The sequence below is a fragment of the Paenibacillus sp. FJAT-26967 genome, from assembly GCF_001541095.1.
In the GTDB taxonomy this organism is placed as follows: Bacteria; Bacillota; Bacilli; order Paenibacillales; family NBRC-103111; genus Paenibacillus_F.
The window spans coordinates 502013-559683 of the sequence record NZ_LMXH01000002.1; the positions used below are offsets into that span (position 1 = coordinate 502013).

Below are 57671 nucleotides of genomic sequence, written 5' to 3' on the forward strand. Positions count from 1 at the left end.
ATCGTTCAGCAGTGGAAGCCTCCGCTGCAAGCGCCAGCCGGGGGGTGACACCTGCGAATGAGCCGGTGTCACTGGAGCAGCACTATGCGGCTCTAGGTGAACGCACGACGCTGCTTGTTCCGCCGGCGCCGCCGCATTCCGCCGACGAGACTGTGTTCCTGGGACAACCGGCCACCGTCTCTTCGAAGCAGCAAGAACGCTGGCCGGTCCTCGAAGTGATGCGAGGGGGCCGCAAAGAGACCATCCTGCTGGATACGGTTTCGTTCATAATCGGCCGCGGAGAAGGAGATGTGCATTATGTGGAAGACATGCTCGGCGTGTCCCGGGTTCACGCAGAGATTATCCGCATGACAGAGGGGTATGCGGTTAGGGATCTTAATTCACGCAACGGCACTTTCTTGAACAGTGACAGGATCAGCTCCTATCAATCTGTATGTTTGTCGGACGGTGATGTGATCCGCATTGTCCATACCGAATTTATATTTAGAACTTAACTTTTCTGTTCCCTGTTCTTTGGATAATGGTATACTAAGAGGGTTGTCCCAGAGAGAGCCATTTTGCGATAAGATAGGAGTTACAGAATAGATTATGAGTTTCTTGACAGTTGAAGACCTGAGTCATACATTTGGTGACCGGTTGCTTTTTAAAAACGTTTCTTTCCGGCTTTTGGCCGGTGAGCGTGTAGGTATTGTAGGTGCAAATGGTGTCGGTAAGTCGACATTGATGAACATTTTGACCGGTAAGCTGCTGAAGGATGAGGGGAAAGTCGAGTGGACGCCCCGTATCCGGTATGGCTATCTGGACCAGCACACGAAGCTGACTCCCGGCAAGACGATCCGCGATGTCCTGAAGGATGCTTATCTTCCCCTCATTGAGCTGGAGAAAGAAATGATGGTGATTACGGATAAAATGGGAGAGGCTTCTCCGGAAGAACTGGAAGTTCTTCTGGAGCAAATGGGAGAAATACAGGACCAGCTGGAAAACAGCGGATTCTATATGATCGATGTCAAAGTAGAAGAAATGGCCAATGGCCTGGGTCTGAACGCAATCGGTCTTGACCGTGATGTAGCTTCTCTTAGCGGCGGGCAGCGGACGAAGGTTCTGCTGGCCAAGCTTCTTCTTGAGCAGCCGACTGTCCTGCTGCTTGATGAGCCGACTAACTATTTGGATGTCGAGCATATCAACTGGCTGTCCAATTATTTGAAGGACTATCCGTATTCGTTCATGCTGATTTCCCATGACACGGAATTTATGAACGGGGTCGTCAATGTTATTTATCATCTGGAATTTACCAAGCTGAACCGATACACAGCCAACTACGAGAAGTTCCTTGAGATGGCGGAATTGTCTAAGACTCAGCATCTGGATGCCTATGAGAAACAGCAGGAGTACATCAAGAAGCAGGAAGATTTTATTCAGCGGAATAAAGCCAGGGCATCCACATCAACCCGTGCCAAGAGCCGGCAGAAACAGCTCGACAGAGTAGACCGGATCGAGCGTCCGGAGACGGCGAGCAAACCGACCTTTGTATTCAAGGAGTCCCGTGCAAGCGGACGCGTAGTCTTCGAAGCGGAGAATCTTGAAATCGGCTACGACCGGGCGCTGCTGCCCAAGCTGAACATCACGATCGAACGGGGTCAGAAAATCGCGATTGTCGGCTGCAACGGTGTCGGTAAATCCACCCTGCTTAAAACGATGCTGGGGGTTATTCCTGCCATTAGCGGGAAGACGTACAAAGGGGATTATTTGTTTCCTTCTTACTTCCAGCAGGAAGTTAAAGCTCCCAGCATTACACCGATTGATGATGTGTGGAACGAGTTCTCGCATATGACCCAGAATGAAGTGCGCGGAGCTTTGGCGCGCTGCGGACTTAAGAACGAGCATATTACCCGTCCGCTCAGTGCGCTCAGCGGCGGCGAGCAGGCCAAAGTCCGTCTTTGCAAACTTTTGATGAGAGAAAGCAACTGGATTCTCTTTGATGAGCCTACGAACCATTTGGATGTATCCGCCAAAGATGAGCTGAAACGCGCTCTGAAGGAATTCAAGGGTACCGTGGTTCTTGTCTGCCACGAGCCCGATTTCTACGAGGGCTGGGTTACTAAAGTCTGGGATGTTGAGCAATGGTCGCACAAAGTCCATTCTTAAACTGAACTTTCTTATATATTTTGAATCATTAAATTTACCGGAAAAAGGAGAATGAAGGATGATTACGCATATTGTGTTTTTTAAAATGAAGGACCGCAGTCCCGAGTCTGTACAAAGAACGAAAGACAAGCTGGTGAACATGGAAGGCAAAATTCCGCAGCTGCTGTCCATTGAAGTAGGAACCGATGTCCTTCATTCCGAGCGCTCCTATGATCTTGCATTAATCACAAAATTCAATTCTCTCGAAGATCTTCAGGCATATAACGTACATCCCGTGCATCAGGATGTTATCGCCTATATGGGCGAACATAAAGATGGCGTTGCTCCCTGTGTTGATTTCGAAAGCTGAGAACCTTGAACTTGCCGCAAGTCCTGCGGCAAGTTCTTTTTGATATCGCTAGAAGCAGCTCGTGATCTGTCAATCCAGCACCGCGACTTCATTTTTTATTCTTTCTTCAGATTCTATTTCTGTGCGTTCCTTAGATCAGCAAGCCTGCTTCTTTTGTCCGGAAGGTCAACGGTCTGCAGCTTACCATTGTGGTATTCCATAAAAACATGAAAATCATCGCCAGCTCCAAATTCGATCAGCCATTTATCTTTTTCCTGGAACAGATAGGAGTGCGTAACCGTATTATCTCGATTAAGCCCCATCATTTCAGCCGCATCGTTATCGACCGCAGCTCGTTCGAACTGCTTCGTGTCCGCGTTCCATCGGTTTAGATGAATAGCCGGGGGCACCCAGTCAACATGATTTTCGACCAGCTCTTTCTTGCCATCTCCGTCCAAATCTATTTCTTCACCTTGGTGTTGTTCGAAGTTCTGGAGTTCCCATGCCGAGTTTAACGGGTTATATCTTACAATTTGAATAACCATGCCAGGTCCGATAGGACTGTCTATCTGGATTTCCGCAATATCTTCTCCGGTCCAATGGGAAGTTTTAACTTCAAGCGCGGTAAGGCCCTGGTTGCTGACCAAACCTATCTGATAATCGGACTTGCCATCCGATAAGTATGCGTGCAGCAGTTCTTTGTTCTTCCTATCCGCATACAAAGTTACAACAGGAGAACCGGCTTTTCCTAAATTTTGCCCGAGTGGAATTGATTTGATTTTCTCCATGTCTTTCGGCAGACCGGTTTTCTTAAGCGGCATAGCTTCCAAAGGGAAATAGGTCAAAGAAGCGCTTTTGGATTCGAAGGCGGCGGGTTGCCGGGCAGGATCTACCGCTGTTTTCCAGTCATTAGTCAAGAAGGCTGCTGCAAGAATCAGTCCGGCGAAACCAAGGCCCGCACCTTTCCATGAAAATTTGCCCAACCGGCGTGATTTGGTGTCAGGAGAGGCTGCCGCTGCTTTAATTTCATCCGCCATCCGGCGTGTGAACCTGCGGGTTCTAAAAGGTTCTTCCTGCAAGAATGAGTACCAATCGGGTTTAGATTCCTTCATTTTCGTTGTCCCTCCCCGTACAATAGCCCTGTCATTTTTTTGCGGGCGCGATGTAAGCGCGATTTTACAGTACCTTCTGAAATATTTAAGACTCCGGCAATCTCACTGACAGACAGATGATATTTGGCATCAAGTACGATCACTTCCCGGAACTTGACAGGCAGCTGGAAAACGCACAGCCACACTTCGCTCACGGCCTCTTGTTCCAGAAAAATATCTTCAGCAGATTGACTTTGCCCTGTACGATGAACAAGATCGACCAGCGTGACCTTTCGGATAAAAGCGGATTTCCGGTAGTTGTAGCTGATGTTTCGGGTTATTTTTAGGAGCCAGGTTTTGACGCTTGATTCGCCTCTGAATGTCGCCACATGCCGGTATACCTGTAAAAAAACATCCTGTGCTATATCATCCGCGAGCTGGCGGTTTTTACAAATAGAGAAAGCGAAATTCCACACATCTTGACCGTACTTATTCATTAAATCCTCTAGTGTATAGAAATTCATGTCGGCTGAATACTGAAAATCTTCACTGCCCAATGCGATCACCTCTTTATAACTGACAAAGCAGAGCAGTGCCAGGTTCCCAGAACATGGATATTTTTTCGGATACAAGTAAAGATAACACATCATAGGCAATGATATACGGTACAATCATGTTGGGTATCAGGTAAGCCTATCGTTTGAAAAGAATGGGGAAAACGTGTAGTATCTGCTGTAAAGATAAGTTGACGAAGAGCGTCATTCATATAGCAGGAATTAGCCAAAAGGAGTGAAGCCAGATGGATCAGATTAATCGCAGCTATGTACTTGAAGTATTGGACATGCTTTTGACAACACCCAGTCCAAGCGGCTATACACATCAAATTATGGCCAAGGTCAAGGCGGAAACGGAAAAACTCGGCTATACGATGGAGCTGACCAATAAAGGATGCGGAATCATTACGATTCCGGGCAAACGCAGTGACTATACGATCGGATTGTCCGCTCATGTGGATACACTAGGCGCCATGGTACGCTCCATAAAAGATAACGGTCGCCTGCGCCTGACTCCGGTCGGCGGATATATGATGGCGGCAATAGAGAATGAGTATTGTCAAGTACACACACGCCAAGGGCTGAGCTATGAGGGGACCATTCTGACGACGAAGCCCTCCGTTCATGTTTTCTCGGATGCCCGGGATCACAAAAGAGTGGAAGAAAATATGGAAGTGCGTCTCGATGAACTCGCATTCAGCCGGGAAGATGTACATAAGCTTGGCATCGGTACGGGGGATTTCGTTTCTTTTGACCCGAGGGTCCGTATCCAGGAGAATGGATACATCAAATCACGCCATCTTGATGATAAAGCAAGTGTGGCAGCCCTGTTCGGTCTGCTTGATCTGCTCAAAAACGAATGCATTGAACCGGCCTGCACTATCAAACTGATCATTACGACTTACGAAGAAGTAGGTCACGGGGCTTCTTATATCCCCGGAGATATCGACGAGTTGGTAGCGGTCGATATGGGAGCCATGGGAGAGGATTTGTCCTGCACGGAGCAGGATGTGTCCATTTGCGCCAAAGATTCCAGCGGTCCTTACGATTATGCGATGACGACCCATCTCATCCGTTTAGCGGAACACGCGGGCATCCGCCATGCTGTAGATATTTATCCGCATTATGGTTCGGATGCTTCTGCGGCTCTGAGAGGCGGCAGCAATATCCGCGCCGCTCTGATCGGGCCGGGTGTTCATGCCTCCCACGGAATGGAACGCACGCATGTGGATGCGATTGCAGGTACAGCAGCGCTGCTGCTGCAATATATTCTGCATCCGGCCGCACCTGCAAGTGAATCGGTACTGCCGGAGAATCCGGTAAGCCCAGTCTAGGCTCCAGCAAGTTAATTGGCCCGTATATATGTAAGCAAATAAATTAAATCCGGCATCCGCCGCCTGCAGTCTAGTGATGGCCACACAGACGGACGGATCCGGTTTATCCTGGCTTTATCTGATCGAAGACGGAGGAACTCATGAGTATTATCCATGCGGAACATTTAGTAAAGACATACGGGGAGAAAGTGCTCTTCGATGATATTTCATTTACGATATCCGAAAGACAGCGGATCGGTCTGATCGGAGTGAACGGTACGGGGAAATCTTCTCTGCTGCGCATTCTTGCAGGTCTTGAAGGACCGGATTCGGGATCGGTCATTCATTCCAATCATTTCCGGGTCGAATATCTTCCCCAGCAGCCTGAGTTTGACGAGCAGGCTACAGTACTGGAGCAAGTTTTTTACGGAGAAACACCTTTAATGAAGGTGCTGCGTGATTATGAGCAGGCACTAAGCGAACTTGATAACAGCCCCGATGATACGGCGGCGCAGGAACGTCTGATTCGCGTACAGCAAAGAATGGATAACCTGGACGCATGGGAAGCGGGGACAACAGCCAAGACGGTTCTGACGAAACTGGGCATCACCGATTTCAATAAACCGGTGGGAGAGCTGTCCGGCGGTCAGCGCAAGCGCGTTGCGATGGCACGCGTCCTGATTCAACCTGCGGATCTGCTCATTCTCGATGAGCCTACTAACCATATCGATAATGAAACGGTAGATTGGCTCGAGCAGTTCCTCGGCAAATGGAAAGGCGCTCTGCTTCTGGTTACGCATGACCGTTATTTCCTGGAGCGGGTGACGAGCCGTATTCTGGAACTGGACCGCGGCAAGATTTACAGTTACGAAGGCAACTACACGACCTTTCTGGAGAAAAAAGCGGACCGGATGGAACGGGAAGCTTCCAGTGAAGACAAGCGCAGGAATTTGCTGCGCCGTGAATTGGCCTGGCTGCACCGCGGAGCCAAAGCCAGGACGACGAAGCAGAAGGCTCGCGTCGAGCGCGCCGAGCAGCTGCGGGACCGCAAGACCGACGGACCAGCGGCCAAGCTCGATATGGCGCTTGCAGGGAGCCGGCTCGGCAAGAAAGTAATCGAGCTCAAGGACGTAAGCAAGAGTTATGCGGATAAGCAGCTTATCCGGGATTTCAGCTACATCGTGCAGCCCGATGACCGGATCGGTATCATTGGACGCAATGGCAGCGGCAAGACTACCCTGCTGGGTATGCTGGCCGGCAGAATCCAGCCGGACGGCGGTGAGATCGAGCAGGGGACGACCGTGAAGCTCGCCTACTACACGCAGGAAAACGTGGAGATGGACGAGAAACAGCGGGTGATCGAATATGTCCGTGAAGCGGCGGAAGTTATCCGCACCAAAGACGGGGAAGCGATCACTGCGGCGCAAATGCTGGAGCGGTTTCTGTTTCCTCCGCATCTGCAGTGGACCTTGATCGGCAAACTCTCCGGCGGAGAGAAACGCCGGCTTTACTTGCTGCGTACATTGATGGGGGAGCCGAATGTGCTTCTGCTTGATGAGCCTACCAATGATCTTGATATCCAGACGCTATCGATTCTGGAAGATTATTTGGAACACTTCCCAGGCGCAGTGATTACCGTATCTCATGACCGTTATTTCCTGGACCGTACCTCGGACCATCTGTTTGCTTTTACGGGCAATGGGCAAATTGAGCAGTACTTCGGCACCTATTCCGAATATTTGGAATCCCAGTCCAATCGTGATGAGGCTGACACGAAAACAGGCGAGAGCAGTGTTCTTTCGAGCGGCACTAATCCGCACAAAGGGCAGCCCGCTTCAGATTCGCGCAAAGCATCCGCAGGGTCCGGGGAAGGCACCGAGGATCAGGGGCGAGCGAGGAAGAAGAAGCTTTCTTTTAACGAACAGAAGGAATGGGATACGATAGAAGACCGCATCGCAGCGTTAGAAGAGAAAATGGAGCGGATCAAGCTAGACATCGGAAGAGCCGGCAGTGATTACGGCCGGGTTCAGGATTTGTACGCGGAAGAAATCGCGGCCAATGAAGAATTGGAGCAAGCGATGGAAAGATGGACGGAATTGTCCGAACTGGTAGAAGAAATTGCGCGTAATAAGTAGCACACAGCTATTTGCGAGCGTGAGCACTCTATTTATGCTATACTAAAGGGAATGGGCTTAGAATAAGCCGTACTATACAAAAAGGCAGGTATCCCGCACTTATGATCACTGTTACGGACGTTACGCTTCGATATGGCAAACGCGCTCTTTTCGAAGACGTTAATATTAAATTCACACCTGGCAACTGCTATGGCCTAATCGGGGCTAACGGTGCAGGTAAATCGACATTTCTTAAAATTTTATCCGGCGAAATTGAAGCTAACAAGGGTGAAGTAAGCATCGCTCCCGGAGAACGTATGGCCGTGCTCAAGCAGAACCATTACGAATTCGATGAATTCGAAGTTCTGAAGACGGTGATTATGGGCCACGCCCGTCTATTCAAAATCATGGAAGAGAAGGATGCTCTCTACGCTAAATCCGACTTTTCCGAAGAAGACGGCATACGTGCCGGCGAACTTGAAGGTGACTTTGCGGATCTGGACGGCTGGCAGGCTGAGGCTGATGCGGCGGAGCTCCTGATCGGACTCGGTATTCAGAAAGAGCTCCATGACCAGAAGATGAAGGATTTGGACGGCAACCAGAAGGTACGTGTACTCCTTGCGCAAGCTTTGTTCGGCAATCCGAACATCCTCCTGCTCGATGAGCCTACCAACCATTTGAATCTCGAATCCATTCAATGGCTCGAGAACTTCCTGGGCAGATTTGAAGGCACCGTTATCGTTGTATCCCATGACCGTCACTTCCTGAACCAGGTATGTACACACATTGCGGATATTGATTTCAGTAAAATTCAAATGTACGTAGGTAACTATGATTTCTGGTACGAGTCCAGTCAACTGGCTTTGAAACTTGCCAGAGATGCGAATAAGAAGACGGAAGAGAAGCGTAAGGAACTGGAAACCTTTATCGCGAGATTCAGCGCGAATGCTTCCAAATCCAAGCAGGCGACTTCCCGTAAGAAACAGCTCGAGAAGCTCACACTGGATGATATCAAACCATCTAATCGTAAATATCCTTTTATCAACTTCAAACCGGAGCGTGAAGCAGGCAAGCAGCTTCTTGCAATCGACGGGATCAGCAAGTCCGTAGAGGGTGAAAGTATCCTGAACAATGTTACTTTCACAGTGAATAAAGGCGATAAAATTGCTTTTGTCGGTCCGGACGGACTGGCTAAAACAACCTTGTTCCAGATTCTGATGGGTGAGAAAGAAGCGGATCAAGGCGAGTACACTTGGGGCGTTACGACTACCCAGGCTTATTTCCCCAAAGATAACGCGGAGTACTTTGACGGTGTGGACATGAATTTGGTTGACTGGCTCCGCCAGTATTCCAAAGATCAGGATGAGTCCTTCATCCGCGGTTTCTTGGGACGCATGCTGTTCTCAGGCGAAGAAGCGCTGAAGAAAGCGAGTGTCCTGTCCGGAGGAGAGAAAGTACGCTGCATGCTGTCCAAAATGATGCTTGCCAGCGCCAACGTTCTAATCCTGGATGAGCCGACGAACCATTTGGATCTGGAATCCATTACGGCTCTCAATAACGGTTTGATCGACTTTGACGGTACGATGCTGTTCGTCTCCCATGACCATCAGTTCATTCAGACTGTCGCTAACCGCATCATTGAGATTACCCCTAAAGGTCTGATTGACCGGATGATGCCGTACGACGAATATCTGGAGAGCGAAGATGTACGCAAGCTTCGTGAAGAATATTACGCTTAAGTATTTTGGATAAGACCGCCGGCAAAGGCGCTTGGATGCAAGTTTCCAGGCGCCTTTCCTGACCCTGCTTTAAGGTGATCACTCAGCTGAGTATCCGTAACCGGATTGGCTGCAGCTGGAGAAGAGGAGACGAACCATCTATGTTTGACCCGACTATTTATGAGAATCTTAAGGTTGTCCTGGAAGGGGCCGTGTATGATCTTGATCTGTCCGGTGACATTCTGGTAACGAATCGTTCGGATCAAATCGACATGTCCACGCTATCGAGGAACTATACCATCCGTTTTGTACTCCAGAACGAGGAAGACAGCCATGCTTCTCCATGGGCAGAATTTGCTCTGACCGCCGGACTGGAAGATCTGGCCGCAGAGATTCTGGAGCGCAAGCCATCCTCGCAGGGTTGCACCTTGACGATCCGGTTCGGTTTCACGATGGAAGATCCGGAGAACAACTGCCCGGCAATAGCCGCGTCTCTCGCAAGCATTTGGAGCGGCAGGCCGACAATTACACAGACGGTCTCTTACGTATTCGGACAAAGGGAGCACTGCTGGAATAATGACGTACTCCTGGAATTTGGACGTAAGCTGGATGAAAGTCATGTCGACGATTTCACCGGGCTGCTGGAGCATACGGTTAAGACACTTTCCTTACTAAGGGAGAAACACGCCGCATGAAAGAGCCCATCATGCAGGAATGGAATGAACAGACCATTCAGCGCGCAGTTTCGGAGCATAGATCCTTTGCCGTTTTCTTTCATACACCGCTGTGCGGTACTTGCAAAGTGGCCCGGAGGATGCTTGAAGTCCTCATACAAATGGAGCCGGCAATACCGCTTAAGGCATGTAACGCCAACTATATGCCTGGTTTCGTCCAAGAGTGGCAAATCTCTTCTGTCCCCTGTATAGTGGTGATAGAGAGAGGCAGGGTTGTACGTACCCTGTATGCCATGAATTCCGTGGAATATTTGTTGTCTGAGCTTCGCGTATTGACCTGACAGCGGGATCGGGCTAAATGACTTCTCTAGTTCTAACCTGAATACGCAGTTCCATTGAGAAAGGAGCAATCTTGTATGAATCTTAGGAACGAATTTGCTGCTTCCGTCGGCGATCTGGTTAAGGGTGAGTACAAAACCGGTGAATATATCGGCCGGATTGTAGAGATAAACTCCCCTGTCAAAGCAGCGGTTCAAGTGCTTGCGGTCATAAAGCATCCTACTCAAGGAAATCTTCACACGGCTGACAAGAATGATTTGCGTTACTTTCAGCAGCGTCGTGCGCTTGCATACCAGGAGATTGCCCTGATGCCGCTGGTAACGATCCGTTCTTATAACGGGGATGTCCCGGATTACATGTTATCTCTGCAGCATGCTCTTGAAGAAGAATTAAGCATGCTCCAACAGACGGAAGAATGGGCACGCCGCTCCATCGCTGAGCTCGAAGAACTGCATAAGGATTATTTCCCGCAGTAACCGCACCGTTCTCGTATCTGATTCTTATACTTAACCGCGACAATCTGAGAGCCCTTCTCCTGACAACGGAAATTTCCGTTACGGGGACGGGGCTTTTTTAAGTAAGAAGAGAGTGAAGGATACTGCGCTTAGAGTGGCTGTAGCTTATCTGCACAGATTAAGGCTGCTTCTATCCATCGTATCCGAGTTTGTGAGAAGGAAGAGACGTATGAGAATAGTGGTTAGAACATATTAGATTCGTTTATGTAAGGTTAACCTATTCTACAGAACACTCGCTCCTTCTTGCTGGAATATAGCCCTAAAGTAACAAAAAAGGCGATATTCTGAAAGATTAAAAAAGCGGGTAAGGCTGTTGATGAACTTCAAATGTGATAAAATAAAGCCGAACATAAAATGTGTCATAACGGAGGGTTTTGCACAATGGCATTTAACGAAGAGATCACAATCGGCGTAATCGGCGCAGGCAATATAGGTAACATTCATATCCGGAGCCTGCTCGACACACCGGGCGTTGCTGTGACTGCAGTCGCTGATGTATTCCTTCCGCTGGCGGAAGCCCGTGCGAAAGAGCACCAGATCTCTAAAGTATATGGAAGCGGAGAAGATCTGATTAACGATCCTGATATAGATGCCGTAGTAATAGCGGTTTCCAACGAGTGGCATGCGCCTCTTGCGGTTAAAGCGCTTCATGCAGGCAAGCATGTGCTGCTTGAGAAGCCGATGGCGATTGATATGAAGGCCGCCAAGGAGATTGTTCAGGCTGAGCGTGAAAGCGGCAAAGTCCTGATGATTTCCCACCAGCGCCGCTGGGAGCCGCTCAATATGCAGGTAAAAGAACTTATTCAGCGCGGCAAGCTCGGTTCGATTTATCATGCGAAGACAGGCTGGATGAGGCGTAAGGGTATCCCGGGCTGGGGCACCTGGTTTACCCAAATGTCCAAAGCCGGCGGCGGACCGCTTATTGATATCGGTGTGCACATGCTGGATCTGTCGCTCTCCTTTATGGGGAACCCTAGACCTGTCTCCGTATATGGTGCAACCTACTCCGAATTTGGACCCAAGCGCCGCGGTATCGGGAGCTGGGGCAAACCGAACTGGAGCGGCAGCTATGATGTAGAAGATTTCGCGACTGCTCTGATTAAGATGGATAACGGCAGTACGCTGACGCTTGATGTGAGCTGGGCTGCGCTTACCGAGACAGATAATCAGCCCTATATCCAATTGTTGGGCACGGAAGGCGGCGCTTCGCTGCGCGGGAATACTTACGGCAAATTGTTCGCAGAAATGTTCGACAGAGAGATTGATGTTGAATTGGAGGTTCCGGAGAATAAGACCGAGCCGCGTCTGCTCATGAATCTTCATTTCCTGGAGTGCATCCGCACGGGAAGTGAGCCGCTCACATCTGTCATGTCCGGCTATACGAATAATTTGATTTTGAATGCCATCTACGAATCATCCCGTACTGGCAGAGAAATTCAACTGGACTGGGATTTGTCTTAATCATAGCCGGGGGAGCTGCGGAATAGTGGATTGGATGGGGCTAAGTCTGATCGGAACGATCGCATTCGCTGTCAGCGGTGCGATTGTTGCCATGGAAGAAGATTACGATATTCTGGGTGTATATGTGCTTGGATTTGTTACGGCATTCGGCGGCGGGGTCGTCCGCAATATGCTTATCGGTGAAAAGATTACGATGCTCTGGCAGCAGGGTTTTCAGTTTATGATCGCCTTTGCTGCCATGACGCTGGTGTTTATTTTCCCACTTGCTTGGATCAGGCGGTGGAAATCGTGGGAGTCGTTCTTTGATGCCATCGGACTGGCCGCCTTCTCCATACAGGGCGCTCTGTATGCGACGAACCAGGGCCTGCCGATGAGTGCCGTTATTGTGGCCGCCGTTCTGACAGGCATTGGCGGCGGTATTATACGGGATCTGCTTGCTGGCCGTAAACCGTTAGTGCTGCAGGATGAAATTTATGCCGTATGGGGGATGCTGGCGGGTTTTATGATCTGGCTCGGTTGGCCGCAGACCGTATTTGGCCTCACCATTCTTTTCATGACCATTGTCGTTTCCCGCATGTTCTCGGTTATTTTCAAATGGAAGCTTCCCAAGCGTTCGCTGCGCGATTTGCTGCAGGATAACGATATTCCCGACCGGCAGAGACCGCCGGCCCTTCAGGAAGAAAGGAGAGAAATAGATGTCAGCTGAATCCATGCTCCGCTTATCCAAGGTACCAGGCTCCCTGCTTCAAGAGAGACTTGTCGTTGTCCAAGATTTGATTCAGAATGAGCTTGAAATGTATAATCTATCCAAAGACCGCGAGACCGGTGAACATTATGTGCATTACGCCTATGCTCACAAACAAATAGCCGGATCAGGGGATGAAGAGCATTTTCACCAGCTTCTGCCCGTAGAAAGCGATGATGTATTAGGAATCATGTTCTCAGATCAGCCTTATGAGTACCCGCATGCCTGGAACCGGACCTTCCTTAGGAACGGTCCTGACGGATTCTATGTCTGGTTCGATCCGGGCTATACAGAGAACCTGGACGAAGACGCCAAATTTGCTCAAGAAATACAGCAGCGCCTTACAAAATTGAAGCAGTCGGGTTCCGTGAACGAAGAAGCGGTACAAAGGCTGCTGGAAGAGTTGGACGGAATGAAATAATTAAATCAGGACTGGCCCTGCTCATTGCTAATGCAATGGGCTTTTTTGTTGTTTCTCCTGGACATCAGTATGAATAATTTCCCCTCTGCACGACTAATATGTTTATAATATACCCTTGTGGGGTAATCTATATTTGAACGCATTTAGATATACCAAACCACTACTAAGTTCAAGAGACGAGAGGAGTTTTATTACATGAGTATGATGAACACAACAATCGACGAGAATTTAAAAGAGTGTATGGAAGCCTGTCTGCGGTGTCTCAAGGAATGTAATTTCTGTTACAATGCCTGCTTGCAGGAACAAGATATAGATATGATGAGAGAATGCATTCGCCTTGATCGTGAATGTGCCGAGATCTGTGCTTTGGCGGCATCCGCTATTTCACGTAACAGTCCCTTTATGAAAGAGATCTGCTTACTCTGCGCTCAAATTTGCGAAGCCTGCGGTCAGGAGTGCGCGAAGCATGAGCATCATGAGCACTGTAAACGCTGTGCAGAAATTTGTTTCCAGTGTGCAGAAGCTTGTAAGAAAATGGCTTCTTAAAATTAGCGTCGGCACTAACAATTGTATGACCAGACAACAGACCGCGGGTAGTTTTAGTGGTCTGTTGTTTATTTTTCCGCTTCAGTAAGGCCGCCGCCGGTTACAAGCAGTTGCAGAATTCGTTTAGAGTCCAATCCGTCTAATCTTGCAATATAGGGTTAGGGGGTATATGATAAAAGGAGAAGTATTGGTAAAAGAAGGAGGTTAGCATGCGTATGAGAAAGGTAGAAGTATTTACGACACCGACTTGTGAAGACTGCAGAAATTTCAAGCAATATTTAAGAGAGCGCAACATTCCGTTCAAGGAATATGATATTTCTGAGCATCCGGAATATGCCGACACACTCCGGGAGCGCTCCGGAAAAAATCTGGTGCCTACCATTTTTATTGATGACGCTGTATTTTTCGGTTTTGTGTTTAACCGTCAAGAGATCGAGAAGCTGCTCTCCTGACAGTTTCATTTCTGAGTCAGCTCTCCGGAACGGGGGCTGATTTTTTTTCTGAAAAGTAACGCTGGAATGGATTGTCTATAAAAGGAGCCTGAATGTATAATGGAGGATATACAGGAGGGATTAGGATGACAACAGAGAACCAGGCCCATGAGGCATGTGCCGCTGGCAATGAGCGCAAGAGCCACCATTCCGATAAAACGAAGAACAATTTGATTAGCCGTCTGAACCGCATAGAAGGCCAGGTGCGCGGGGTCAAAGGACTCATTGAGAAAGATACGTATTGCGACGATGTACTGAATCAGATCGCTTCTATACAATCCGCTCTTAACGGGGTCGGTAAACTTCTTCTGGAGCATCATATGAAAAGCTGTGTAATTGAGCGTATCCAGGAAGGTGACGAAGAAGTTATATCCGAGCTTATGACGACAGTCAACAAGCTTATGAGATAATCTTCAAAGACTACTCAGGCATGCTACCGGCCAGATCGGCAGCGAACGGCCGGCAGCCTAAATGAGTAAATGAAATACAAAGATTTTCAAAAAACAGGTAGTTTCCACTTGACTTAATATAGGGTACGGGGGTATAGTAGTAATACAAACATAAGCAGTCATACTCGAAAACAATATTTTCTTGTAGGAGAGATAAGATGCAAAATATCACCTTCCATGTAAAGGGAATGTCATGCGAACGTTGTGTAAATTCTATTGAAAGTGAATTAATGAAATTAGGTGTGACTGCCGTTACAGTGAATCTAAGCGGCAGAAAGGTTCAAGTCATCTATGATGAACATTCACTGACTGCTGACCGAATAAGAGATACGATTGTCGAACAAGGATATGAAGTTGCTTAAAAAAAGCGAACTGATAGAAATGAGGTGTCCAACATGCAAACAGCAGCACCTGCTGTAAATACACGGAATACTTCTCTAAACCTGACCGGAATGACTTGCGCGGCATGTGCAAACCGGATAGAGAAGGGCTTAAATAAATTGGATGGTGTCGTGGAAGCTAATGTGAATTTTGCCATGGAACGTGCGACAGTAACCTATGACCCGCAGAAAATCAGCTTGGACGATATGGAGCAGAGTATCCGCAAGCTCGGTTACGACACGGCCAAAGAAGCAGCGGATCTGCAGCTGGTCGGGATGACCTGCGCAGCGTGCGCGCTTAAAATCGAGAAGGCATTAAACAAGATGCCGGGCGTAACGAAAGCAACTGTCAATTTTGCCATGGAAACCGCTCATGTTGAATATAACTCGGCGGAAGTTACGATAAGCGATATGCTTGCCCGGATCGAGAAGCTTGGCTATAAGGCAATAACGAAGCAGGAGGAAGGCGATCTTGCGGAACTACGCAAACGGGAAATTACAAGACAGAAGCGGAAATTAATCCTGTCGGCAGTCCTATCGCTTCCTCTTCTATGGTCTATGGTCGGCCATTTTTCCTTTACCTCGTGGATCTGGATGCCGGAGCTGTTTATGAATCCCTGGTTTCAGCTTATTCTTGCAACACCGGTACAGTTCTATGTCGGCAGGCAGTTTTATGTGGGAGCCTATAAATCTTTGCGCAATAAGAGCGCGAATATGGATGTTCTTGTAGCTTTGGGTACATCAGCGGCTTATTTCTACAGTTTATATCTTACGTTACAGTGGGCGTTAAATCCGGCGGATGCTCATCACGGGCCGGCCATGTACTACGAAACAAGCGCCGTATTGATTACACTGGTCATTCTGGGTAAGCTGTTCGAGGGCTTGGCCAAAGGCCGTACCTCCGAAGCGATCAAGACTCTTATGGGCCTGCAGGCCAAGACGGCTCTTGTGATCCGGGACGGCGAAGAAGTGACGATTCCGGTTGAAGAAGTACTGTCGGGAGACCTTGTACTCGTTAAACCTGGCGAGAAGGTTCCGGTTGACGGCGAGGTACTGGAAGGGAGCTCCGCGGTAGATGAATCCATGCTGACAGGCGAAAGTATTCCGGTCGAGAAAAAAGCCGGGGATCATGTCATTGGAGCTACGATTAATAAGAACGGGCGATTGAAGATAAAAGCGACAAAAGTCGGCAAAGAGACAGCCTTAGCCCAGATTATTAAGGTTGTTGAAGAAGCCCAGGGCTCCAAAGCCCCGATCCAGCGTGTTGCGGATCGAATCTCAGGTATTTTTGTTCCGATTGTCGTCGGAATTGCCGTTGTTGCTTTCCTGGTCTGGTACTTCTGGGTGACTCCGGGTGATTTCGCTAATGCTCTCGAAAAAGCCATCGCCGTACTGGTCATTGCCTGCCCTTGCGCACTCGGTCTTGCAACTCCAACGTCGATAATGGCTGGCTCTGGCCGTGCCGCGGAGTACGGTGTTCTCTTTAAAGGCGGGGAACACCTGGAATCTACGCACAAAATCGATGCGATTATTCTGGATAAAACCGGGACCGTAACGAAAGGGAAACCTGAACTGACCGATGTTACCGCCGTGAATCTGGATGAGGAGACCTTCTTGAAGCTGGTTGGAGCAGCAGAGAAGAACTCCGAGCATCCGCTTGCTGAAGCGATTGTGAACGGGATTACGGCACGAGGCATTGGAATCCCGGCAACCGAGGACTTTGAGGCCATTCCGGGCTACGGTATCCGTGCGGTAGTGGACGGCCAAGAGATTTTGGCCGGGACCCGCAAGCTGATGGCGAAGTACGGCGTCAACGCCGAACAGGCTTTTGACAGCATGTCGAAGCTGGAGCAGGACGGCAAAACCGCGATGCTGATCGCCGTCAACGGCCAATACGCCGGTATGGTAGCAGTAGCCGATACGATTAAGGAAACATCCCGAGAAGCCATTGCGAGGCTGAAAGAAATGAATATCGAGGTCATTATGATTACAGGTGACAACGAGCGTACGGCCCAGGCCATCGCCAGACAAGTAGGCATTGACCATGTGCTTGCTGAGGTGCTTCCGGAGGGCAAAGCGGAGGAAGTGAAGAAGCTGCAGGCTCAGGGCAAAAAAGTCGCCATGGTCGGGGATGGAATTAACGATGCTCCTGCGCTGGCTGTAGCGGATATCGGGATGGCAATCGGCACAGGTACCGATGTGGCGATGGAAGCCGCAGACGTTACGCTTATGCGGGGCGATCTGAACAGCATCCCGGATGCCATCTTTATGAGCCGCAAGACGATGGGCAACATCCGCCAGAACCTGTTCTGGGCGTTAGCTTACAATGCTGCGGGTATTCCGATTGCCGCACTGGGTTTCCTGGCGCCTTGGGTCGCCGGGGCAGCCATGGCGCTGAGCTCGGTTTCGGTTGTGCTTAATGCGCTGCGGCTGCAGCGGGTCAAGATCGAATCCTGACAACCTTCTGAATCTACTGAGGATACAGCTTAATCGCAGCTTTAAATTTGACATGGGGGCTGTCTTTGCCAGGCAGCCTCTTTATTAATGCCTATATTCACTATTGAACAGGGGAGAGGATTGGAATGGGGATACGAAAGTTTGCCGTTACACCGGGATTTGGAGAGGGCGGGACTGTTTTTACAGCGCAGCAGATGGCTGTTCTCGGCAGTGCGGTAGGCCAAGAAGCTCTTATTGAATTGACTACCTTCAAACAGCTGTATGTCGCTGTGGAAGAGGAAGAGCTGGAAGAAGTGCAGGCCAGACTGCAAGCTGCCGGACTGGAGATTCATCCCGCGGGTTTTTACACCAAAAGCCTGATTACATGCAATTTCTGCCGAGGAGCAGAAGACGCGGGGCTTGAGACGGCGAAGAAATTAGATGGAGTTATCGCCGGTCACCCTGTGCCGAGTCCTCTCCGAATCGGATATGCCGGTTGTGCGCTTGGAACTAGCGAACCTCTTCTTAAAGACATTGCTGTAGTCAAAATGAAAGAGCGCTTCGATGTTTACGTGGGCGGTGAAACGAAGGGGTTGAAAGCTGTATTGGCGCGGCTGCTGATCGCAGGGGTCAGGGAAGAAGAATTGGAGCCTATCGTGATGGGGTTGATCACTATTTTTCAGGAAGAGGGGAAGAAGAAAGAAAAATTTTCGAAGTTTATCGATAGAATTTCATTAGCAACACTTCGTGAAGCGGCTAACAGAAAATTAAGGCATCATACATGAAAACTCCGAAAGGAGTTTTTTTTGCGGTAATCAATACTAACCAGCCTGTTAAAAACAAGATCTACTGGAAATAATAAAGTCGAAATTAAGATTTAGGAGGGAACCCAACATGGAAAAAACAGGATATACTTTTGCTGAATTACACGGTAAGGAACATCTTGTGGATGAAATACGTCAGCTCGAGAACAGACTCAAGGAAGAAACAGGCGAGACGATCACGCTGATCGCCTATGAGAAAGAAGATGCCGGATACGGGAAACATTCATGATCAAACAATATTTTGCGGAAATTTCCTTGACGGAGCAAGATACGCTCAGCGATAGTCTGAATGCACTTGTAAACCGGGCTGAGAATGAATTCGGAACTCCTTATGTAGAAATCGCTCAAATCGTACCGACCCAAGGGGAACGTTATACGGTTATTTTGAATCTTGATTTTCCTCAAGCCAAAAGAGAAGGAGAGGCTTAACCGCCCTGTCTTTCGGAAAGTAGAGGATGGATGATGGCCAATGCCTACAAAGTCCGTGCCACCTGTGAATCACAAGCCTGTAAATATGTGCAGCCGCAAGATGTCATAAGGGCTGTTAATTATGAATCTTCATACGCTATGGCGCTTATGCTGAACGATATCCCGGGTTATATGACCTGTCCCTTATGTGGAAGTGCCCTGCATTTCTACCCGTTCGCTCTAATCCAGGATGTAGAAGCTTGACACCGTGTATTCTTTTGATTGATAGTTAAAAGAAAGGATTTACACGGAGAGGAACGATTGTGATGACACCGACTTCTGCTGCTACATGGGAGCAATCGGGATTGCCCGAACCTATAACGCAAGAATTTCGGCGGCTTAACGGCCGTTTTGAACGGGAGAAACTGACGGATGAAGAGAGGAAACAGATCGGAACCCCCGGTTTCGTACCTGCCCGGCCAGAGGTGCTTCAGGATGCGATGATTGCACTGGCGCTCGGTAAGCATGTTCTGCTGAAAGGACCGACAGGTTCAGGCAAAACAAAGCTTGCCGAGCATCTGTCTTTTGTGACAGGTCAGCCGCTTCATTCGGTAAACTGTTCAACGGATCTGGATGCGGAAGCCCTTCTGGGGTTCAAAACGCTTAACCGTGACGGGAATGAGACTGTCATCGGGTTTGTACCGGGGCCGGTGGTCACCGCCATGACCCGGGGACATATTCTGTATATTGATGAAATCAATATGGCCAAGCCTGATACTCTGCCGCTTATAAATGGGGTACTTGACCACAGACGGTCGATTACCAACCCGTTTACCGGGGAGATTGTAAGAGCCCATGCGGATTTTCGCGTTATTGCGGCGATTAATGAAGGGTATATCGGTACCGTGCCGCTGAATGAAGCATTGAAGAATCGTTTTGTCGCTATAGAAGTGCCTTATTTACAGGGAGAGGCTCTTCTTGATTTGCTTCAGCAGCGATCCCTACTGGGAGATGAGAAGCAGCTTAGAACTTTTGTTGCTTTATCCGCAGATTTGCTCACCCTGGTGGAGATGGGGCAGCTGTCTGACGAAGCGGCATCGGTACGAGCCCTGATCGATGCTTGCGATTTAGCTGCTTATATGCCCGCACATCGCGCGATTGAACGGGCGATAGCCGCCAAGCTTGAGGATGAAAGAGAACGTGCCGCCGTACGCAATGTGGCGGAGACGTTATTCTAAGCCATGTTTGTCGGTAAAGTACACATGCTCGATAATAAAATGGATGCCTTCCTCCTCATGCAGCTAGTCGATCTGGCTCGAATGTTTGCAAGAAACGCGGAGCTGCGGGTTGAGCTTGCATTTCACTCCAATTACGAGGAGTCCGAATCGCTTTTGACCATTAGTCAATTCTGGCGGGACTGGAAACCGGCCCAGCGGGAGGCCGGTATGAAAAGCGACGTATATTTAAGAGCGATTGGAAGCGCCTGGTATACGGGGCGCGAGGACACGGATCTCTTGCTGGCTAAGCTTGCAGACTCCCCGTTAAGCCGGTTTGGAAGTGAGCTGTTTACACTCTGTGAGGATATCAGGCTGGAAGCTATCTGCCGGCGGATCAGGCCCGGAACTTCGGAGATTTTTAACCAGCGTGAACATATTTATCGGGGGTATTTCCGGCATAAGCTGACCGCTCACCAATCCAGAGGCGAAACGGCGGATGCTTTATTCCTCGCGGTCTATTACTGGTTCAAAGGGGCGGAACAGCTTACCGGAGCAGCCGGGACTCCTTTGCAGACGCAAAGTGTGGAGTTTAGTTCTGAGGTTGATACACTGATCCGACTTTTACATCCTTATCTGGAAGAAGCCGAGAGGGCGGAATCTACAGCCCGTAATGCCGAGCTGTGTCTGGATATGCTGGAGATTCTGGCGTACCGGTTGGATCAAGATGCGGTCACGGCTTATTTCTCTACACGGGCGGGAAGTGGAGCGGAGATGCCGCTTCTGCGGGGCAGCGAGCCGCCGCTGCGGAGAACGAAGCCGCTCGCTAATGATGATGCCGAGCAAGAATCCAAGGCTGGACGGGATATGAATCGCCGTAGTGAAAGACTGTCTATGTGGCATCGAGAGACGCCTGATACCGAAGGCCAGGCGATGCGGCATGCTCTGGAGCGGGGCACACGGACAGCCCGCTTCAGTGGAGAAGCGGTGCAGGCCGGTGATGATGGAGCAAGCGAAGCGATGGCAGTTGCAAAGGGACGCTCGGCGGTATCCAATCGTCCGTCCGAAGCACCGCCAAAAGACGCTCAGCCGCTCAGCTCAGCCGCCGATCCGGCGGCAGGGAGCGGAGAAAGCGCCCCGCAGCTGCGAGCGGTTGCGGAGCGGCTTGCCGCTCGGAAGCCTACGCTTGCAGAAGAGGCAGCCTACCGCGAGGCTGTGAGCGTCATCCTGCCGCTGACGAAGCAGCTGACGCGTACCGTGCGGCTGACACTGGAACGCAAGCATACTGCGCCGAGACGTGACCTGCTCTACGGGCGCCTGGGCCGCAAGCTTGTACGCTTCGCTACCGATGAGGCGCCGCGCCTGTTCACCAAGAAGCGTGATCCTGCTTCCGATCTGGATGCCGCATTCTCGCTTCTTGTGGATTGTTCCGCTTCCATGTACGATAAGATGGAAGAAACCAGGCTTGGCATCTCGCTGGTACACGAGACGCTGCGTACGCTCAGGATCCCGCACGAAGTGACGGGATTCTGGGAGGACGCAGAGCGTGTGAGCGCCGAAGAAGCGCCGAATGTGTTCCACACGGTCGTAGACTTCGGCGCATGCCTGGCACCGCGCAGCGGGCCGGCCCTGCTGCAGCTGGAGCCGCAGCAGGATAATCGTGACGGATTCGCAATCCGTCACGCAGCCCGGCGGCTCCTGCGGCGCCCGGAGAAGCAGCGTGTGCTGCTGGTCTTCTCCGACGGGGAGCCTTCCGCCGCCGAGTACCACGAGGCCGGCATTCTCGACACGTATGAAGCTGTGCTCGAATGCCGGCGGCTCGGGATCGACGTGATCAGCGTCTTCCTCGCCAGCGGCGAGGTGCATGAAACGCAGCGGATCACGATGCGCAACATCTACGGACGACACGGAATTGTCGTCCCGCATGCATCAGAGCTCCCACAGCATCTGGCACCTCTTCTGCGGAAACTGCTGCTGCGCAGCGAGGTGTAGCCGGAGCGGTTGCCGCGCAAGCTCATCGAATCCGGCTGCCTCTGCCTCTGCCGCGCAAGCTCATCGCAGTCGGCTGCCACTGCTTCTGCCGCGCAAGCGCAGCCAGATGCCCATGCTGTTTTAATTTATTGCAGCGCTTCGTTTATCACTGGCACGGACCCATGCAGACGGGTGTTACGCTTTTGTTAACATACATATAACGACTCAATGGGGCAGCAGCCCCTGACCTTGGGAGAGGGATGAAATGATGTACGGATCACCATTATCAGTTAAAGCTAAAAAAATGATGCTGCTAGGTTCCGGGGAACTCGGCAAAGAAGTGATTCTGGAGGCGCAGCGCCTCGGTGTTGAGACCATAGCGGTTGACCGCTACGAGAATGCGCCCGCGATGCAAGTTGCGCACCGCAGCTATGTAATTGATATGCTGGACCCTTCGGCGCTGCGCAGTTTGATCGAGCAGGAGAAGCCGGATTTGATCGTACCCGAAATCGAAGCGATTGCGACAGCGGAGCTGGTTAAGCTCGAACAGGAAGGGTTCCGTGTTATTCCGACAGCGAACGCTTCCAGACTTACAATGGACCGGGAAGGCATCCGTCGGCTGGCCGCCGAAGAACTCGGTCTCCGCACAGCCCGCTATGCGTTTGCCGATACACTGGACGAGCTTAAAGAGGCGGTCGGCGAGATTGGAACGCCCTGCGTCATCAAGCCCATTATGAGTTCATCCGGCAAAGGACAGAGTGTCTGCCGGAGCTCGGCCGACATCGAGGGCTGCTGGAATCTAGCCCAAGAAGGAGGGCGTGCCAAAAAAGCACGGGTGATTGTCGAGTCTTTCGTCACCTTCGAATCCGAAATTACACTGCTGACGATCCGCTCCGTATCGGGCACAACTTTCTGTGCTCCTATCGGTCATGTTCAGAAGGACGGCGATTACATTGAATCCTGGCAGCCCCACCAGATGAATGCCAATCAGATCCAAGAGGCGGAGCATATCGCTAAGACGATCACGGATGCTCTGGGCGGTTACGGTTTGTTCGGCGTGGAGCTGTTTCTGGCAGAGGACGGCGTGTACTTTAGTGAAGTTTCTCCGCGTCCGCACGACACCGGCATGGTAACGATGGTCTCGCAGGATTTGTCCGAATTTGCTTTGCATGTCAGAGCCATTCTTGGCCTGCCAGTTCCTGCTGTCCGTTTAGTAACACCGGGAGCTTCCCATACACTCAAAGCCGACCGTAACAGCACACAATTTGAAATAGGCGGAGTAGAAGAAGCTTTGGCATCTCCGGATGTACAAGTCCGTGTATTCGGCAAGCCGGAAACAAAACCGGGCCGTCGCATGGCCGTAGCTCTTGCAGCAGCGCAAGATACTGACAAGGCAAGGAAGCTGGCTTCCGAAGCCGCGGGACGTCTGCAGATACGTTACAGTCCTGAAGCAGAATAGCACGGCAGAGGATCTTTTAGAGGAGCTGATCAGCTCTGCTGTTGAGTTTCTTTCTAATTCGTCAAATGAAAAAGGCATGAACAGGCCATTATATACCCATGCAGCCAGTATAGACATCAGGGGGAGGTCCAACTATGAGTTCGAAAGATCATGCAGAGCTGGAAGCTAAACCAACCAGTGTGTCCAGAACGATTATGACCGAAATCATTTTTCCGCTGGATACGAATTATCACGGTACCGTCTTTGGCGGCAAGATCATGGAATATGTCGATAAAATCTCGACCATTGCGAGCATGAGGCACTGCCGGTATCCGGTTGTTACAGCGTCGAGCGATAGCCTGGATTTCTTGGCTCCGGTTCTTCTGGGGGAAGCCATCCAACTGGAAGCATTCGTTTCTTGGACACACCGCAGTTCGATGGAAGTCTATGTAAGGGTGGAGGCAGAGAATCTGCTGACGGGTGAGAAGAGGACGACTGCGACTTCTTACTTGACTTTCGTTGCGCTGGGCAGTGACGGGAGGCCTACGGCCGTTCCTGGCGTAATTCCCGAAACAGACAGGGAAAAGCGTCTTTATGAGTCGGCGCCCGCCCGCTATGAAGCAAGGAAAATAAGAAAGGCAAGCCGCGAGCTGGAAAGTTATTAAGGGTTCATGGTTTTCTCTTCGTCGAATGGAACGGATCGGAAATCACTGCGTAACACAGTGTATGGCCGAATGATGCGGCATAGCTGATTGAACATCTGCTGCCTGCATCCTATTCCATTACAAAGAGGAGTGCGTATTATGAACGCTCATGAAATTGACTATGTGATTCACGGAAATGAAATGCAGTATGTAGAAATCGAACTGGATCCGGGAGAAAGCGTAGTTGCTGAAGCCGGAAGCATGATGATGATGGAAGGCAGCATCAGCATGGAAACCATCTTTGGCGACGGATCCGGCGGGATCGGCGGCAAAGGCTTGATGGGCAAGCTCATGGGAGCGGGCAAACGTCTGTTGACCGGAGAGAGTTTGTTCATGACGGTGTTTACGAACAACGGTTATGGCAAAGAACATGTTTCGTTCGCATCCCCGTATCCCGGTAAAATTGTTCCGATGGACTTATACAAGTACGGCGGCAAAATTATTTGCCAGAAAGATTCTTTCCTGTGTGCCGCCAAGGGCGTATCCATTGGTGTGGAGCTTCAGCGTAAATTGGGTGCCGGTTTCTTTGGCGGAGAAGGTTTCATCATGCAAAAGCTTGAAGGCGACGGGCTCGGGTTCGTTCACGCTTGCGGAACGATTGTTGAGCGGGATCTGCGTCCCGGGGAAGTCCTGCGAGTGGACACAGGCTGCTTCGTAGCGATGACGCCCGATGTCGATTATGATATCGAGTTTGTCAAAGGAATCAAATCAGCCGTTTTCGGCGGAGAAGGTTTGTTCTTCGTCACCCTTCGCGGTCCAGGCAAGGTATGGCTGCAGTCCCTGCCGTTCAGCCGGCTGGCAGAACGGGTCATGTCCGGCTCCTTCAACCGGAAGGAAGAAGGAAGTGTCCTTGGAGGACTCGGGAATTTGCTGGACGGCAAGTAAAGCCAGGTAATCTTTCACAGGTTAGGCGGAGCGATCGCTCCTGCCTAACCTTTTTTGTGTGGCCGGACAAATAAAGGCTGCCCTGCCGGTAGAATTCTACCATGCGGGCAGCCTTACTTCACTGCTATCTCAACTGCTATCATGTATGGGAGTAGATCGCGTGTAGGCGAATGTAGGTTGTGTGAGTTATTTTTAAATGATTATCGGTTTAATAGTGAAGCAGCATGTCGTCAAGACGCTCGTTAAACTCTCCCAAGCTAATCAGCTCAACTTGCTTCGCATCATTCTGAAACCGGTCCAGATAAGTTTCTATATCCAGGTCGCTGTGAACATTCTCCACTAGAATGTCATTCTGCAGATGGACAATCAAAACCTGCTCATCGTCGTAAGCATAACGGTTCCCCATCTCTTCCGCTTCTATAAAAATGGCTTCCATATTCAATATTACCTCCGCTTGCAGCAAGTCCCGGTTGAGAGGACCTGCTATGTCTCTAGTATGTTTCCAAGCTATTTTTACACGGCTTAAGCGGGTTTGAAACGGCTTCCTGTTATTAACAAAGAGACGGACAGGCACTTAGAAATTTTTGTAAAATTACGTATTGACACGTGATATTAGCGGGTGCTATATTGATTTATAAATAATTCTTACTAAACTTATAGGATTTGTTTATTTTGTCCACCGGACCACCGGAGACGCGAAGATAACTCGTAAGAATGTCGAAGATTTACCTAGTTGCCAAATCGAAAGGGGTATTTTGTTCATGGCTGTACAATCACATTCTTTTAAAAAAGTGCTGGGCCGGTCGGTTATGGTCCTGACATTGACTTCGCTGCTTACCGGATTAACCGCTTGCGGCGGTGGGAACGAAACGACAGATACAAAAGTTTCGGAGAACGGTTCTTCACCAAAAGCAATTGAACTGCTTAATGTATCTTATGACCCGACGAGAGAACTGTACCAGAAATACAATGAGGCTTTCATCAAACATTGGAAACAAGAAAAGGGCCAGACCGTAACCATTAACCAGTCGCATGGGGGATCGGGCAAACAGGCCAGATCCGTCATAGAAGGATCGGAAGCGGATGTGGTTACGCTGGCACTTGCTTATGATATTGACCAGGTTCAAGCGGCGGGTCTGATCGACAAGGGCTGGGAAACGGAACTGAAGAATAACTCGACTCCTTACACCTCTACGATTGTGTTCCTTGTCCGCAAAGGGAATCCGAAAGGCATCAAAGACTGGGACGATCTGGTCAAGCCGGGTGTTGCGGTCATTACGCCTAACCCTAAGACCTCAGGCGGAGCGCGCTGGAATTATGTGGCTGCATGGGGGTATGCGCTTAAGAAGAACAACAACGATGAGGCGAAAGCGAAGGAATTTGTTACGCAGCTATTTAAGAATGCACCGGTTCTCGGAACGGGCGCACGCGACTCGACAACTACTTTTGTAGAAAGGAACATGGGTGATGTCTTAATCGCCTGGGAGAACGAAGCTTACCTTTCGCTGAACGAACTCGGCAAAAATGAGTTTGAAATTGTAACGCCTTCCATCAGTGTTCTTGCCGAACCTCCTGTGGCCATCGTAGATAAGAATGCCGCGAAGAAGGGGACGAAAGAAGTAGCTCAAGCATACCTGGAGTACCTGTACAGTGAAGAAGGGCAGAAAATCGCAGCAGAGAACTACTACAGGCCGCGCCTGGAATCTGTAGCCAAGCAGTATGCAGACAAATTCAAGGAAATTAACCTCTTTACGATTAATGATCCGGAATTCGGCGGCTGGGCGAAAGTGCAGAAGACCCATTTTGCCGATGGCGGCGTGTTCGACCAGATTTACAAACCGAAATAATGAAGCGTGCCCGGGTGCGACGGTACAAACCGGCACCACTCGGAAAGGCGATCAAGGGGACGTGTTAGCAAATGGCCAGACGCAGTAAACCAAAGCGTATTCTGCCCGGGTTCGGGTTATCCATGGGTTTTACCGTGCTTTACTTAAGCTTGATTGTCTTATTTCCTTTATCTGCTGTTGTATGGAAGACGACAGGTCTGACGTTCGAACAGTTCTGGAACGCCGTGACGGATGACCGGGTCATCGCCTCCTACAAGCTCAGCTTCGGCGCTTCTCTAGCAGCGGCACTGATCAATGCGGTGTTCGGTCTGCTGATAGCCTGGGTGCTCGTCCGTTACCGCTTCCCGGGCAAGAAGATTGTCGACGCGCTCGTCGACATGCCGTTCGCGCTGCCGACGGCCGTAGCCGGTATAGCGCTGACAAGCCTGTACGACGACAACGGCTGGATCGGCAGCATACTCGCGCCGCTCGGCATCAAGACAGCCTTCTCGCCGCTAGGCGTCGTGATTGCGCTCACGTTCATCGGTCTTCCGTTCGTAGTCCGCACCGTGCAGCCTGTGCTGCAGGAGCTGGAGCATGAAACGGAAGAAGCGGCCGTGAGCCTCGGAGCCTCCCGCTGGCGGACGTTCCGCCGCGTTATTTTCCCGCAGCTGATGCCCGCGCTGCTGACGGGCTTCACGCTTGCATTCGCCAGAGCTATCGGCGAGTATGGATCGGTAGTCTTCATCTCCGGCAATATGCCGATGAAGACCGAGATCACGCCGCTGCTCATCATGACGAAGCTGGAGCAATATGATTATGCCGGAGCGACAGCGATTGCGCTCGTCATGCTGATCATCTCTTTCGTGCTCCTGCTGGTAACGAATGCGCTCCAAATGATATCGAACCGGCGGATAAGCGGATGACCGCGAAAGGAGCTGATACTTTATGGCAGGCCAAGTAGCCGCTAATTTCGGGACGGCGTCCTCAGAACCGCCGAAGCATATTTCGGAACCGCGAGGGGTACAGTGGATTTTGATCGGCACAGCCCTGCTTTTCCTTACGCTGCTGCTCGTTTTACCACTCGCGACCGTGTTTATTCAAGCCTTCAGGAAAGGCTGGGAAGTGTACATCGCCGCTCTGACTCAGAAGGAAGCTCTTGCGGCTATCAAACTCACTTTGACGACCGCGGCTATTGCGGTTCCGCTCAACGTTATATTCGGCATAGCCGCTGCATGGGCGATTACGAAGTTTCGTTTCCGCGGCAAAAACGTCCTTATTACTCTGATTGACTTGCCTTTCGCTATTTCACCGGTTATTGCCGGACTTGTATTTGTTCTTCTTTTTGGAGCACAGGGATGGTTCGGCCCCTTTCTCGCGGAGAATGACATCAAGATCTTGTTCGCTCTTCCCGGAATTGTCTTAGCGACTGTGTTCGTCACCTTCCCGTTCGTTGCACGTGAACTTATTCCTCTCATGCAGTCCCAGGGGACGCAGGAAGAAGAAGCTGCGGCAACGCTGGGCGCCAAAGGCTGGCGGATTTTCTGGAAGGTGACGATCCCGAACATCAAATGGGGTCTCTTGTACGGTATTATTCTTTGTAATGCCAGAGCAATGGGAGAATTCGGTGCTGTATCGGTTGTGTCGGGTCATATCCGGGGCAAGACGAATACCGTCCCGCTTCATATCGAAATTTTATATAACGAATATCAGTTCGCGGCTTCTTTTGCGGTAGCTTCCCTGCTCGTGCTGCTTGCCGTCTTGACCTTGATTGTCAAAAGCCTTGTGGAATGGAAGTTTCACCAGACCAGCAGGCAAAACGCCGAGACCGGCTCAAACTCAGTGAACGGGGGAAGTTAACCAATGCATATCCGCGTACAAGGGATTAACAAATCATTCGGCTCATACGAGGCGGCCAAGGACATTTCGTTCGAGATTCAGCAGGGAAAACTAATCGGCCTGCTCGGCCCGAGCGGCGGGGGCAAAACAACGATTCTCCGTATGCTTGCCGGCCTGGAGCAGCCGGATTCCGGCCAAATTCTGTTCCACGGTGAACAGGTCAACAACCTTATGCCTCAAGAGAGACATATCGGTTTCGTCTTCCAGAATTATGCGCTCTTCAAACATATGACTGTCTTCGAAAACATCGCTTTCGGTCTCCGCGTTCAGAAGCGCAGCAAGACGGAAATCCGTTCCCGAGTCGAGGAACTGCTTCAGCTGACCGGACTGAACGGCCTGGAGAAGCGTCTGCCTCATCAGTTATCGGGCGGACAGCGGCAGCGGGTCGCTTTTGCCAGAGCCTTGGCGCCCGAACCACAGCTGCTGCTGCTCGATGAGCCTTTTGCAGCCATTGACGCCAAGGTTCGTAAAGAGCTGCGCAGCTGGCTCCGGGAGATGATCAGCAGAGTCGGCATCACAACCATTTTTGTAACGCATGATCAGGAGGAAGCTGTCGAAGTCGCCGACGAGATCATGATTGTGAACAAAGGCAGGATCGAGCAAAAAGGATCGCCGCTGGACATCTACAAGGAACCGTCGACTCCGTTCGTCGCTTCGTTTATCGGAGAGTCTTCTCCGCTTGCGGAAGCAGGTTCGCTGATCGGCTTCGAGGAAGAAGGGGAACTGGCGGCCATTGTTCGTCCGGAGTTCGTTGAAATCGGGCTTCCGCACGAAATCAGCCGTCAGACGGCTGCTGCCGATGGAGTGGTTCACAGCACGTATTTCCGGGGATCCAACTGGCAGGTGGAAGTCGATACGGGCCCTTACCGGCTGATCGGGTATCGTTCACTGGAGCAGGCTCCTTTAGAGCCGGGTGATCAGGTACGTGTGCTGGTTCATCGTTTATACGTCTTTGACGGAACTCAGACGAGAACGGTTGAGAATGCTCTTAAATATGATCCCATGCCGGTTCACATCTGACCGGAACCTGCATAATTCGCACCAGGAAAGGAATAAGGCTTATGGAACATCACATCACGATCCCATGCGGGGAGCTGGAGCTTGCAGCGACGCTGCATTATCCAACAGACAAAGAAGGGGCGGACTGCCGCGGAGGCAGCGGCAAATGGCCGGTTATCGTCATCTGTCACGGTTTTATCGGAAACCGGATCGGAGTTGACCGGCTGTTCGTCAAAGCAGCGAGGGCGTTCAGCAGCCAGGGCTATATGGTCCTGCGCTTCGATTATGCCGGCTGTGGCGAAAGTACCGGGGATTACGGGTCTGAGGGGCTTGACGCCATGATTGTCCAGACTCGCCGCGTACTGGATTATGCACTCAGCCTCGACTGCGTCGATTCCCATCAGGTGGTGCTGCTCGGTCACAGTCTCGGCGGCGCTGTCGCTTTACTGACAGCAGCATCCGACCGCCGTGTCCGGACGCTCGTGATGTGGTCGGCAGTAGCTCATCCTCACAACGATATTGTTCGAATCGTCGGAAAGGACGCTTATCGTCAGCTGGAAGCAGATAAGGGCATTGATCATAAAGGGTACCTGCTTACCCCGGTATTTTTCGATTCGCTCTCCAAACATCAGCCGTTCGAGCAGCTGCGTAAATTCGGGGGAGATGTTCTCATCGCCCACGGTACTGCAGACGATGATATCCCGGTTGACTATGCGCCTCTTTATCAAAAAATGTTCTGGCTGAGGGCAGACGGGCAGTGCGATCTTGAACTTATTTTTCAAGCGGATCATACGTTTTCGAACCGGGACAGTACGCTTACACTGATCGGGAAGACGTCCGCATGGCTGCTGGATCTGCAGAAGCGTAAGAAGGAATGGTACGATTGGATGATTTGATACGATAAAAGAGAGGTTGATGGGGATGGCCAAACCAGTTGAACTGAATGAACTCTGGATTGAACGTATTATCCAAAGCATTAACGGGTTAGAGTATGGCACGGTTCAAATCATTATTCATGACGGCCGAATTGCCCAAATCGAACGGACAGAGCGTAAACGCTTCGATAACGAAACCAAACAAGCCGCTAACGGCTCCAAACTGCACGTGGAGCGCAAGGTGAGCGATGGAAGAAGTTGATTTAGCTTGCTCGGTGACACTCAGAGCGGAATAGGCCCGGATTCTATGAGAATCCGGGTTCTTTGCTGTTCCGGCTTGAATATCAACCCGTTGGAAACGCTATTTAATAAAGGCATCCAGGTGATCTCTCCTTGATTTCGTGATACAATTCATGATTAGCAGCAGCAAGGAAAGGAATGGGACATTTTTTGAACAAGGTAAGCGAATGGTTTCAATTACAAGAACGAAACACCACTTTGTCGACGGAAGTGCTGGCCGGTTTTACCACCTTCATGACCATGGCTTTTGTGGTGATTGTCAATCCAGGGATTCTAAGCGAGGCCGGGATGGATTTTCATGCCGTCTTTGCTGCAACGATCCTAACGACGATTTTATCTACGCTGATCATAGCATTAGCCGGTAATTATCCGATCGTGATTGCCCCGGGGATGGGGATCAATGCTTTCTTTGCCTTTGGCGCTGTGCAGGGAGCGGGAGTTTCGTGGCAGGTTGCGCTGGGCTCTGTTTTTCTGGCGGGTATATTGTTTATGCTGGTTTCTTTAAGCCGTCATGGTAGGCTTCTGATCGAAACCATTCCGGCATCGCTTAAATATGCGATTACAGCAGGCACAGGATTGTTTATATGTTTTGTAGGGCTTCAAAATGCTAAACTCATCGTGGCTTCTCCGGATACGTTAGTCATGTTCGGAAGCTTGCATGAACCCGGGACTCTTCTTGCCTGCATCGGGCTGATCGTGACTCTCGTACTGATGTCATACCGGGTCCGGGGCGCCTTATTTATCGGGATGCTGATCAGTTCGCTCATCGGTTGGCTCATGGGCCTGCTCGTGCTGCCTGATCAATGGTTTGCATGGCCCGGGGGCATGGGCGGAACGTGGATGCAGCTGGATATTAAAGGCGTATTCGAACAGGGGTTATTCGCGCTAACCTTTACGTTCCTGCTGATCTCGGTATTCGATACGACGGGCACTCTGGTGAGTCTGGCAGAGCAGGCGGGGTTAATGAAAGAGGGCAAATTCCCACGCTCACGAAGCGCTTTGATGGCTAATGCAGCCGGCGTGACAGCAGGCGGACTGATGGGTACAAGTCCGGTCACGACACTGATTGAATCAGGGTCCGGAATCGCCGCCGGAGGCCGCACCGGACTTACGGCAATCGTAACCTGCCTGCTGCTGGGTACTGTCGCCTTCCTGGCACCGGTAGCGGAGACTTTGGCGAGTCTGCCTTCGATCACTGCTCCGGCCTTGATAATCGTCGGGTACTATATGATCAAAGATTTGCTGCACATTGACTGGAATAACTTCGAAGAGTCGTTTCCGGCCTTCCTCGTTATTGTGTCCATGCCGCTTACGTACAGTGTTTCAACAAGTATAGGCATCGGATTTATTTTTTATATTGTACTGAAGGCGGCGCGGGGACATTTCAGGGAAGTGCATCCCGTTCTTTATGTATTCGCGGCTTTGTTCGTTATCCAGATCGGATGGCTGCAGCCCTGAATGGATTAAGCAAGACTGGAAGAGGTTGTAAGAGCGAAATCACTTTACTTAAGAAAGGGACGGGTGAAGAAATGAAGCAATCCCACTTTCATTTAGACACCGGTGCAGGCTCGTCCGTTTTTGTCCATTTGTGGGAGCCGGAAGCGGGGACGCTGCCTCAGGGAATCGTGCAGATCGCACATGGTATGGCCGAGCATGCGGGCAGATACAGCCGTTTTGCAGAACAGCTGACCGCAGGAGGTTATATTGTATACGCCAATGACCACCGCGGACATGGCCGCACCGCCTTGAATGCAGATGATCTGGGTTATCCGGGCCGGGATGGTTTCAACGGGATGACCTCGGATATCATTACGCTTGCCATGCAGGCCCGTAAGAATCACCCGGGACTTCCGCTCTTTTTATTCGCGCACAGCATGGGGTCTTTCCTGGCGCAGAAGGTTCTGTACCGGGCGCCTGAACTTTACCGGGGCGTTATTCTCTGCGGGACGAACGGTCCGCACGGCAGCATCTTGAAAGCGGGATCGGCGCTCGCCAATTTAATCATTCTGCGTAAAGGTGACCGGTTCAGAGGCAAGCTGTTAACGCATCTGGCACTCGGCAGCTTTAATATTCCTTTCCGCCCGAACCGTACGGAGTTTGACTGGCTGAGTTCGGATGACAAGGAAGTGGATAAGTTTATTGAAGATCCGCTCTGCGGATACGTCTGTACGACTAACTTTTTCAAGGAGTTTTTCTCGCACCTGGGACAAATTCATTTAAAGAAGCATCTCAAGCTCATTCCAAAGGATCTTCCCATTTATCTGATTGCAGGTGACAAAGATCCGGTCGGAGGACAGGGCAAAGGGGTACTCGCTCTTCAGAGTATATACGGCAAGCTGGGACTGAGTCATGTGGAGTGCAAACTTTATGCGAACAAAAGACATGAGCTGCTGAACGAAGTGAACCGGGATGAAGTGGCAAGCGACATTATGGTTTGGCTGGAGCGGACCCGCAGGGGAGTGCAGCAGCACGACCAACCGATAGATGAGCAAGTCTTGCCTCAGCTTCAAGAATAAGTGTGAATTGATTACAGCGAATCATACGAATACGGGTAAATCCGGCCGCTCTTGAAGCGGTCTTTTTTTGTATGAAAGGAGAGAAGAGGCGTGTATTATGGTAAAATAAGGGAAGTTAATTTGACGAAGACTGCTAAGGGGGCTTCTATTCTTGTATATCCAGTTAATTATCGGTCTGATTGCAGGATCCGTCATTTTCTTCAAGCTGTTTCAATCGGTGCAGGCTAAAAAGCATGTTGGTTTTGTATACGCCCAAGGGAACGTGCGAAAGATGAGCTGGACGTTAGCTTTAGCTTACCTGGCGCTGTTCTTTACCTTTGGGGGAAACGAATGGCTTCTGATTACAATAAGTGCCGTTTGTGTGCTGCACCTGAATCATTCTGAGCATTTCTATCTCGGAGAGAATGGGCTCTGTATAGCCAGACATTTTTATACAAAAGAAAAATTAATCAGTTACGAAATTACAGAAGGCGATCATGGCGAAATTAGGATTATAGTAGCCGGAATTATAGAGCCTGTTACGCTAAACTTCTCGGATATCGAGCATAAGAAAGAGCTGGAGATTCAGGTTTCATATTACTTTCGGGATGTGAGTATTCCGGCAAAGTGAGAACAATCGATCAGGAATGACCGCAAATTAAAAAACGTCTTCTGCAGGAAGGCCTGTTACAGGCCATGCATGAAGACGTTTATTTCTTGACTGGGTGATGGCGACGCGGATTAACTTTGCAAACCTAGTGAAATGTACTTGATCTCCACATACTCCTCGATACCATATTTACCGCCTTCACGTCCGAGGCCGCTTTCTTTCATTCCTCCGAAAGGAGCCTGCGCCGATGATGGGAGGCCGTCATTAACCCCCACAATACCGAATTGAAGGCGTTCGGCTATACGGATCGCCTGATTAAGATTCGATGTGAATAGGTAGGATGCGAGACCGAAGGGAGAATCGTTCGCTTGACGGACCGCATCTTCTGGATCTTCGAACTCAACAATGGGCGCTACCGGTCCGAAAGTTTCCTCCTGCATAATTTCCATTGAGGCATCGACACCGGTCAGCAGAGTCGGTTCATAGAAGTAGCCGTCATGCCCTGCTATCTTAACGGCTTGGCCCCCGGTCACAATCTTGGCTCCTCGGCTGACCGCATTCTCGACTTGACGAATGACTTTATTCATCCCGTCTTCGTCGATCAGGGGGCCGATCGAGGTGTCAGACTTCATCCCGTCTCCGACTTTCAGACGGGCCATTTTCTCTCCAAGAAGCCGTTCAAACTTCAGGCGGATGCCCTTCTGTACATAAATGCGGTTGGCACAGACGCAGGTCTGGCCGGCGTTGCGGAACTTGGACAACAGAGTCTGCTCGGCAGCCAGTTCCGCGTCGGCGTCGTCCAGTACAATAACAGGCGCATGACCGCCAAGTTCCAACGAAATTTTCTTCATCGTAGCGGCTGACGCACGCATAATATGTTTGCCGACTTCGGTTGAGCCGGTGAACGTGACTTTAGCAACGCGGGAATCCTCGAACAACGTATCGCCGATGACGGATGATTTGCCGGTGATAACGTTCAGCACACCCGCAGGGACGCCCGCTTCTTCCGCAAGTTTGGCCATATAGAGGGCTGTAAGCGGCGTCTGGCCGGCAGGTTTGACAATGCAGGTGCAACCGGAAGCCAGAGCAGGCGCAACTTTGCGGGTAATCATGGCGGCGGGGAAGTTCCAAGGCGTGATAGCGGCTATGACCCCGACAGGCTGACGGATTACGAACATCCGTTTATTCGCAGTCGAGGCCGGGATGATGTCGCCGTACAACCTTTTTCCTTCTTCGGCATACCAGGAAATGAAGCTGGCCGCATAAGCGATTTCGCCTTTGGCTTCCTCATAAGGTTTACCTTGTTCGGCGGTCATCAGCTTCGCCAGTTCGTCCTGGTGCTCCATCATCAGGCTGTACCAGTTCATGAGGATAGCCGAACGTTCGTATGCGGAAGTTGCGCTCCAGGTCTGAAAAGCTTGATGCGCTGCTGAAATCGCCTGTAGTGTTTCCTCTTTACCGCATACAGGAACAGTAGCGATTTCCTTGAGCGTGGATGGATTCAGCACGGGGTTGGTTTTACCGCTTCCGGAGGGAATCCACTCGCCGTTGATCAGGTTAAACCAATCCTCATCGTTTCTATGCTTTTCATTTCTATGTAGTGAGGGGATAGTCATCATGTTTCCTCCTTCATTGAGTCAATTGAGAATGCCTGCCCTCTTATTATAAAAGATAAGTGCAGAAGGCTCAAAAATCGCCTGGCGCCGGCAGCTGAAAAGTAAGCATATCGAAAATCAGTGTGCGGCTGGCACTAAGTCCGCAGTCTCTTTAGCTCTACCCGATCGCTAAAGCGGGTAAACGTTAGGGCATCGGCACCAAATCCCGTAAATCTATTATGTTGCCTGAGATTACAAGGACGCCGGTGAGAAATTACGGCGGCTGGTCATACTAATCTGTGGGCATTCGAAGGGGATCGTTCATGATCTTCGATAAGAGCGGTCTATCAGAATAAACAAAATCGGGTAAGAATGGCTAAAGGCTTGTTTGTAACATGATCCCAACATAAAGAATAACTGAAATATACCAGATTACTGCGGGAGGTACTTCTATGACAGAGTTAAACGAAGACCCGTCCAGGTCCAGGACCCGGACTACGAGCGATTCACTCGGGGAAGTCATTTTGCCTGCGGAAGCTTATTACGGCGCCCAGACTCAGCGGGCAGTCCGTAACTTTACGATCAGCGGGCTAAGACTTCCGCGTGAATTCATTAAAGCACAAGGAATTATTAAAGCTTCGGCGGCAGCTGTGCATCGGGAGCTGGGGGAGCTGGATGAAACGGCTGCCGATACTATAGTGGCGGCCGCTGAAGAAGTGATCGAGGGCAAGTGGGACGATCAGTTTGTCGTCGATGCATTTCAGGCAGGGGCAGGAACCTCACAGAACATGAATGCCAATGAAGTGATTGCGAATGTGGCTCTTGAGAAACTCGGATTCGCCCGGGACCGTAAAGATCAGATTCATCCGAACGATCATGTGAATAAAGGCCAATCGACTAATGATACTATTCCTACCGCTATCTGTATGTCCCTGCATGAGTCGCTGACGCGCAAGCTTCTTCCGGCCATGGAGCGTCTGACAGGTGAATTGTGGAACAAATCCCATCAATTCCATTCTGTCGTCAAATCGGGACGCACCCACCTCCAAGATGCTGTTCCGATAAGACTGGGCCAGGAATTCGAAGGGTATGCAGCTACCATCGAACGTATGTGGGAGCAGCTTGAATATGCCGCCGATGGGCTGCTGGATCTTGGAATCGGCGGTAACGCGGTCGGCACGGGCGTCAACACGCACCCGGAGTATTCGCAGCGTATGGTTGCGGAGATCAGCAGACGCACGGGCACGGCTTACAGGCAGGCCAAAAGCCGGTTCGCCTTCATGCAGAACCCGTCTGCGGCACTGCGGGTAAGCGGCCTGCTCAGGGATCTGGCCGTACATCTTATCAAAGTGTCAAGCGATATCCGACTGCTTAACTCGGGGCCGCAGACGGGGCTGGCCGAGATTCGGCTGCCCGCCGTACAACCGGGCTCATCGATTATGCCGGGCAAAGTGAATCCGGTCATACCGGAAATGCTGTATATGGTCTGCTGTCAAGTTGTCGGCAATGATACCGCCGTTCAGACAGCAATGATGGGAAGCCAGCTGGAGATTAATGTAATGATGCCGGTCATTGCCCATAATGTCCTGCAGTCGGTTGAGATCCTGTCGAATGCGATTTATACATTCTCAGAATATTGTCTGAGCGGGATTGAAGCGGACGAAGAGCAGTGCAGGTTCTGGATGGATAGAAGTCTGTCTCTTGTTACGATGCTCAATCCGATTATCGGATACGATAAAGCTGCGGAAATCGCCAAAGAGTCGCTCCATACGGGTAAACCGCTCCGTCAGCTGGTGGTAGAGAAACAGATAGTAACGGAAGAAGAGTGGGAGACCATAGTTCAGAAGAGTTTATCGGAATAATAAGCGCAGCAGTAGCCCCTTCTAACATGAAAATCCCGGCCCTCATAGATGACTATGGGAGCCGGGATTTTCATGTTATGGAGCTGCAGCTGGGGGGCTTCACAGAGCAGCATTTTGCGGGAATCAGATATAATTAAGTCCCGCTGTATGTGGGAATGGCAGAGGAAATACCTCTCCGAGGGATTTTCTCCATTCTTCAGAGGCATGCTGCGGCATTCCTGAACAGTCAAATAAGAGGGAAGTCCATTCATCTCCCGTCAACTCCAGTCCGGGCAGTCCCGGCAACTGAAGCGTTACACCGTCTTCGGGCGCTGGTTCACAGACGAGTCTGTCTCCCAGGGAGTGATCTGTACTGCGTTCATTGAGGTAAGGGCGCAGCTGTTCAAGCAGGAGACGGGAATCTAAGATAAGAACAGTCCCCATATTGCGCTGCTCCTGGACAGGCAAGAAGTCAAGCAAATGGTGTACTTCCTGCTCATGAACGGCGATTGGGACGAAGAATTGCTTGAGCCGGTTCTCTTCGGCCACAGCCGCCAGCATAGCGGCAAGTCCGCCTGCTTCACCGGCCCATTCCATCATAATGGGGGCTCCCTGCGGGCGGATGCCTTCTCTTACTTGCCCGAGTCCCTCTTCCGGGAGTGCGGCAACCAGAAATGCAGCCGGTACTCCGTTCCTCTCGGCAATGTAAGTTTGATGACGAAGTTTGACGCAGCTCCCGTATGCGCGGGCTTCAATAAGAAGACCAAGATCCCATATGCTTTGTTCGTAAGCCCCGACACGTGCGGCGGCAAGTTTGTGCATCGCTGTTAAGTCTCCGCGGCGGTAAGGTCTGACGGTGTAGCTTCCACCGGATACTTCTTTGAGACGAGCGGCGTGCTCACGCAAGAGAGTATACTGCCGGATCAGTCCGAACGGACGGCAGCCTGCTCTTGTATAGAGAGAACGAGTACCGGACACGAGCAGCAGGGAAGCGCCGGCTTTCTCAACGCGTTCGCGTACGGCGGTGAATAAATCGCCGGCGACACCCTTACCCCGGCTATCCGTATGTGTACATACGGAACCTAGCGAGTAGGTGTACAATTGTGCGCGGCCGATACGGATCGCTCCGGGGAGTAGTCCCATGAACGAAACCAGGCGGCCGTTATCAAAGGCGCCAAGAGATTCGGAATAAACAGAGGAGAACAGATTCGGAAACCCCTGGGCCATGGATATTTGTTCACTATCTCGGAAAATAGAGTCAGCAAGCTCAGCCGCTTCCTGCATTTCTTCTTGCTGGACAAGACGTATCTCCATCGTAGTTGATCGGTCCCTTCATAAATTAAGTAACGGACTTCTTTATTATAAAAGAAGCTTTGGAGAAAAGGCAGGTTTTTTTATTAAAAGGTGAAGGTATCCGTCTTAATGACGTAAATTGAATCTATAATCCGATTGGTTCATCAGGAATCATTAGGTATAATTTTCAAGGAGGGGGTGTCTGACATACATTTCATTCGTAAAATGCATTGGAAAAAAATATCCTGTTACATAACTCTTTTAACTCTCTTGTTATTTATTTCCGTGATGATTATCGATTATTCAGTCCAGAAGGCAGGTTCTCGTCATATTATGCAGGCACAGCAGGCTCCAGAGGCAGAGGCAATTATTGTGCTGGGTGCCCGGGTTCATCCGGACGGCAGACTGTCGGGAATGCTCCTGGACCGGATGATAACAGCGGCAGAACTGTATGACCAGGGAAAAGCTTCTAAAATCCTTGTTTCCGGAGATCATGGAACTGTTAGCTATAACGAGGTGAGAGCCATGAAGAACTTCCTGGAGCAACGGGGAATTCCCGAAGAACAGATTTTTATGGATCACGCGGGCTTTAATACTTACGACAGCATGTACCGGGCTAAGGCGATTTTTCAAGTAAACAAAGCCATCATCGTAACGCAGGAGTACCACCTGATGCGGGCCGTATATAATGCCCGGGGACTCGGAATTGAAGCTTATGGAGTCGCGTCAGACCGGCAGGAATACGCCGGAATGCCGAAATTTAAACTTCGTGAAATTGCGGCCAGGAATAAAGATTACGCACTCGTGGAGTTGTTTAAGCCTGAACCGACCTATCTGGGTAAGATCATTCCGATCTCCGGCGACGGCCGCTTGACGGATGACAAATGGCTGCAAGAGCATGGACCGGGCCGGGCCAGCGCATTTTCTCATACCCCATAATGAAAAGCCAGGGAGAGTTCTCCTTGGCTTTTTGATAATTCAAGGCTTAATTAATTCTCGCAGCCGCAGTTAGGGTCAGCCAGAATGTCGCCGGGTTCAAACCAAATGTTCCGGTAATCTATATTTCCCAGAGAATTCAGGGTTAATCCCCGTACACTGGGGTGAAACATCGTCTGCATTTTGCGGTGATAAAGGAAAATAATCATGCACTCTTCTTCCAGCAGTGCTTCGAGATCATCGAATACAGCATGTCGTTTAGACGCATCGGGTTCTGCCATAAGCCAGGCAACCCTTTCGTCGATTTGTTCCCGCTGGCTGTCGGAGAATAATTTACGGATGGAACCCTCCTCCTGGAGAAAAATCTCAAGAAGTGAAAGGGTCTCGCTTTCATCCAATACAAATTCAAATAACATCAAGTCCGCATGCTCCAAAGCCTGGGTTGTTAAAAACAGTTCCCGGTCGTGCAGGATGACATCAAGATGAATATTGTTTCTGGCGCACTGCTCTACCATCCAATCGGTGTCTTCTGTATACTTCTTGGAATCTTTGCAGTGGAGCGAGAAGGATAGGGGTGGGCCTTCAGGCGGCAATGTTCCTGTTCCGGCAAATACATCTGCATGTTGCAGCAGCATTTGCCCATCTGATACCAGGCTCCGGGCTATACTTTTGTCAGGCAGAAAGCTGCTGGCAGGAGCCGAGCGGCTTTCACCGAGCTCACGCACGATCGCCTCGCCGTCCAAAATACTCCGGAGGAATTTCCGTAACGAGACATTTTGAAGCGGGCCGCTTTTGCGGTGATTAAAGGCAACCAGCGTACATCCGGACGATAAGGATTCAACGGCATTCCAGTTAGGAAGCGGCTTGAACTTGCTGTGGTAGGCGAAGCGATGGACCATATTACAAGCATCCGACAGGATGAGAAATTCGGTGGCTTCTTGCAGGAAAACCAGTTCGACCGTATCTAGAAAAGGGCGCCCCATAAAATACCGTTCATTCGCGCGCAGCGCATACCCCTGACCTTGTTTGATTTCAATACGGAAAGGGCCGGTTCCGACCGGCGCATCGAAGAAAGTTTTCTCGTCAGCTTCGCACAATTCACGGGGGAGAACAGCGGCCACTGGCGAGCTTAGACAGTGAAGCAGCAGTACATTGGGCTGTTTAAGCCGAATTTGAAAAGAACGACGGTGCAGCACACGAATCTCTTCTATACTGTCCAGAATCCACCGCTGCGGAGAGAAAACGGATGGGTCGCCCAGTCTCTCCAGAGAAAAGCGGACGTCTGCGGCCTCTAGTTCCCTTCCATGATGAAAAAAAATGCCTTTACGCAGATAAAAGGTCCAAAGAGTAGAACTTTCGTCCGTCTCCCAGTAATGGGCAAGACTCGGGATAAACTCTTGCTTTGTCCGGTCGAAACGTACGAGCGTATCGAAGATCTGGCGGCTGGCATGAACATCATGCGCATACAAAAGTGCGGCGGGATCGAAGGTGCTGTATATTTTCTGAATCGGCAGGCGGAGAATATCTTCGTCCCCGTCTCTATTAGGCTGGTAGCCGAAATAGCGGGATACCAGATTCAGGAGATTTTCCTTGAGAACAGGGGAATCCGCATAAGAATCAATCCACTGAAAAGCCTGCTGGAACTGTTCTTTTTCCGCCATGTCAGCCACTTGCTTCATGAGCATTTCTTCCAGGGTAAAGTGAAAAATAAGCTGTGATTTATTGCCGCGGCCCCGTCCCGGGAGCCAGTCAATCCACTCGGCTTCCTGCATTTTGCGAATAATGAGCTTGACATTGCGTACGGTGCAGTGGAGATGCTCCGCCATTTGTACCAGGGTGACACGGATGGGCTGGCCTTGAGGTATGGAAGCGTATGACCTGCGCAGCTCCAGATAATGATGTGTAGCTTGCATATCCACACTCCCTTCAGCAATCGGTTGGATAATTTTTTTCTGATTATACAAGAATGGCACCAGGAGTGAAAGAGAACGCTCTGAGAAATTTTAAGATTGCTTAAATTAGAAATGAAGAGAACAAACGGGAGCGATCTACTTCAGAGGAAGGGTACAATCAATTGGAGCCGGTACACTTAAGGGCTCATTAGATATGACAAACCGTAGAGTCTGCGTTGGCAATCTGTTCCCGGAAATTTCTATGATTCCTATGTCACTGCCGGCATCTATGTGCAAGGAAGAAAGTAAGGCGGACCAGAACTTCACAGCTTTTGTGTTATTTCGAAACATCGATATTTCATAGTGTCCATGATGATGTTTAAATATATGAAGTACAGCTGCCTGTCCAATCCCCTGTCCTCTATATCTAGGTAACAGAAACAACTCCTGCACGGAGTAATCGATTCCGTCAGTAACGTAAGGGGGTGAAGTTACCAGAATGAAACCAGCAATTCTATTATCGACCATAATCAGGTAAGGAAACAGTCTGTCATCTCGATAATAGGGCGATAGGTCTTCTGCCTCATATTTGCCTTCATTAGACACGTCTTCCATAGAGTATGCGGACAGCTCATATAGATAATAACTAAACAAATGATTTAATATAATCGAATCTGACTGTGTAATTGTTCTAAATTCTATGTTCAATTCGGGCCCCCATTTATAATTTATCTGCCTTTAAAACAGACTAGCACATCTCCTTATAAGGGTTTTAGGGAAAGAACGGTTTAAAACTAAACTTGACCTGCCCGTTAGATTCGTGCTGATGGTTATTCGCTCTGTCTATTTCTTTAATTTAATTGAGTGTACAGAAGAAATATAGCCGTCGTTCAAGTCTGAGGTATAACTGTAAAATACTTCGTTAGTAAAGACTAACAGAGCTCTTTTCCTAATTGTAAAATTATTGGAGGTCTGCACAGATGAATAATTCCCAATTCACCAAATCCGTTATCATTACGGGGGCCGCTAACGGAATCGGCCGCACACTGGCCCGACGTTACGCGGAAAGCGGCGCCAAGGTTATACTCGCGGACACAGACGAACCGCGGGGAGAAGACAACGTCCGTACGATCCGCGAAGCCGGCGGCGAAGCGCTCTTCGTCCGGACGGACATGAGCCGGCCGGAGGAGATCGTCCGGCTCATCGCTCAGGCTGTGAAGGCCTATGGCCCGATCGGCAGCCTGATCAACAACGCCGGCGTTTCCGTATGGAAGACGCCGTATGAACTCTCCGTGGAGGAGTGGGACCATGTCCTCCATACGAATCTGCGCGGCACCTTCTTGTGCGCGCGCGAAGCGGCGAAGCGGATGCGGGTCAGCGGGGGCGGCAGCATCGTCAACATCGCGTCTACGCGGTCGATGATGTCCGAGCCTTCTTCGGAAGCGTACGCCGCTTCCAAAGGCGGCATTGCCGCGCTGACGCATGCGTTGGCCGTTTCCTTCGGCCGTGACCGCATCCGCGTGAACTGCATCTCCCCCGGTTGGATCGAGACGGGGGAGTATGAAGCTCTCCGGCAGGCGGATCACGATCAGCATCCTGCCGGAAGAGTCGGTACGCCCGATGATATCGTGCGGGCATGCTTCTACCTGACGGACCCGGCCAATGATTTCGTGACCGGGACGGATCTGGTCATCGATGGCGGGATGACCCGCAAGATGATTTACGAAGAATAATCAGAAGGATTTTGAATAAAGGAAAACCTTTGTGGAAAGCCAGCAAAACGAATAAAGGATATACAACAAACCCAGTCCCTTGCCGGTACTGGGTTTGTTGTATATGGGAGCTAAGTGTACGTGAGATGAGCATGGACACCAAGAATATGCAGCAGAAGCCAAGATTTAAAAATTGCCGAGAGAGGTGATCCCTTCATACGTTATTTTGCCAGAAAATTAATAGGAATGGTTGTGGTTGTTATTTCTCTTCCGGCCGTTACGGTTTATAGTCCATGGGAGCCGGTTAAAGACTGTATCAGGTATTGGTGAAGGGAATCTGGAATGGATAATCGGTATTCAGCAAACATCGGAGTCTGCCGCTATACCGGTCTTCGCTTTTTGGCAAGAACCCATGTAAAATAAAAGAGAAGGTTCTACTTATTCTTTTGAATCAAAGAGGTGTTGATCATTCGCATCATAATTCTATACCTGGTGGTTGTGAATGTCATTGCTTACGTGATGATGGGTTCTGACAAACGCAAAGCCAAAACCGGAGGCTGGCGGATTCCGGAGAAAAGATTGTTCGGGCTGGCTCTGATCGGCGGATCAGCGGGTGTTTGGACGGGCATGTATATTTACCGCCATAAGACGCAGCACCTTAGTTTTCGAATCGGAATCCCATTTCTTTTGCTTGTAAATATTGTTTTATTTGCAAAATTTATCATTTATGTGCGTTGATGTGATTCATATTGGTGGCAAATAGGTTAAATAATTGCGGATGTTTGAAGAAAATATCCAATTGGTATGTTAAAATTAGAAAATACATAAGCGAAACACTGAGACGTCACCCTGGATACATACAAGCGGCTTTATCAAAATTTCGCCTCGTGCCAAAATGGCCACTTCTAAGGGCCATCCGGAAGCAGGGAATGGATAGGGGGGAGAGCAAGCTTTTCAAAAATTGTTCGTAAGCATGCTCAGAATAGTTGGGCTGAAACAGTCATCCGTCCATACAAGCCCGCAGACCGGCAGATTTACTGTACACCAGTCGTTATCGTCACAGAAACCGGTGAGATCTATCTCCTTGACTTACGGGCCGCACCATCTTAGGATGGAAAGATCGCTATCCGATTCCTGCATACGGATGGCTCTATGTTGTGGAAGTATCTGGCTGCAAGCGCGTGCTGCTGAAGACGTTTCAACCTAATTGCTGAATTTGCAATCTTTTTTAATGACCGGAGGAGATCGTAATGAACCATACCTTTCTGATCGTCAAAGTGGCGGGACAGGAACAATTACATACGGTAATCCGAGCCCTTAAAGAACTATCGCGTCCTCCTCTTGTCACTTGGAAATCAGATGAAAAAAGGAACCGTTCCCATCTTATTCTGCGGGGGGACCTGGCATATTTAACGGAAGTCAAACTTTTGCTGGGCAATTTGATGTTTGCCAAAAGCATTGAGATGAATTTTCAGCTTCTGAAGGTAGCTTCCTGAACGTTGTGCGTAAAGAGGCTTATCACTTCTCGGGTTGCCCGGTTCTGTATGCTGTGCTAATGTGGACATACATCCAATGACCGGGAGGACACGGCTATGAATCCTGATTTTATCGCAATTAAGCTTACGGATGGCGAGTTGAAATATTCTCACAAGAAGAGCGATCTTGGTCTGACGGTGACCACGAAAGAATTTATTATACAGAAACCTCATATCAACTATTACATTTCTCTGGACGCGATTCAATCGATGGTCCCTTATCAGGCACAGGGGCGTGCCGTAAGAATGGCGACGAGTAAGGGAGCCGCCAGTGAAGTGGCGGTTATGTCTCCGGGCGTTCAACATTACCGCATTGTCGTTCGTGAAACGACTGTGCACAACCGGAGCGGGATTTTCCACATGACTGGTTCTGAATTCATTATGCCGCTTACGAACGAAATGCTGATGATGATCTCCAAGTATAGTGGATTACATGCGGTACAATAACGGATTATAATTAAATACGCGCAAGTACTGAAGAGAACCCCGCCAGATGCCGTTAAGCCGGCATCTGGCGGGGTTCTCTGGTTGCTGGAGCATGTAACATGAGAGTGCAGGCGGCGCCTGCACTCTCTGTTTATTGTATGCAGGAAGCGGTCAGCTCTTATCCTTCTCCTTATCCTTCTCGTCAAGCCCCTTATAATATTGCTCCACGAGCTTATCCAGCCGGACAATCTGGTGGCCGTAATCATAAATGCCGGAGGCAACGACGAGCAGCCGGTGAAGATCGCGGGTAGAACTTGAAGCATCCGTAATAGTCAGGAGAAACTTGTCGTTTTTCTGGTCCATAGCTTCAAGTCTTTCGTACGATTCATTTTTAAACTTCTTCTCGAATTTCATCAGCACATATTCGTGATACTGCGTAAGCGCCTCTAAATGCTCGTCTACAAAGGCGTTCATGTTTGCTTTACTCGTTGCTTGGAAATAATGTTCTTCAACGAGCTGTAGAATATCGAGCCCCTTGCGGAGCGTATGCAGCATTTGCTTGTATACCACCAGACGGCGGGATGCCCGGTATTTGAGGCGCTTGAGCTTCTTCTGTTCCTCTTCGAACAGCTTGTACTTCTCCTCAAGCCGGAACAAAGAGCCGATCAGTTCATCTTTTGTTTCTTGAAAGACGGATTCCTTCATTTCATTGGAGATGACCGTTCGCTGCAGAGGGGATATTTTGTTGAACACCCCATGAACTTCCTCCATGAATTTCTTCTGCCAATTAGGCGGGAAAAAGACAATATTAATGATAAAGGCCGAACCGACTCCGAGCGAGGTCAGCAGAAACCGGTTTACAGCGAACCACCAATGTCCGCCGGAAGCATCCATGACGGCGATAACGGTGACGAGGGTCAGACCTATATTCGCTTCCATTTTCATCTTGAGGCAAATCATAATGGCAAGGATACACACGATTCCGATTGCGATCGGGTGCTTGGAGAAGAAAGTACCTGCAACAAGCGCCAGAGCTGCGCCGAGTGTGTTGGTCTGAAGCTGGTCGAGAAAATATCTCCATGACCGGTAAATAGAGGGCTGCAGGGCAAAAATAGCGGCGACCGCAGCTATAACGGGGGCTGTCGTATGAAGCAGTGTACTGAGGTACAAGGCTAACGTGACGGCCATACCCGTTTTTAACATTCTGGCTCCGAACGTCACAAAACAAAGCTCCCTTCTGAGTGGTTCAAGATGACGAACTCATTATCGCATTGCGGCCTGCGCCTAGTCAATTGTCAAGCGAAACGCTGTTTCCAGATAAACGGAGACATAATAAATATGGGACTCAGGAAAAATCAGGTTAGTTTCACATACCCCACAGATCGGTTATTGAAAAAGGATGTACGCATAAGCTGGGAGGCGTATTATGGAACTGTTACTTATTCTTGTTTATTTGGTCATCGTCCTGCTTGTTATTGAAATTTCGGCGGTTCTGATGATGCTCACCGGATTAGACCGTGCTATATCGAGATTTCAGGTAACCTCTATGCTTACCGGCACAGGTTTTACCACCCAAGAATCCGAGCTTATACTCCGGCATCCGGTCCGGCGCAGAATCGGCATTTTTCTCATTCTGTTCGGTGTATTTTCACTTGCCGTTATCATTACGCTGATGTCTAATCTGCTTGAAAAGAGATTCCGCTTACCGGAACTTCTTATTATTACGACTATTCTCGGGATTCTCCTGGCAGTGATTCGGCTTAAACCAGTTCATAAAAAGCTGCAGGACCGTTTTCACGCCCCGCTGGATGAAGAAGACGGGGTGGAAGAACTGCCGGTTAACGAACTGCTTTATAATGACGACGATGATTGGATTATTGATATTCCGGTCTATGAAGGATCCGAATATGTTCATTGTCCCATTCACAAAATAAGTACATGGGAAGAGGACATCAATCTGCTATTCGTACAGCGGGGAACGCTTAGAATCCGCTACAAGGATAAAGAAACGGATACTCATATTGAAGCAGGGGATGTTCTGTATGTATACGGAGACAAGAAGCAAATCTCAGAGAAATTTCCGGACGAACTTGAGTACAGGCATCAAAACAGGTCGGATGAAAGCAAAACGCTGTCTCTCTTGTAACGATATCGCAACCTTTTCGTCATCCAAGCGTTAATAAATATGGGTAAATCTAACATTTGGATGAAAAGAGGAATCACCTATGAAGAAGTTGCTTCAATCAAGCTTTCGCAAAGCGGGATTGCTGACCGTGACCGGCTCGTTAGGAGTCGGTCTTTTGCTGCCTGCGGAGACAATTCGGGCTCAGTCGGACTCCGTCCCTGCCGCCGCATATGGGAAGGAGAAGATGAAGGCGGCTGGAGGCGAGGGGAGCGCCAGTCAAGCCGTGAAGAACGCGAACAGTCCGGAGCTTCAGACACAAGTGAAGATAACGAAAGATCAGGTGATCGCCCGACTAAGGGAACTGTTCCCGGCTTTGAACAAAGCGGAGGTTGTCAGAGCGGAACTGGGAACGACCGCGGACAGCTTCCCTCCCGAACCGGGACCCATCTGGTCCATTCAATGGGAAGTGAAAGACGGAAATTCTTCATCAGGCTTCTCCAGCCGCGTGGATGCAAGCAGCGGTGATATCTTATCTCTCAGCATTCCGGGCGGCCGTTACTCCGAGTCGGGTGAACCTTATTATCCGGGCAAAATCACGGAGCAAGAGGCAGCGGAAAAAGCAGTTGCTTTTATTAAAAAAGCTGTGCCCTCCTTACAAACATCTGAGCTTGTGGCTGCCGATGAGGAGATCTACAGGTATCAGCAGCCTTTATTCGGACCGGTGCTTTATTCTTTTACCTATCACAAAAAAGTGAACGGGATTCAAACTGATAATGAGAGTATAGCGGTTCAAGTAAACGGAAACGGTGAAATCCTTTCTTTTCATAACAATTTTACACCCGATAGTTTTTATCCGTCTGCTAAGCCTGCCATTACCAAAGAACAAGCAGCCGGCAAATACAAGGAAGATGCGGATGTCGATCTGAGATACACACTGCTTCGCAAAACCGGAGGCAAGGAGGAATGGATTCTCGCCTATTCGCCGATAGGGGCATACAGAGATCTGGATGCTCAAACCGGTCAATACATACAGCAAGAGCCTTCCTACGGGGGCGCACACATAGATTACACGGCTATACCAGAGGAACTCCGTACCTTTAAGCCGCTTGCAGGAGGCAAGCTGAGCGCTTTGGAAGCAGCGGCTCTGGTGGAGGCGCTTGGCGTGATCAAGGAAGAGAAGAAGCTGATGCAGAAAACAGAGATCGATCAATGGCAAGGGCAAAAGCGGGAGGTCTGGAGTCTGGGCTGGGGGAATGAGCAATCCGGCGGAATGGGTTTAATAACGGCCGTTGTGGATGCTAAGACGGGGCAGATTCTTGAGGTAAGCAATGGGCGGTTCCTTTTTGATTCCAATTATACAATGCCGCGCACCATCTCTAATGACCAAGCCCGGGACAAAGCTCTGAAACTATTCGGTGCGGTAGTGCCCCGGGCACAGGACTGGAAGCTGATCGATAGGAAGAACATAGCGCCGGATACGGAAGGCAACGATAAGAATAAGCCGTTTACGTTTACTTTTCAAAAATTTTACCGCAATATTCCGGTCGGCAATCAGACCACAACCATTACGCTCGCCGGTGACGGAAGTTTCTACAGTATGGAATCTTCTTATGAATCGATAGACGAAGAGGTACTGAACAAGCTTAAACCTGCTTCCATAAGCAGAGAAGAGGCAGTAGTCAAATTAAACCAGGCAACAGGAGTCGAGCTGGGCTATTCGGTCATAGGCGGGTATTATACGAATAGCTATTATGTTCCCAAAGAAGCCAAACTTGTCTACCGGCAGACCTACGCCAAGAACGGGGACCGTGATTATGTGCTGGATGCCTCTACAGGCAAGTTACGTGCCCAAGCCGTCTTCGAGAAATTGCCGTCCAAACCGTCTGAAGCGGCAGACCTTGCGGGTCATTGGGCGGAGAAGGAACTAAGTACGCTTGTGAAACACGGGGTGCTGATTCCCGATGAGAACGGCAAACTGAACCCGGATGCCAGTATCACGTACGGGGAGTGGCTGAATATGTTTGTCCGCGGAGTCAATCCTATGCGGGAGTATTACAGGGAGAACACGGGCGCGGATGTTCTCTTTGCCGATGTTAAGAAAGACAGCCCTTACTACTATGCAGTGAATACCCTAATCGATATGAAAAGGCTAAAAGCGGATGAGCAGGTACTTCTCGGAGTGGACACTCCTCTATTGCGTGAATACCTTGCCAAGATTCTCATCCAGCAGCTCCGCTATGATAAACTGGCGGGATTGCTGAATAGCTCTGCTGCCGAATTGGAAGCAGACGATGCAGCCTGGGTGACCCATAAAAGCGAAGCTTATCTGGCGATGGAGCTTGGCCTGATGGAGAAGACAGACGGTAAATTCCGTCCGAGAGACCGGGTGAGCAAAGCGGAGGCGGCCGTAATCTTTATGCGGCTTGTATCTATACAAGGAAAATTAGATCAGCCGGTCGGCTATTAAGTGACAGAGCGGGAAGTCCCGCCTGCGAGGAACGTGTAAAGCCCGGATCATCAGGAACGGCCTGATGATCCGGGCTTTACGTTTGGTGAGAGCATGCGCATTACAGGATCGGCATAGCATACAAGTGACGATCAGCGGAAGTCGCGGTCCGTCCCTGCCGGGCTAGTATGTACCGCGTGCACGGCGTTCACGCGGCTGCAGGTGCATCCAGCGGAGCAGCCGGCCCGCGTCCGGCTCGATGACCGGCCGCATGGCGGCCGCAAGCTTGCCGCTCGAGAGGACGGCAACGATGCCGGCTGCCGCAAGGGCAGCTGCGAAGATGGCCGCCGCCGTGACGGCTCCGCCCGCATGCAGCCGCTCGGTCAGCAGCCCCAGCAGCCCGGCTGCCGCCAGCAGCTTAATCGCCGCGCCATGGAGCAGAAAGACGTAGACCGTCCGTCCACCCAGGACGGTTACACGGCTTTCTGTACGCGGCAGCAGCTGCAGGAAGGCGGCCGAAGCGGCGGCCTGGGCGGCGTAGAAGGCGAGCCGCATAGCGGCTCCCGCGTACGCGGGCACGCCGAGATCGGCGTAAGCGGTGCCGCCTGCGAGCCACTCTGCGGCGGCTTCTGCGCCCGCCGCCTGCCAGAGCACCGGCAGCGCAAGCAGCAGCAGCGCGGCCCCGGCCTTCAGCAGGCGCCGGACAGCTGCCGGCTGCGGAGCCTTGCCGCCTTCCCGCCAGTAATAGCCGGCGAGGAAGAACGGGAAGAACACGAGCATGCGGGTGATCCCCATCCATGCTCCGGCATCAGCCGGCAAGCAGCCGGCGGCCACGCCGAGCAGCACTGCGGCGGCAATCGGGTGCTTCAGCTTGCGGAAGGGGACGAGCAGCAGCTTCCATCCCAAATGCGCCGTCAGGAACCACAGCATCCAGTAGGGCAGCCAGAACGAATGCTCCATGCCGGGTGTTTTCAGCCAGAACAGGTCCAGGAGCGAGTATACTGTCTGGAAGAAGAGATATTGAAGACCGATGCGCAGCAGTCCGGCCGCCGCGTCTGGGGTTTCCCAGAATTTTTTGGTGAAGAAGCCGGTAACGAGTACGAATACAGGAAGATGGAACGTAAAGATTCCCGCAACAAGTGCTTGTGCCGCATCCGGCAGTCCGGGAAGAGCGGTGAGCAGGTTAACCAGAACTACAAGCAGAATCAGGAAAAAGCGGACATTCGTGAAATAGACGGCGTGCGGGTTTCTCATGGTTGTTCATCTCGCTTTACTTATAGTAGAAGAGCAGGGGCAACTAGCAGTACATCTTGCAAAAAGTTGGTTTTTCTGCGCGAATGTGAATCCTTCAATAAGTTATATATTTGCGCCTGACGAACCGGTTCAGTTCAATAATTAAAAGAAATAATGATTTCTTATAAGACAAAGTATAGACCTCTGGTAAATTCAACCTTGTGATATATTTCACATTTAATGATATTGAAAGGGATTTCAATATGGCCATATCTTGAACATGATGCAGATCACATGCGTGACAGGCATCACACCTATGAGAGGGGTCACAGGTTTTTTTTGTAAGTGTGATTAATATCACATACACATTATTACCCCCATCGTATACTGAAATCAGAAAGAGACAGCACACAACGAAAGAAGGTGAAGGAGCCATGAATGAGACAACTCAACCGCAAGGAGAACCAAGAAGATGTCCTGAATGCGGGTCCGGATCAGATGTGAAAAAGACAGCCGAGATCCATTGGATTTGTGAGGATTGCAGGTTGAAGCCTTACTTCACCGGGACGGCGGGCTCCGACAGCCGATCTTGACAGCCGTCCTGGCGGATTCCGCTAAAGTTCCTTTTTTACAGCTAATTATGTGAAAATATTCACAATATCAATAGACGAGAGGAAGAGATGATCATGATGCTCCTCAAGCTTCAAAATACAGCCCCGACCCTTTGCCGGACATGCACTCGCGAAATTCATCAGCACCCCGAAGGCTACAGGGACCTCTGCTTTGATTGTGTGCAGGAAGCTATAACCGGTCAGGAGATTGCCGCTGCGAACGATCATGTACAGGGAATGGCTGAATGCGGATTGACCGAAGCTTACTGGCTTTAATTGCACGAACTGCTTTTCATAGTAATGACAACTGCTAACCCAATCATTAAACCAATAAATGAGCTCTCGACATCGAAAGGGGAACATTCACATGTTAAACTGGTTAAGAACAAACGTATATGCCGCAGGTCTTGCATTAATCCTTCGTTTATATCTTGGATATGCTTGGCTGACAGGGGGATGGGGTAAGATTACAGGCGGATTTGATGCAACAGGATTCCTTAAGAATGCGACAGCTAAGCCTGTTATGGATAAAGCGACTAATGAGCTGGTTTACCCGACCTTCACTGCTTTTATCGAAAACTTTGCCCTACCGAATGCTAAAATCATCAACTTTGCCATTCCATTCGGTGAATTTCTGGTAGGTCTGGGACTTATTCTCGGGGCATTGACTACCACGGCTGTCTTCTTCGGATTATTGATGAACTTCATGTTCATGTTTGCCGGAACGGTTAGCACGAATCCTTGGATGATTCTCCTGGGTGTGGTGGTTCTGGCAGCAGGCGCCAATGCCGGTAAATTCGGAGCTGACTATTACATCCTTCCTTACCTTCGCAAAATGCTTCACTTCCGCAATCACGACAAGGACGCACCTACGATAGGCGGAGGCAAGACACACGCACACTTCTAAACATTCCTTCCTAAAGAAGGTAACGAAGACCCCGGGAAACCGGGGTTTTTGGTTTATAGTCTCGGGATTTCGCGTAAACTTAAGAAAAGGAGAGGATTTTAGAGATAATCAGGGAGATGATCTCTATGTTTAGGCTTTCATGGCAGAAAACAGACTCTCGTAAACTCGGTCAGTTATTTACAGGTCTTGGCGGCAGAGTTAATATACACACAAGACCGTCAGAACCAACTTATTCGTTCAACTTCTTCATAGATTCACGCTTAATTCTCGTTAGAGAAGCGGGGGAACCATTCATGGGGTGAATCGGAAGCATGGCTTCCGTAGGGGACTCTCAGACCCGAATCCGTCAGCTAACCTCGTCAGCGTTATTGGGAGAACGATCCTCGTCCGGCTTGTTTGCCATGCATCTTTATTTGGATGCGGGCCTATTAGCGGGTACGTGCGGCCCGAAGCTCCCCATAGTGCGTCTTGACGCGCCGGGTGGAGCTTTTTTTTGATGGCTCAGGTTGTGGTTACGGGTCCCGCCTACTAAACAACCTGCAAGGAGTGAACGTACAGTTATGGAGGAACGAATTACGGGTATACAACTATTTGAGGTCCATGCACCCTGCTCTATTCACTATAGCAAAGAATTCAAGGAGAACTGCAGATACGGACTGCTTAAACTGACTGCAAACGGAGTAAGCGGATGGGGAGAATGTATCATGGCCATGGATGACAAACATTTTGATATCCTCAAATGGTCGAAATTTCTGTACCGGCTCAAAAATCTGACACTCCTTGAAGCGATGAATACCGTAAAGCTGAACAGGGCGATGTGGGGGACGGTCAGAGCGGAATTAGTCGAAATGGCTGTGCTGGACATCATCGTAAGTTCACAGCGCATGCCGCTTACGGACCCTCTACTTAAGGCTAATCGTGAAGCTGCCGTTTCAGGGGAGTTCGCCGGTCCTATATTCCAGCCTGATATATCGACATTAATGGAGGAGTGCAGCGCTTATTTTGTCGTCTTATAGAAAGGGACGAATTGCTTTTGAAGCGGCCATGGCCTACAATTAATACCAGATTTGTTTATAATAATTTCCAGATTCTCTAAAAGGAGATGAGCATAGTGTCTATTAGCGAAAGAGTAAGCAACGAAAGCGGCAAAAAAACTCGAATTGTAGTAATCGGTACGGGAGCGGTAGGTTCTACGACGGCTTATACATTGCTGCTGCGCGAACGGATGTCAGAGCTTGTCCTGATTGATTATAACCAGGCCAAAGCCAAAGGCGACGCCCTTGATATGAATCACGGGCTTCCTTTTACAGGAAAAGTGGATGTGTGGGCAGGGGATTATTCGGATTGTGCAGGGGCCGATATTATTATCATAAGTGCGGGAGTCGCCCAGAAGCAGGGCGAGACGCGTTTGGACTTGCTTAAGCGCAACGTGGATATTTTTAATCACATTGTTGAAGAAGTCATGAAGTATAACGATACAGGAATTCTGCTGGTGGCCACGAATCCGGTAGATATAATGTCCTATTTCACTTGGAAAAAATCCGGCTGGCCGTCTAACCGCATTATCGGGTCAGGAACCTTGCTGGATAGTGCCCGTTTCCGCTATCTCATCGGTGAGAAGCTGGACGTAGATCCTCGCAGCATTCATGCTTCGATTATCGGGGAGCATGGTGATTCAGAGGTGCCGCTGTGGAGCCTGGCGAACTTTGCAGGACTGCCGCTGGAGCTGAATGAGGACGATAAGAAGGAGATCTTCGAGAATACGCGCGATGCAGCCTATCAGATTATTGAAGCTAAAGGTTCCACCTATTATGCGATTGCCTTAGCGCTGGACCGGATCTGTACCGCTATCCTTCGTGACGAAGGTGCGGTGCTTAACGTTTCTACGCTTATTTCGAGCTATCATAACATGTCGGATATTTATCTGGGCGTACCGTGTATCGTAGACCGTACGGGTGTACGTGAAATTATTACACTTCCTTTGACGGCCGAAGAAGAGAATCAGCTGCAGAAATCGGGAAACAAGATCCGTGAAATGATCGAATCCATCTCCGAACGATTATAAATCGGTTCTGCGGGTTATAGCTTGAATGACTTATCCGGAATACTTACTTGCCTTATAATGACCGTAAAAAGGAGAACCAGCTGCGGCTGAAGTTCTCTTTTTTGCGTATTAATTGACTAATTGGCTTACAATAGCTTATAATTACTTATAAATAAGCAAGTCATTGTGCTTGGTGTATCTGCAAGGAGAGGGGCGGAGAAGATGTATCAGGAAGAACGAATGGAAGCCATTATGGCTTACTTGCGTGAGCACCGCCGTGTGGAGGTTCGCGAAATATGCGAGTTGTATCATGTATCGAGAGACACGGCCAGACGGGATCTGGTCCGGATGGAGGAACTCGGCTGGCTGGTCAGAACCCGCGGAGGTGCGATACTTCCCACCCTCCATAAGGATGTGGGCGTATACAAGACACGGCTTCAGACATCGTCAAGCGAGAAGAAAATGATCGGACGGGCGGCTGCCGGACTTATCCGGGACGGCCATTATTTATTCCTGGACACTTCAACGACGGTGCTGACGCTGGCAGAGCAAATGACAGGCTGTAACAATGTGATTGTGACCAATTCAATCGACATTGCGGATCGGCTTACGGATAAAGAAAGCGTGCAGGTTTATCTGCTTGGCGGACAGCTCGAACGCGAGCACCGCTATTTGTGCGGGTCCGCGACTTTGGCACAGCTATCCGAATATTATGCGGATACATTGTTCCTGGGCGCCTGCGGCATTACGGCCGATGGCTTGACTTATCCGCACGATGAAGACGGGGCGGTCAAGCGCGAAATGATCCGGCGGGCGGACCGTGTTATTGTCCTGGCGGATCATACCAAATTCGGCAAGCGGATGTTTTACAAGGTAGCTAGTCTGGACGATGTAGACATTGTCGTCACGGACCGGGCACCGGAGGAGGATATGCTACAACTGCTTGAGCGCCACAGTGTAGAGCTGATTATTGTACGGGAGGAAGAACAGCATGATTAAACTGATCGTTACCGACCTCGATGGTACATTAATGAATCATCATAGACAAGTTGCCGATTCGGATGCTGCTAAATTGCGGGAGGCCGCCAGTCAGGGAATTAAGCTGTGTATGGCATCGGGCCGTATGTACCCGGATATGAAGAAAGTAATGGAGGAGATTGCAATACCGGCGTATGGAATCTCTCAGAACGGCGCGGCTGTATACACGCTGGAATCGGAGAAGCTGGCATCCTCCAGCTTCCCGCCGGAGCTTGCTGGGCTTCTCTACGATACGGTTCGTTTACGTGAATTCGTGGCCTTCATATGCTGCTCGGATGAGTCTATCCGGCTTCCCGCAAGCACGAAGCAGTCGGCGCCCTACGAAGCCCGGCAAATGAGTCCAGTGCTCATTAACGCGGATATTGACCGGCAGATCGCTGCGGGATCTCTTGGAGTGTGCAAGTTCTCGCTTTTCGGGCCGATCGGTGAGCTTGAGGCCCTGCAGGAGGAACTGCATACGAAGTTCGAAGGGCATGTAGAGGCCGTAGTCTCTGACCGTGACTGTTTGGATCTGATGCCTTCAGGCGTTTCCAAAGGTACAGGTCTCACTATACTGCTCGAGCACCTGGGCTTGCGGCCGGAAGAAGCCGTTTGCATCGGCGATTCTTTCAACGATTTGCCGATGTTCGCTGTTACTCCGCACAGCTATGTTATGCAGCACAGTCATGACGACGTCAAAGCGGGCGCTAGTCGCGCGGCAGGTTCTGTCGCGGAAGCGGTGGAGCATGCGCTTGGGCTCAACCGCCAAGAGAAGCAGCAGCTTCACCGCGTTTGATCAACGGCGGAATATTGTGCGCGTATGCGTGACGGCAGCCTGAGTGCCTGGCTTGCGAAGCGTTCAGTTGCACCGCTGAACCGGTGTGTCTGACGTTCGTAAGCCGGGCCGAAGCGGGGAGCGTCATCCTCCGCCTGGTGCGTTGTAAGACCGGCGGCGGAGCGTTATCCTCCATGAAAGGCAGACAAAGACCCGGAAGGTATTCTTCCGGGTCTTTGATTTAGGTTCTGTACGAAACTACGATTCGTGTAATACAAAAAGGGATCGCCGCCGCATATCAAATAAAACGCGATCCTCATAATTGCAATTTTTCAATCTTTCTCCCTGCACGGGAACCAAACAATCACATGGCCCATACTCTGTATCAAATCCCTTTATCGAATGGATAAGAACAGCTGATAAACAGGAGGCATACACTGTATGGAAATCACAGGCTGTATCCGTGAAACATTCGCCGCTATCAAACGACCTACTTTAAATGAACTCAGAATCGCATTGGAATCCTTACCGCTGGAGAAAGATATGTCGGCCTTATGCGATGCCGCACCCGGACACCTGCCTTACGGGAGGCAGGTCCTTTGCCGGACGGATGAGGTGGAGGTTATCGCGATCCATATTCCCGCCGGAAGCCAGACAGCTATCCACGACCACGGACAATCGGCAGGGTGCGCCAGAATTATAGAAGGAAATCTGCTGAATGTGTGGTACGAATTAGACCGGTCCGGTTATCCCGAACCTTTTATGGCAGCAGCTTTGACTGAGGGAGAATATATGTATGCGCCCAGAGGTCAAATCCATCAGATGCGTAATGAAGGAGAAAGCCGTGTGGTTAGTCTGCATGTGTATGCACCTCCCCTGTCCGGCACCACAAGCTATCGGCCCTATCTGGAAGTGCTGGATTTCGTTATCTGACTGCCGGGCTCTGCTTTCACTTCCATTTAAAAAACCGTCCCGCTGCATGATCGGGACGGTTTCTTATGAACAAATTCGTATCCGCCCTAAGTCTGATCTAGGAACTCGAAGGCTCGATATGAACGTGGACATGCCCCACCTTGTGCTTATTAAACATCCGCTTCTCCACATGCTCCGCAATA

Annotated in this window: 59 protein-coding genes and 1 riboswitch (2 of these 60 running past the window's edge); of the genes, 49 read left to right on the forward strand and 10 right to left on the reverse strand. The window is 50.2% G+C overall.

All coding sequences use genetic code 11. From position 1 onward, the window contains the following. The 3 genes from AR333_RS12190 to AR333_RS12200 form a co-directional block, all read left to right on the forward strand. Positions 1 to 494, forward strand: partial view of a DUF6382 domain-containing protein gene (locus AR333_RS12190; protein WP_068775629.1) — the 3' portion only. It extends 1444 nt beyond the left edge of the window; 494 of the gene's 1938 nt are visible here — the last part of the coding sequence; the start codon falls outside the window, past its left edge; its stop codon occupies positions 492 to 494. 94 nt (positions 495 to 588) lie between these two features. Further along, positions 589 to 2145 carry an ABC-F family ATP-binding cassette domain-containing protein gene (locus AR333_RS12195; RefSeq protein WP_068775630.1) on the forward strand — a complete coding sequence of 519 codons (1557 nt, stop codon included), beginning with the start codon at positions 589 to 591 and terminating at the stop codon, positions 2143 to 2145. 58 nt (positions 2146 to 2203) lie between these two features. Next, positions 2204 to 2494 (forward strand): Dabb family protein, encoded by a 291-nt coding sequence (locus AR333_RS12200; protein WP_068775631.1) that lies wholly within the window; start codon positions 2204 to 2206, stop codon positions 2492 to 2494. A 113-nt stretch (positions 2495 to 2607) separates the two neighbouring features. Here the strand turns inward: AR333_RS12200 and AR333_RS12205 are convergent, their stop codons facing one another. Beyond that, positions 2608 to 3585 (reverse strand): hypothetical protein, encoded by a 978-nt coding sequence (locus AR333_RS12205; protein WP_068775632.1) that lies wholly within the window; start codon positions 3583 to 3585, stop codon positions 2608 to 2610. Then, positions 3582 to 4196: an RNA polymerase sigma factor gene (locus tag AR333_RS12210; protein ID WP_253735818.1), complete on the reverse strand. Its 615-nt coding sequence runs from the start codon at positions 4194 to 4196 to the stop codon at positions 3582 to 3584. The genes AR333_RS12205 and AR333_RS12210 overlap by 4 nt, the downstream gene beginning before the upstream one ends. Before the next feature lie 167 nt (positions 4197 to 4363). Here AR333_RS12210 and AR333_RS12215 point away from each other — a divergent pair, with 167 nt between their 5' ends. From AR333_RS12215 to AR333_RS12315, 22 genes are all read left to right on the forward strand, one after another. Continuing rightward, positions 4364 to 5452 carry a M42 family metallopeptidase gene (locus AR333_RS12215; RefSeq protein ID WP_068775633.1) on the forward strand — a complete coding sequence of 363 codons (1089 nt, stop codon included), beginning with the start codon at positions 4364 to 4366 and terminating at the stop codon, positions 5450 to 5452. A 140-nt stretch (positions 5453 to 5592) separates the two neighbouring features. Continuing rightward, a complete protein-coding gene (locus AR333_RS12220) occupies positions 5593 to 7566 on the forward strand; it encodes an ABC-F family ATP-binding cassette domain-containing protein (RefSeq protein ID WP_068775634.1) in 1974 nt (657 codons plus the stop codon). Positions 7567 to 7667: 101 nt separating this feature from the next. Continuing rightward, complete coding sequence (locus AR333_RS12225) at positions 7668 to 9284, forward strand: ABC-F family ATP-binding cassette domain-containing protein (RefSeq protein ID WP_068775635.1); 1617 nt, start codon at positions 7668 to 7670, stop codon at positions 9282 to 9284. A gap of 140 nt (positions 9285 to 9424) precedes the next feature. After that, complete coding sequence (locus AR333_RS12230; RefSeq protein ID WP_068775636.1) at positions 9425 to 9958, forward strand: hypothetical protein; 534 nt, start codon at positions 9425 to 9427, stop codon at positions 9956 to 9958. After that, positions 9955 to 10278 carry a thioredoxin family protein gene (locus AR333_RS12235; RefSeq protein ID WP_253735819.1) on the forward strand — a complete coding sequence of 108 codons (324 nt, stop codon included), beginning with the start codon at positions 9955 to 9957 and terminating at the stop codon, positions 10276 to 10278. Before AR333_RS12230 ends, AR333_RS12235 begins: the two co-directional genes overlap by 4 nt. Positions 10279 to 10353: 75 nt before the next feature. After that, positions 10354 to 10752 carry a sporulation phosphorelay system protein KapB gene (gene kapB, locus AR333_RS12240; RefSeq protein WP_068775637.1) on the forward strand — a complete coding sequence of 133 codons (399 nt, stop codon included), beginning with the start codon at positions 10354 to 10356 and terminating at the stop codon, positions 10750 to 10752. A 420-nt stretch (positions 10753 to 11172) separates the two neighbouring features. Continuing rightward, positions 11173 to 12252, forward strand: a complete 1080-nt coding sequence (locus tag AR333_RS12245; RefSeq protein ID WP_068775638.1) for a Gfo/Idh/MocA family protein — start codon at positions 11173 to 11175, stop codon at positions 12250 to 12252. Between the two features lie 34 nt (positions 12253 to 12286). Beyond that, positions 12287 to 12958 carry a trimeric intracellular cation channel family protein gene (locus AR333_RS12250; protein WP_068776088.1) on the forward strand — a complete coding sequence of 224 codons (672 nt, stop codon included), beginning with the start codon at positions 12287 to 12289 and terminating at the stop codon, positions 12956 to 12958. Further along, positions 12948 to 13418 carry a hypothetical protein gene (locus AR333_RS12255; protein WP_068775639.1) on the forward strand — a complete coding sequence of 157 codons (471 nt, stop codon included), beginning with the start codon at positions 12948 to 12950 and terminating at the stop codon, positions 13416 to 13418. The genes AR333_RS12250 and AR333_RS12255 overlap by 11 nt, the downstream gene beginning before the upstream one ends. A 201-nt stretch (positions 13419 to 13619) precedes the next feature. Further along, positions 13620 to 13964: a four-helix bundle copper-binding protein gene (locus tag AR333_RS24275; protein WP_253735849.1), complete on the forward strand. Its 345-nt coding sequence runs from the start codon at positions 13620 to 13622 to the stop codon at positions 13962 to 13964. Positions 13965 to 14179: 215 nt separating this feature from the next. Next, on the forward strand, positions 14180 to 14416 hold the full coding sequence (locus tag AR333_RS12260) for a glutaredoxin family protein (RefSeq protein WP_068775640.1): 237 nt from the start codon (positions 14180 to 14182) through the stop codon (positions 14414 to 14416). Positions 14417 to 14541: 125 nt separating this feature from the next. Beyond that, positions 14542 to 14865: a metal-sensitive transcriptional regulator gene (locus tag AR333_RS12265; protein WP_068775641.1), complete on the forward strand. Its 324-nt coding sequence runs from the start codon at positions 14542 to 14544 to the stop codon at positions 14863 to 14865. 197 nt (positions 14866 to 15062) lie between these two features. Further along, positions 15063 to 15266: a copper ion binding protein gene (locus tag AR333_RS12270; protein WP_068775642.1), complete on the forward strand. Its 204-nt coding sequence runs from the start codon at positions 15063 to 15065 to the stop codon at positions 15264 to 15266. A 33-nt stretch (positions 15267 to 15299) separates the two neighbouring features. Further along, positions 15300 to 17741 (forward strand): heavy metal translocating P-type ATPase, encoded by a 2442-nt coding sequence (locus AR333_RS12275; protein ID WP_068775643.1) that lies wholly within the window; start codon positions 15300 to 15302, stop codon positions 17739 to 17741. A gap of 125 nt (positions 17742 to 17866) precedes the next feature. Then, positions 17867 to 18505 (forward strand): nitrite reductase, encoded by a 639-nt coding sequence (locus tag AR333_RS12280; protein ID WP_068775644.1) that lies wholly within the window; start codon positions 17867 to 17869, stop codon positions 18503 to 18505. A 109-nt stretch (positions 18506 to 18614) separates the two neighbouring features. After that, positions 18615 to 18773 carry a hypothetical protein gene (locus AR333_RS24980; RefSeq protein WP_172798845.1) on the forward strand — a complete coding sequence of 53 codons (159 nt, stop codon included), beginning with the start codon at positions 18615 to 18617 and terminating at the stop codon, positions 18771 to 18773. Then, entirely contained in the window at positions 18770 to 18973 is a 204-nt protein-coding gene (locus AR333_RS12285; RefSeq protein WP_068775645.1) for a hypothetical protein, read from the forward strand. Before AR333_RS24980 ends, AR333_RS12285 begins: the two co-directional genes overlap by 4 nt. 302 nt (positions 18974 to 19275) lie before the next feature. After that, on the forward strand, positions 19276 to 20190 hold the full coding sequence (locus AR333_RS12295) for an AAA family ATPase (protein ID WP_253735820.1): 915 nt from the start codon (positions 19276 to 19278) through the stop codon (positions 20188 to 20190). A 3-nt stretch (positions 20191 to 20193) separates the two neighbouring features. Beyond that, positions 20194 to 22158, forward strand: coding sequence for a nitric oxide reductase activation protein NorD (locus tag AR333_RS12300; RefSeq protein ID WP_068775648.1), 1965 nt, complete (start codon positions 20194 to 20196; stop codon positions 22156 to 22158). 247 nt (positions 22159 to 22405) lie between these two features. After that, positions 22406 to 23596 carry a formate-dependent phosphoribosylglycinamide formyltransferase gene (purT, locus tag AR333_RS12305; protein WP_068776089.1) on the forward strand — a complete coding sequence of 397 codons (1191 nt, stop codon included), beginning with the start codon at positions 22406 to 22408 and terminating at the stop codon, positions 23594 to 23596. A 134-nt stretch (positions 23597 to 23730) separates the two neighbouring features. Beyond that, a complete protein-coding gene (locus AR333_RS12310) occupies positions 23731 to 24240 on the forward strand; it encodes an acyl-CoA thioesterase (protein WP_068775649.1) in 510 nt (169 codons plus the stop codon). A 138-nt stretch (positions 24241 to 24378) separates the two neighbouring features. Continuing rightward, positions 24379 to 25164 (forward strand): TIGR00266 family protein, encoded by a 786-nt coding sequence (locus AR333_RS12315; protein WP_068775650.1) that lies wholly within the window; start codon positions 24379 to 24381, stop codon positions 25162 to 25164. Positions 25165 to 25372: 208 nt separating this feature from the next. Here the strand turns inward: AR333_RS12315 and AR333_RS12320 are convergent, their stop codons facing one another. Then, positions 25373 to 25600 carry a hypothetical protein gene (locus AR333_RS12320; RefSeq protein ID WP_253735821.1) on the reverse strand — a complete coding sequence of 76 codons (228 nt, stop codon included), beginning with the start codon at positions 25598 to 25600 and terminating at the stop codon, positions 25373 to 25375. A gap of 325 nt (positions 25601 to 25925) precedes the next feature. Here AR333_RS12320 and AR333_RS12325 point away from each other — a divergent pair, with 325 nt between their 5' ends. From AR333_RS12325 to AR333_RS12365, 9 genes are all read left to right on the forward strand, one after another. Then, complete coding sequence (locus AR333_RS12325; RefSeq protein WP_084783626.1) at positions 25926 to 27011, forward strand: sulfate ABC transporter substrate-binding protein; 1086 nt, start codon at positions 25926 to 25928, stop codon at positions 27009 to 27011. Positions 27012 to 27082: 71 nt separating this feature from the next. After that, a complete protein-coding gene (cysT, locus tag AR333_RS12330) occupies positions 27083 to 27916 on the forward strand; it encodes a sulfate ABC transporter permease subunit CysT (RefSeq protein ID WP_068775651.1) in 834 nt (277 codons plus the stop codon). Positions 27917 to 27938: 22 nt separating this feature from the next. Continuing rightward, positions 27939 to 28850 (forward strand): sulfate ABC transporter permease subunit CysW, encoded by a 912-nt coding sequence (gene cysW / locus AR333_RS12335; protein ID WP_068775652.1) that lies wholly within the window; start codon positions 27939 to 27941, stop codon positions 28848 to 28850. 3 nt (positions 28851 to 28853) lie between these two features. Next, entirely contained in the window at positions 28854 to 29909 is a 1056-nt protein-coding gene (locus tag AR333_RS12340) for a sulfate/molybdate ABC transporter ATP-binding protein (protein WP_068775653.1), read from the forward strand. Between the two features lie 41 nt (positions 29910 to 29950). After that, positions 29951 to 30784 carry a S9 family peptidase gene (locus AR333_RS12345; protein WP_068775654.1) on the forward strand — a complete coding sequence of 278 codons (834 nt, stop codon included), beginning with the start codon at positions 29951 to 29953 and terminating at the stop codon, positions 30782 to 30784. A 25-nt stretch (positions 30785 to 30809) separates the two neighbouring features. Further along, entirely contained in the window at positions 30810 to 31025 is a 216-nt protein-coding gene (locus tag AR333_RS12350) for a YezD family protein (RefSeq protein ID WP_068775655.1), read from the forward strand. Positions 31026 to 31213: 188 nt separating this feature from the next. Continuing rightward, positions 31214 to 32521 (forward strand): NCS2 family permease, encoded by a 1308-nt coding sequence (locus AR333_RS12355; protein WP_068776092.1) that lies wholly within the window; start codon positions 31214 to 31216, stop codon positions 32519 to 32521. 71 nt (positions 32522 to 32592) lie between these two features. After that, positions 32593 to 33579: an alpha/beta hydrolase gene (locus tag AR333_RS12360; protein ID WP_068775656.1), complete on the forward strand. Its 987-nt coding sequence runs from the start codon at positions 32593 to 32595 to the stop codon at positions 33577 to 33579. 151 nt (positions 33580 to 33730) lie between these two features. After that, on the forward strand, positions 33731 to 34189 hold the full coding sequence (locus tag AR333_RS12365; RefSeq protein ID WP_068775657.1) for a hypothetical protein: 459 nt from the start codon (positions 33731 to 33733) through the stop codon (positions 34187 to 34189). A 110-nt stretch (positions 34190 to 34299) separates the two neighbouring features. On the opposite strand, the gene AR333_RS12370 is transcribed toward AR333_RS12365, so the two are convergent. Then, positions 34300 to 35784 (reverse strand): NAD-dependent succinate-semialdehyde dehydrogenase, encoded by a 1485-nt coding sequence (locus AR333_RS12370; RefSeq protein WP_068775658.1) that lies wholly within the window; start codon positions 35782 to 35784, stop codon positions 34300 to 34302. A 431-nt stretch (positions 35785 to 36215) separates the two neighbouring features. Between AR333_RS12370 and AR333_RS12375 the strand changes: the two genes are divergently transcribed. Next, positions 36216 to 37625 (forward strand): aspartate ammonia-lyase, encoded by a 1410-nt coding sequence (locus tag AR333_RS12375; RefSeq protein ID WP_068775659.1) that lies wholly within the window; start codon positions 36216 to 36218, stop codon positions 37623 to 37625. A gap of 123 nt (positions 37626 to 37748) precedes the next feature. Here the strand turns inward: AR333_RS12375 and AR333_RS12380 are convergent, their stop codons facing one another. Beyond that, positions 37749 to 38918 (reverse strand): GNAT family N-acetyltransferase, encoded by a 1170-nt coding sequence (locus tag AR333_RS12380; protein ID WP_068775660.1) that lies wholly within the window; start codon positions 38916 to 38918, stop codon positions 37749 to 37751. 312 nt (positions 38919 to 39230) lie between these two features. Here AR333_RS12380 and AR333_RS12385 point away from each other — a divergent pair, with 312 nt between their 5' ends. Next, a complete protein-coding gene (locus AR333_RS12385) occupies positions 39231 to 39836 on the forward strand; it encodes a vancomycin high temperature exclusion protein (protein ID WP_253735822.1) in 606 nt (201 codons plus the stop codon). Between the two features lie 50 nt (positions 39837 to 39886). Here AR333_RS12385 and AR333_RS12390 read toward each other — a convergent pair whose 3' ends face one another. Both AR333_RS12390 and AR333_RS25750 read right to left on the reverse strand, forming a co-directional pair. Continuing rightward, a complete protein-coding gene (locus tag AR333_RS12390; protein WP_068775662.1) occupies positions 39887 to 41746 on the reverse strand; it encodes an ABC transporter substrate-binding protein in 1860 nt (619 codons plus the stop codon). A gap of 135 nt (positions 41747 to 41881) precedes the next feature. Beyond that, on the reverse strand, positions 41882 to 42340 hold the full coding sequence (locus AR333_RS25750) for a GNAT family N-acetyltransferase (RefSeq protein WP_367584483.1): 459 nt from the start codon (positions 42338 to 42340) through the stop codon (positions 41882 to 41884). Positions 42341 to 42705: 365 nt separating this feature from the next. Here AR333_RS25750 and AR333_RS12400 point away from each other — a divergent pair, with 365 nt between their 5' ends. The 4 genes from AR333_RS12400 (at position 42706) to AR333_RS12415 (ending at position 45419) form a co-directional block, all read left to right on the forward strand. Continuing rightward, entirely contained in the window at positions 42706 to 43458 is a 753-nt protein-coding gene (locus tag AR333_RS12400; protein ID WP_068775664.1) for an SDR family NAD(P)-dependent oxidoreductase, read from the forward strand. Positions 43459 to 43896: 438 nt separating this feature from the next. Then, positions 43897 to 44175, forward strand: a complete 279-nt coding sequence (locus AR333_RS12405; RefSeq protein ID WP_156430891.1) for a DUF1294 domain-containing protein — start codon at positions 43897 to 43899, stop codon at positions 44173 to 44175. Between the two features lie 512 nt (positions 44176 to 44687). Beyond that, the gene (locus AR333_RS12410; protein WP_068775665.1) at positions 44688 to 44933 is read left to right on the forward strand and encodes a hypothetical protein; all 246 of its coding nucleotides are present in this window, start codon (positions 44688 to 44690) and stop codon (positions 44931 to 44933) included. 96 nt (positions 44934 to 45029) lie between these two features. Further along, positions 45030 to 45419, forward strand: coding sequence for a hypothetical protein (locus tag AR333_RS12415; RefSeq protein ID WP_068775666.1), 390 nt, complete (start codon positions 45030 to 45032; stop codon positions 45417 to 45419). Positions 45420 to 45569: 150 nt separating this feature from the next. On the opposite strand, the gene AR333_RS12420 is transcribed toward AR333_RS12415, so the two are convergent. Then, complete coding sequence (locus AR333_RS12420; protein ID WP_156430892.1) at positions 45570 to 46619, reverse strand: aromatic acid exporter family protein; 1050 nt, start codon at positions 46617 to 46619, stop codon at positions 45570 to 45572. Between the two features lie 205 nt (positions 46620 to 46824). Here AR333_RS12420 and AR333_RS12425 point away from each other — a divergent pair, with 205 nt between their 5' ends. Further along, positions 46825 to 47544 carry a hypothetical protein gene (locus AR333_RS12425; protein WP_068775667.1) on the forward strand — a complete coding sequence of 240 codons (720 nt, stop codon included), beginning with the start codon at positions 46825 to 46827 and terminating at the stop codon, positions 47542 to 47544. A gap of 79 nt (positions 47545 to 47623) precedes the next feature. Next, positions 47624 to 49990, forward strand: a complete 2367-nt coding sequence (locus AR333_RS12430) for a YcdB/YcdC domain-containing protein (RefSeq protein WP_068775668.1) — start codon at positions 47624 to 47626, stop codon at positions 49988 to 49990. A 162-nt stretch (positions 49991 to 50152) separates the two neighbouring features. On the opposite strand, the gene AR333_RS12435 is transcribed toward AR333_RS12430, so the two are convergent. Beyond that, on the reverse strand, positions 50153 to 51223 hold the full coding sequence (locus AR333_RS12435; RefSeq protein WP_068775669.1) for an acyltransferase family protein: 1071 nt from the start codon (positions 51221 to 51223) through the stop codon (positions 50153 to 50155). Between the two features lie 659 nt (positions 51224 to 51882). Between AR333_RS12435 and AR333_RS12440 the strand changes: the two genes are divergently transcribed. From AR333_RS12440 to AR333_RS12470, 7 genes are all read left to right on the forward strand, one after another. Then, entirely contained in the window at positions 51883 to 52089 is a 207-nt protein-coding gene (locus AR333_RS12440; protein WP_216638974.1) for a hypothetical protein, read from the forward strand. Between the two features lie 91 nt (positions 52090 to 52180). Continuing rightward, on the forward strand, positions 52181 to 52720 hold the full coding sequence (locus AR333_RS12445; protein ID WP_068775671.1) for a DoxX family protein: 540 nt from the start codon (positions 52181 to 52183) through the stop codon (positions 52718 to 52720). Positions 52721 to 52967: 247 nt separating this feature from the next. Beyond that, positions 52968 to 53100, forward strand: a riboswitch (cyclic di-AMP (ydaO/yuaA leader). Between the two features lie 180 nt (positions 53101 to 53280). After that, the gene (locus AR333_RS12450; protein WP_068775672.1) at positions 53281 to 53736 is read left to right on the forward strand and encodes a hypothetical protein; all 456 of its coding nucleotides are present in this window, start codon (positions 53281 to 53283) and stop codon (positions 53734 to 53736) included. Positions 53737 to 53822: 86 nt separating this feature from the next. After that, positions 53823 to 54785: an L-lactate dehydrogenase gene (locus AR333_RS12455; protein ID WP_068775673.1), complete on the forward strand. Its 963-nt coding sequence runs from the start codon at positions 53823 to 53825 to the stop codon at positions 54783 to 54785. 201 nt (positions 54786 to 54986) lie between these two features. Then, positions 54987 to 55763 carry a DeoR/GlpR family DNA-binding transcription regulator gene (locus tag AR333_RS12460; RefSeq protein WP_068775674.1) on the forward strand — a complete coding sequence of 259 codons (777 nt, stop codon included), beginning with the start codon at positions 54987 to 54989 and terminating at the stop codon, positions 55761 to 55763. Continuing rightward, positions 55756 to 56577 (forward strand): Cof-type HAD-IIB family hydrolase, encoded by an 822-nt coding sequence (locus tag AR333_RS12465; protein WP_068775675.1) that lies wholly within the window; start codon positions 55756 to 55758, stop codon positions 56575 to 56577. The genes AR333_RS12460 and AR333_RS12465 overlap by 8 nt, the downstream gene beginning before the upstream one ends. A 420-nt stretch (positions 56578 to 56997) precedes the next feature. Continuing rightward, positions 56998 to 57489, forward strand: coding sequence for a cysteine dioxygenase family protein (locus AR333_RS12470; RefSeq protein WP_068775676.1), 492 nt, complete (start codon positions 56998 to 57000; stop codon positions 57487 to 57489). 97 nt (positions 57490 to 57586) lie between these two features. Here the strand turns inward: AR333_RS12470 and AR333_RS12475 are convergent, their stop codons facing one another. Continuing rightward, a protein-coding gene (locus AR333_RS12475) for a cation diffusion facilitator family transporter (protein WP_068775677.1) crosses the window boundary here: on the reverse strand, positions 57587 to 57671 show its 3' portion. The gene runs 785 nt beyond the window's last position; the window shows 85 of its 870 coding nt (coding positions 786-870); its start codon lies beyond the right edge, outside the window; it ends in the stop codon at positions 57587 to 57589.

Coding starts and splice junctions, on each gene's coding strand:
- AR333_RS12195 (WP_068775630.1), top strand. CDS start 589: ATGAGTTTCTTGACAGTTGAAGACCTGAGTCATACATTTGGTGACCGG.
- AR333_RS12200 (WP_068775631.1), top strand. CDS start 2,204: ATGATTACGCATATTGTGTTTTTTAAAATGAAGGACCGCAGTCCCGAG.
- AR333_RS12205 (WP_068775632.1), bottom strand. CDS start 3,585: ATGAAGGAATCTAAACCCGATTGGTACTCATTCTTGCAGGAAGAACCT.
- AR333_RS12215 (WP_068775633.1), top strand. CDS start 4,364: ATGGATCAGATTAATCGCAGCTATGTACTTGAAGTATTGGACATGCTT.
- AR333_RS12220 (WP_068775634.1), top strand. CDS start 5,593: ATGAGTATTATCCATGCGGAACATTTAGTAAAGACATACGGGGAGAAA.
- AR333_RS12225 (WP_068775635.1), top strand. CDS start 7,668: ATGATCACTGTTACGGACGTTACGCTTCGATATGGCAAACGCGCTCTT.
- AR333_RS12230 (WP_068775636.1), top strand. CDS start 9,425: ATGTTTGACCCGACTATTTATGAGAATCTTAAGGTTGTCCTGGAAGGG.
- AR333_RS12235 (WP_253735819.1), top strand. CDS start 9,955: ATGAAAGAGCCCATCATGCAGGAATGGAATGAACAGACCATTCAGCGC.
- kapB (WP_068775637.1), top strand. CDS start 10,354: ATGAATCTTAGGAACGAATTTGCTGCTTCCGTCGGCGATCTGGTTAAG.
- AR333_RS12245 (WP_068775638.1), top strand. CDS start 11,173: ATGGCATTTAACGAAGAGATCACAATCGGCGTAATCGGCGCAGGCAAT.
- AR333_RS12250 (WP_068776088.1), top strand. CDS start 12,287: ATGGGGCTAAGTCTGATCGGAACGATCGCATTCGCTGTCAGCGGTGCG.
- AR333_RS12255 (WP_068775639.1), top strand. CDS start 12,948: ATGTCAGCTGAATCCATGCTCCGCTTATCCAAGGTACCAGGCTCCCTG.
- AR333_RS24275 (WP_253735849.1), top strand. CDS start 13,620: ATGATGAACACAACAATCGACGAGAATTTAAAAGAGTGTATGGAAGCC.
- AR333_RS12260 (WP_068775640.1), top strand. CDS start 14,180: ATGAGAAAGGTAGAAGTATTTACGACACCGACTTGTGAAGACTGCAGA.
- AR333_RS12265 (WP_068775641.1), top strand. CDS start 14,542: ATGACAACAGAGAACCAGGCCCATGAGGCATGTGCCGCTGGCAATGAG.
- AR333_RS12270 (WP_068775642.1), top strand. CDS start 15,063: ATGCAAAATATCACCTTCCATGTAAAGGGAATGTCATGCGAACGTTGT.
- AR333_RS12275 (WP_068775643.1), top strand. CDS start 15,300: ATGCAAACAGCAGCACCTGCTGTAAATACACGGAATACTTCTCTAAAC.
- AR333_RS12280 (WP_068775644.1), top strand. CDS start 17,867: ATGGGGATACGAAAGTTTGCCGTTACACCGGGATTTGGAGAGGGCGGG.
- AR333_RS24980 (WP_172798845.1), top strand. CDS start 18,615: ATGGAAAAAACAGGATATACTTTTGCTGAATTACACGGTAAGGAACAT.
- AR333_RS12285 (WP_068775645.1), top strand. CDS start 18,770: ATGATCAAACAATATTTTGCGGAAATTTCCTTGACGGAGCAAGATACG.
- AR333_RS12300 (WP_068775648.1), top strand. CDS start 20,194: ATGTTTGTCGGTAAAGTACACATGCTCGATAATAAAATGGATGCCTTC.
- purT (WP_068776089.1), top strand. CDS start 22,406: ATGTACGGATCACCATTATCAGTTAAAGCTAAAAAAATGATGCTGCTA.
- AR333_RS12310 (WP_068775649.1), top strand. CDS start 23,731: ATGAGTTCGAAAGATCATGCAGAGCTGGAAGCTAAACCAACCAGTGTG.
- AR333_RS12315 (WP_068775650.1), top strand. CDS start 24,379: ATGAACGCTCATGAAATTGACTATGTGATTCACGGAAATGAAATGCAG.
- AR333_RS12320 (WP_253735821.1), bottom strand. CDS start 25,600: ATGGAAGCCATTTTTATAGAAGCGGAAGAGATGGGGAACCGTTATGCT.
- AR333_RS12325 (WP_084783626.1), top strand. CDS start 25,926: ATGGCTGTACAATCACATTCTTTTAAAAAAGTGCTGGGCCGGTCGGTT.
- cysT (WP_068775651.1), top strand. CDS start 27,083: ATGGCCAGACGCAGTAAACCAAAGCGTATTCTGCCCGGGTTCGGGTTA.
- cysW (WP_068775652.1), top strand. CDS start 27,939: ATGGCAGGCCAAGTAGCCGCTAATTTCGGGACGGCGTCCTCAGAACCG.
- AR333_RS12340 (WP_068775653.1), top strand. CDS start 28,854: ATGCATATCCGCGTACAAGGGATTAACAAATCATTCGGCTCATACGAG.
- AR333_RS12345 (WP_068775654.1), top strand. CDS start 29,951: ATGGAACATCACATCACGATCCCATGCGGGGAGCTGGAGCTTGCAGCG.
- AR333_RS12350 (WP_068775655.1), top strand. CDS start 30,810: ATGGCCAAACCAGTTGAACTGAATGAACTCTGGATTGAACGTATTATC.
- AR333_RS12360 (WP_068775656.1), top strand. CDS start 32,593: ATGAAGCAATCCCACTTTCATTTAGACACCGGTGCAGGCTCGTCCGTT.
- AR333_RS12370 (WP_068775658.1), bottom strand. CDS start 35,784: ATGACTATCCCCTCACTACATAGAAATGAAAAGCATAGAAACGATGAG.
- AR333_RS12375 (WP_068775659.1), top strand. CDS start 36,216: ATGACAGAGTTAAACGAAGACCCGTCCAGGTCCAGGACCCGGACTACG.
- AR333_RS12380 (WP_068775660.1), bottom strand. CDS start 38,918: ATGGAGATACGTCTTGTCCAGCAAGAAGAAATGCAGGAAGCGGCTGAG.
- AR333_RS12385 (WP_253735822.1), top strand. CDS start 39,231: ATGCAGGCACAGCAGGCTCCAGAGGCAGAGGCAATTATTGTGCTGGGT.
- AR333_RS12390 (WP_068775662.1), bottom strand. CDS start 41,746: ATGCAAGCTACACATCATTATCTGGAGCTGCGCAGGTCATACGCTTCC.
- AR333_RS25750 (WP_367584483.1), bottom strand. CDS start 42,340: ATGGAAGACGTGTCTAATGAAGGCAAATATGAGGCAGAAGACCTATCG.
- AR333_RS12400 (WP_068775664.1), top strand. CDS start 42,706: ATGAATAATTCCCAATTCACCAAATCCGTTATCATTACGGGGGCCGCT.
- AR333_RS12410 (WP_068775665.1), top strand. CDS start 44,688: ATGAACCATACCTTTCTGATCGTCAAAGTGGCGGGACAGGAACAATTA.
- AR333_RS12415 (WP_068775666.1), top strand. CDS start 45,030: ATGAATCCTGATTTTATCGCAATTAAGCTTACGGATGGCGAGTTGAAA.
- AR333_RS12425 (WP_068775667.1), top strand. CDS start 46,825: ATGGAACTGTTACTTATTCTTGTTTATTTGGTCATCGTCCTGCTTGTT.
- AR333_RS12430 (WP_068775668.1), top strand. CDS start 47,624: ATGAAGAAGTTGCTTCAATCAAGCTTTCGCAAAGCGGGATTGCTGACC.
- AR333_RS12435 (WP_068775669.1), bottom strand. CDS start 51,223: ATGAGAAACCCGCACGCCGTCTATTTCACGAATGTCCGCTTTTTCCTG.
- AR333_RS12440 (WP_216638974.1), top strand. CDS start 51,883: ATGATCATGATGCTCCTCAAGCTTCAAAATACAGCCCCGACCCTTTGC.
- AR333_RS12445 (WP_068775671.1), top strand. CDS start 52,181: ATGTTAAACTGGTTAAGAACAAACGTATATGCCGCAGGTCTTGCATTA.
- AR333_RS12450 (WP_068775672.1), top strand. CDS start 53,281: ATGGAGGAACGAATTACGGGTATACAACTATTTGAGGTCCATGCACCC.
- AR333_RS12455 (WP_068775673.1), top strand. CDS start 53,823: ATGAGCATAGTGTCTATTAGCGAAAGAGTAAGCAACGAAAGCGGCAAA.
- AR333_RS12460 (WP_068775674.1), top strand. CDS start 54,987: ATGTATCAGGAAGAACGAATGGAAGCCATTATGGCTTACTTGCGTGAG.
- AR333_RS12465 (WP_068775675.1), top strand. CDS start 55,756: ATGATTAAACTGATCGTTACCGACCTCGATGGTACATTAATGAATCAT.
- AR333_RS12470 (WP_068775676.1), top strand. CDS start 56,998: ATGGAAATCACAGGCTGTATCCGTGAAACATTCGCCGCTATCAAACGA.